At 64.3% G+C, this 57,265-nt stretch carries 50 protein-coding genes, 2 tRNA genes, 1 rRNA gene, 1 pseudogene and 1 riboswitch (1 of these 55 running past the window's edge); of the genes and pseudogenes, 25 read left to right on the forward strand and 29 right to left on the reverse strand.

The annotated features are described in order from the left end of the window. Positions 1-65: 65 nt before the first annotated feature. From XH98_RS07815 to XH98_RS07825, 3 genes are all read right to left on the reverse strand, one after another. Positions 66-141: transfer RNA gene (locus tag XH98_RS07815), tRNA-Ala, on the reverse strand. A 33-nt stretch (positions 142-174) separates the two neighbouring features. Next, positions 175-251, reverse strand: a tRNA-Ile gene (locus tag XH98_RS07820). A gap of 187 nt (positions 252-438) precedes the next feature. After that, positions 439-1,925 (reverse strand): 16S ribosomal RNA (locus XH98_RS07825). 1,027 nt (positions 1,926-2,952) lie between these two features. Between XH98_RS07825 and XH98_RS07830 the strand changes: the two genes are divergently transcribed. Beyond that, complete coding sequence (locus tag XH98_RS07830) at positions 2,953-5,016, forward strand: M23 family metallopeptidase (protein WP_271599000.1); 2,064 nt, start codon at positions 2,953-2,955, stop codon at positions 5,014-5,016. Positions 5,017-5,181: 165 nt separating this feature from the next. Continuing rightward, positions 5,182-5,448 (forward strand): hypothetical protein, encoded by a 267-nt coding sequence (locus XH98_RS07835; protein ID WP_057746745.1) that lies wholly within the window; start codon positions 5,182-5,184, stop codon positions 5,446-5,448. A gap of 77 nt (positions 5,449-5,525) precedes the next feature. Here XH98_RS07835 and clpB read toward each other — a convergent pair whose 3' ends face one another. Continuing rightward, positions 5,526-8,165, reverse strand: a complete 2,640-nt coding sequence (clpB, locus tag XH98_RS07840) for an ATP-dependent chaperone ClpB (protein ID WP_271618286.1) — start codon at positions 8,163-8,165, stop codon at positions 5,526-5,528. 242 nt (positions 8,166-8,407) lie between these two features. Between clpB and XH98_RS07845 the strand changes: the two genes are divergently transcribed. Beyond that, a complete protein-coding gene (locus tag XH98_RS07845; protein WP_271618287.1) occupies positions 8,408-9,196 on the forward strand; it encodes an MOSC domain-containing protein in 789 nt (262 codons plus the stop codon). A gap of 120 nt (positions 9,197-9,316) precedes the next feature. On the opposite strand, the gene XH98_RS07850 is transcribed toward XH98_RS07845, so the two are convergent. Continuing rightward, positions 9,317-9,964, reverse strand: a complete 648-nt coding sequence (locus XH98_RS07850; protein ID WP_271599003.1) for an NlpC/P60 family protein — start codon at positions 9,962-9,964, stop codon at positions 9,317-9,319. Positions 9,965-10,183: 219 nt separating this feature from the next. Here XH98_RS07850 and XH98_RS07855 point away from each other — a divergent pair, with 219 nt between their 5' ends. Beyond that, positions 10,184-11,047 carry an alpha/beta fold hydrolase gene (locus tag XH98_RS07855; RefSeq protein WP_271618288.1) on the forward strand — a complete coding sequence of 288 codons (864 nt, stop codon included), beginning with the start codon at positions 10,184-10,186 and terminating at the stop codon, positions 11,045-11,047. Between the two features lie 119 nt (positions 11,048-11,166). Here the strand turns inward: XH98_RS07855 and metW are convergent, their stop codons facing one another. Both metW and metX read right to left on the reverse strand, forming a co-directional pair. Beyond that, positions 11,167-11,829 carry a methionine biosynthesis protein MetW gene (gene metW, locus XH98_RS07860; RefSeq protein WP_271618289.1) on the reverse strand — a complete coding sequence of 221 codons (663 nt, stop codon included), beginning with the start codon at positions 11,827-11,829 and terminating at the stop codon, positions 11,167-11,169. Between the two features lie 2 nt (positions 11,830-11,831). Beyond that, on the reverse strand, positions 11,832-13,079 hold the full coding sequence (metX, locus tag XH98_RS07865) for a homoserine O-acetyltransferase MetX (RefSeq protein ID WP_271599005.1): 1,248 nt from the start codon (positions 13,077-13,079) through the stop codon (positions 11,832-11,834). 92 nt (positions 13,080-13,171) lie between these two features. Beyond that, positions 13,172-13,251: riboswitch (SAM riboswitch) on the reverse strand. Positions 13,252-13,411: 160 nt separating this feature from the next. On the opposite strand from metX, the gene XH98_RS07870 reads away from it, so the two are divergent. Genes XH98_RS07870 through XH98_RS07880 form a run of 3 tightly spaced genes read left to right on the forward strand, consistent with a single transcriptional unit; the run spans position 13,412 to position 16,319 of the window. Then, positions 13,412-14,254: a chorismate mutase gene (locus XH98_RS07870; RefSeq protein ID WP_271618290.1), complete on the forward strand. Its 843-nt coding sequence runs from the start codon at positions 13,412-13,414 to the stop codon at positions 14,252-14,254. Positions 14,255-14,289: 35 nt separating this feature from the next. Next, positions 14,290-15,384 (forward strand): histidinol-phosphate transaminase, encoded by a 1,095-nt coding sequence (gene hisC / locus XH98_RS07875; RefSeq protein ID WP_271618291.1) that lies wholly within the window; start codon positions 14,290-14,292, stop codon positions 15,382-15,384. Beyond that, the gene (locus XH98_RS07880; protein WP_271618292.1) at positions 15,381-16,319 is read left to right on the forward strand and encodes a prephenate/arogenate dehydrogenase family protein; all 939 of its coding nucleotides are present in this window, start codon (positions 15,381-15,383) and stop codon (positions 16,317-16,319) included. The genes hisC and XH98_RS07880 overlap by 4 nt, the downstream gene beginning before the upstream one ends. Before the next feature lie 112 nt (positions 16,320-16,431). Here the strand turns inward: XH98_RS07880 and XH98_RS07885 are convergent, their stop codons facing one another. After that, positions 16,432-18,003: a hypothetical protein gene (locus tag XH98_RS07885; protein WP_271618293.1), complete on the reverse strand. Its 1,572-nt coding sequence runs from the start codon at positions 18,001-18,003 to the stop codon at positions 16,432-16,434. Between the two features lie 266 nt (positions 18,004-18,269). Beyond that, entirely contained in the window at positions 18,270-19,454 is a 1,185-nt protein-coding gene (locus XH98_RS07890; RefSeq protein WP_271599009.1) for a DUF2125 domain-containing protein, read from the reverse strand. A 110-nt stretch (positions 19,455-19,564) separates the two neighbouring features. On the opposite strand from XH98_RS07890, the gene XH98_RS07895 reads away from it, so the two are divergent. Both XH98_RS07895 and XH98_RS07900 read left to right on the forward strand, forming a co-directional pair. Further along, complete coding sequence (locus XH98_RS07895) at positions 19,565-20,194, forward strand: gamma-glutamylcyclotransferase (protein WP_271599067.1); 630 nt, start codon at positions 19,565-19,567, stop codon at positions 20,192-20,194. Between the two features lie 254 nt (positions 20,195-20,448). Next, the gene (locus XH98_RS07900) at positions 20,449-21,102 is read left to right on the forward strand and encodes a hypothetical protein (protein WP_271599010.1); all 654 of its coding nucleotides are present in this window, start codon (positions 20,449-20,451) and stop codon (positions 21,100-21,102) included. 278 nt (positions 21,103-21,380) lie between these two features. On the opposite strand, the gene XH98_RS07905 is transcribed toward XH98_RS07900, so the two are convergent. The 4 genes from XH98_RS07905 to ftsE all read right to left on the reverse strand — a co-directional run bounded on the left by XH98_RS07905 (position 21,381) and on the right by ftsE (position 24,563). Further along, the gene (locus tag XH98_RS07905; RefSeq protein ID WP_057746905.1) at positions 21,381-22,154 is read right to left on the reverse strand and encodes a lysophospholipid acyltransferase family protein; all 774 of its coding nucleotides are present in this window, start codon (positions 22,152-22,154) and stop codon (positions 21,381-21,383) included. Positions 22,155-22,165: 11 nt separating this feature from the next. Continuing rightward, positions 22,166-22,870, reverse strand: a complete 705-nt coding sequence (locus tag XH98_RS07910; RefSeq protein WP_271618294.1) for a YdcF family protein — start codon at positions 22,868-22,870, stop codon at positions 22,166-22,168. Between the two features lie 72 nt (positions 22,871-22,942). Continuing rightward, positions 22,943-23,911, reverse strand: a complete 969-nt coding sequence (locus tag XH98_RS07915; RefSeq protein WP_271599012.1) for a cell division protein FtsX — start codon at positions 23,909-23,911, stop codon at positions 22,943-22,945. Further along, complete coding sequence (gene ftsE, locus XH98_RS07920) at positions 23,904-24,563, reverse strand: cell division ATP-binding protein FtsE (RefSeq protein WP_057746699.1); 660 nt, start codon at positions 24,561-24,563, stop codon at positions 23,904-23,906. The genes XH98_RS07915 and ftsE overlap by 8 nt, the downstream gene beginning before the upstream one ends. A 215-nt stretch (positions 24,564-24,778) precedes the next feature. On the opposite strand from ftsE, the gene XH98_RS07925 reads away from it, so the two are divergent. Together XH98_RS07925 and XH98_RS07930 are read left to right on the forward strand one after the other, a co-directional pair. Beyond that, complete coding sequence (locus XH98_RS07925) at positions 24,779-25,657, forward strand: MJ0042-type zinc finger domain-containing protein (protein ID WP_271599013.1); 879 nt, start codon at positions 24,779-24,781, stop codon at positions 25,655-25,657. A 61-nt stretch (positions 25,658-25,718) separates the two neighbouring features. Further along, on the forward strand, positions 25,719-26,093 hold the full coding sequence (locus tag XH98_RS07930; RefSeq protein ID WP_027530607.1) for a response regulator: 375 nt from the start codon (positions 25,719-25,721) through the stop codon (positions 26,091-26,093). 256 nt (positions 26,094-26,349) lie between these two features. Here XH98_RS07930 and XH98_RS07935 read toward each other — a convergent pair whose 3' ends face one another. Then, positions 26,350-28,965, reverse strand: coding sequence for a TIGR02302 family protein (locus tag XH98_RS07935; RefSeq protein WP_271618295.1), 2,616 nt, complete (start codon positions 28,963-28,965; stop codon positions 26,350-26,352). A gap of 180 nt (positions 28,966-29,145) precedes the next feature. On the opposite strand from XH98_RS07935, the gene XH98_RS07940 reads away from it, so the two are divergent. Next, the gene (locus XH98_RS07940) at positions 29,146-29,529 is read left to right on the forward strand and encodes a carboxymuconolactone decarboxylase family protein (protein WP_271599015.1); all 384 of its coding nucleotides are present in this window, start codon (positions 29,146-29,148) and stop codon (positions 29,527-29,529) included. 124 nt (positions 29,530-29,653) lie between these two features. Beyond that, on the forward strand, positions 29,654-30,562 hold the full coding sequence (locus tag XH98_RS07945) for an NAD(P)-dependent oxidoreductase (RefSeq protein ID WP_271618296.1): 909 nt from the start codon (positions 29,654-29,656) through the stop codon (positions 30,560-30,562). Between the two features lie 112 nt (positions 30,563-30,674). On the opposite strand, the gene lysA is transcribed toward XH98_RS07945, so the two are convergent. The 3 genes from lysA to argH all read right to left on the reverse strand — a co-directional run bounded on the left by lysA (position 30,675) and on the right by argH (position 33,748). Continuing rightward, positions 30,675-31,940, reverse strand: coding sequence for a diaminopimelate decarboxylase (gene lysA, locus XH98_RS07950; RefSeq protein WP_271599017.1), 1,266 nt, complete (start codon positions 31,938-31,940; stop codon positions 30,675-30,677). A 23-nt stretch (positions 31,941-31,963) separates the two neighbouring features. Beyond that, positions 31,964-32,257 carry an LPS translocon maturation chaperone LptM gene (gene lptM / locus XH98_RS07955; RefSeq protein ID WP_271618297.1) on the reverse strand — a complete coding sequence of 98 codons (294 nt, stop codon included), beginning with the start codon at positions 32,255-32,257 and terminating at the stop codon, positions 31,964-31,966. 93 nt (positions 32,258-32,350) lie between these two features. Then, positions 32,351-33,748 carry an argininosuccinate lyase gene (gene argH, locus XH98_RS07960; RefSeq protein ID WP_271618298.1) on the reverse strand — a complete coding sequence of 466 codons (1,398 nt, stop codon included), beginning with the start codon at positions 33,746-33,748 and terminating at the stop codon, positions 32,351-32,353. A 101-nt stretch (positions 33,749-33,849) separates the two neighbouring features. On the opposite strand from argH, the gene tlpA reads away from it, so the two are divergent. Then, positions 33,850-34,515, forward strand: a complete 666-nt coding sequence (gene tlpA, locus XH98_RS07965; RefSeq protein ID WP_271618559.1) for a thiol:disulfide interchange protein TlpA — start codon at positions 33,850-33,852, stop codon at positions 34,513-34,515. Between the two features lie 6 nt (positions 34,516-34,521). Here the strand turns inward: tlpA and XH98_RS07970 are convergent, their stop codons facing one another. The 6 genes from XH98_RS07970 to XH98_RS07995 form a co-directional block, all read right to left on the reverse strand. After that, complete coding sequence (locus XH98_RS07970; protein ID WP_057746679.1) at positions 34,522-34,716, reverse strand: putative motility protein; 195 nt, start codon at positions 34,714-34,716, stop codon at positions 34,522-34,524. 197 nt (positions 34,717-34,913) lie between these two features. After that, positions 34,914-35,795, reverse strand: coding sequence for a 3-hydroxybutyryl-CoA dehydrogenase (locus XH98_RS07975; protein ID WP_271599019.1), 882 nt, complete (start codon positions 35,793-35,795; stop codon positions 34,914-34,916). 208 nt (positions 35,796-36,003) lie between these two features. Further along, positions 36,004-36,954, reverse strand: coding sequence for an electron transfer flavoprotein subunit alpha/FixB family protein (locus XH98_RS07980; RefSeq protein ID WP_271599020.1), 951 nt, complete (start codon positions 36,952-36,954; stop codon positions 36,004-36,006). Continuing rightward, the gene (locus XH98_RS07985; protein ID WP_271618299.1) at positions 36,954-37,703 is read right to left on the reverse strand and encodes an electron transfer flavoprotein subunit beta/FixA family protein; all 750 of its coding nucleotides are present in this window, start codon (positions 37,701-37,703) and stop codon (positions 36,954-36,956) included. The genes XH98_RS07980 and XH98_RS07985 overlap by 1 nt, the downstream gene beginning before the upstream one ends. A gap of 142 nt (positions 37,704-37,845) precedes the next feature. After that, positions 37,846-38,418 (reverse strand): cob(I)yrinic acid a,c-diamide adenosyltransferase, encoded by a 573-nt coding sequence (locus XH98_RS07990; RefSeq protein WP_271599022.1) that lies wholly within the window; start codon positions 38,416-38,418, stop codon positions 37,846-37,848. A gap of 96 nt (positions 38,419-38,514) precedes the next feature. Further along, positions 38,515-38,709: a twin transmembrane helix small protein gene (locus XH98_RS07995; protein ID WP_057746671.1), complete on the reverse strand. Its 195-nt coding sequence runs from the start codon at positions 38,707-38,709 to the stop codon at positions 38,515-38,517. A gap of 305 nt (positions 38,710-39,014) precedes the next feature. Between XH98_RS07995 and XH98_RS08000 the strand changes: the two genes are divergently transcribed. Then, the gene (locus tag XH98_RS08000; RefSeq protein WP_271599023.1) at positions 39,015-39,908 is read left to right on the forward strand and encodes a YihY/virulence factor BrkB family protein; all 894 of its coding nucleotides are present in this window, start codon (positions 39,015-39,017) and stop codon (positions 39,906-39,908) included. On the opposite strand, the gene XH98_RS08005 is transcribed toward XH98_RS08000, so the two are convergent. Further along, on the reverse strand, positions 39,835-41,109 hold the full coding sequence (locus tag XH98_RS08005) for an ATP-binding protein (protein ID WP_271599024.1): 1,275 nt from the start codon (positions 41,107-41,109) through the stop codon (positions 39,835-39,837). The genes XH98_RS08000 and XH98_RS08005 overlap by 74 nt on opposite strands. A 106-nt stretch (positions 41,110-41,215) precedes the next feature. Continuing rightward, positions 41,216-42,088, reverse strand: coding sequence for a tRNA glutamyl-Q(34) synthetase GluQRS (gluQRS, locus tag XH98_RS08010; RefSeq protein WP_271618300.1), 873 nt, complete (start codon positions 42,086-42,088; stop codon positions 41,216-41,218). Between the two features lie 189 nt (positions 42,089-42,277). Here gluQRS and XH98_RS08015 point away from each other — a divergent pair, with 189 nt between their 5' ends. After that, positions 42,278-42,931 (forward strand): DNA-3-methyladenine glycosylase family protein, encoded by a 654-nt coding sequence (locus tag XH98_RS08015; RefSeq protein ID WP_271618301.1) that lies wholly within the window; start codon positions 42,278-42,280, stop codon positions 42,929-42,931. On the opposite strand, the gene XH98_RS08020 is transcribed toward XH98_RS08015, so the two are convergent. Next, positions 42,928-43,815 (reverse strand): LysR family transcriptional regulator, encoded by an 888-nt coding sequence (locus XH98_RS08020; RefSeq protein WP_271599027.1) that lies wholly within the window; start codon positions 43,813-43,815, stop codon positions 42,928-42,930. The genes XH98_RS08015 and XH98_RS08020 overlap by 4 nt on opposite strands. Positions 43,816-43,997: 182 nt before the next feature. Here XH98_RS08020 and XH98_RS08025 point away from each other — a divergent pair, with 182 nt between their 5' ends. The 7 genes and pseudogenes from XH98_RS08025 (at position 43,998) to XH98_RS08055 (ending at position 52,538) form a co-directional block, all read left to right on the forward strand. Continuing rightward, positions 43,998-44,972 carry an NAD(P)H-dependent flavin oxidoreductase gene (locus XH98_RS08025; protein ID WP_271618302.1) on the forward strand — a complete coding sequence of 325 codons (975 nt, stop codon included), beginning with the start codon at positions 43,998-44,000 and terminating at the stop codon, positions 44,970-44,972. Positions 44,973-45,011: 39 nt separating this feature from the next. Beyond that, positions 45,012-46,196, forward strand: coding sequence for an ABC transporter substrate-binding protein (locus tag XH98_RS08030; protein WP_271618303.1), 1,185 nt, complete (start codon positions 45,012-45,014; stop codon positions 46,194-46,196). Positions 46,197-46,211: 15 nt separating this feature from the next. After that, positions 46,212-47,789, forward strand: a pseudogene (locus XH98_RS08035) (acyl-CoA synthetase); the annotation flags it as partial. A 34-nt stretch (positions 47,790-47,823) separates the two neighbouring features. Then, complete coding sequence (locus XH98_RS08040; protein ID WP_271618305.1) at positions 47,824-48,909, forward strand: DUF2855 family protein; 1,086 nt, start codon at positions 47,824-47,826, stop codon at positions 48,907-48,909. Positions 48,910-48,964: 55 nt separating this feature from the next. Further along, positions 48,965-50,758, forward strand: a complete 1,794-nt coding sequence (locus tag XH98_RS08045) for a flavin-containing monooxygenase (RefSeq protein ID WP_271618306.1) — start codon at positions 48,965-48,967, stop codon at positions 50,756-50,758. A gap of 13 nt (positions 50,759-50,771) precedes the next feature. After that, complete coding sequence (locus tag XH98_RS08050) at positions 50,772-51,749, forward strand: peptidyl-alpha-hydroxyglycine alpha-amidating lyase family protein (RefSeq protein ID WP_271618307.1); 978 nt, start codon at positions 50,772-50,774, stop codon at positions 51,747-51,749. 231 nt (positions 51,750-51,980) lie between these two features. Continuing rightward, entirely contained in the window at positions 51,981-52,538 is a 558-nt protein-coding gene (locus XH98_RS08055; protein ID WP_271599034.1) for an HNH endonuclease, read from the forward strand. Positions 52,539-52,547: 9 nt separating this feature from the next. On the opposite strand, the gene XH98_RS08060 is transcribed toward XH98_RS08055, so the two are convergent. Together XH98_RS08060 and XH98_RS08065 are read right to left on the reverse strand one after the other, a co-directional pair. Next, positions 52,548-53,993 (reverse strand): GH1 family beta-glucosidase, encoded by a 1,446-nt coding sequence (locus XH98_RS08060; protein ID WP_271618308.1) that lies wholly within the window; start codon positions 53,991-53,993, stop codon positions 52,548-52,550. Between the two features lie 2 nt (positions 53,994-53,995). After that, positions 53,996-54,997, reverse strand: a complete 1,002-nt coding sequence (locus XH98_RS08065; RefSeq protein WP_271618309.1) for a glycoside hydrolase family 16 protein — start codon at positions 54,995-54,997, stop codon at positions 53,996-53,998. 302 nt (positions 54,998-55,299) lie between these two features. Here XH98_RS08065 and XH98_RS08070 point away from each other — a divergent pair, with 302 nt between their 5' ends. After that, a complete protein-coding gene (locus XH98_RS08070) occupies positions 55,300-56,580 on the forward strand; it encodes a glycosyltransferase family 87 protein (protein WP_271618310.1) in 1,281 nt (426 codons plus the stop codon). A 124-nt stretch (positions 56,581-56,704) separates the two neighbouring features. Next, positions 56,705-56,926, forward strand: a complete 222-nt coding sequence (locus tag XH98_RS08075) for a dodecin (RefSeq protein ID WP_057746461.1) — start codon at positions 56,705-56,707, stop codon at positions 56,924-56,926. Between the two features lie 69 nt (positions 56,927-56,995). Here XH98_RS08075 and XH98_RS08080 read toward each other — a convergent pair whose 3' ends face one another. Further along, positions 56,996-57,265: the final stretch of an ABC transporter ATP-binding protein gene (locus XH98_RS08080; RefSeq protein ID WP_271618311.1), read on the reverse strand. 699 nt of this gene lie beyond the right edge of the window; the window shows 270 of its 969 coding nt (coding positions 700-969); the start codon falls outside the window, past its right edge — the gene reads right to left on this strand; it ends in the stop codon at positions 56,996-56,998.

Raw genomic sequence — 57,265 nt, forward strand, 5'->3', positions numbered from 1 at the left:
ACTAGCAGGATGCGAAGTGATGTTTCGCGGACGACGGTGCACGATCAGTCGATGATCAAACCATCTGGTGGAGCCAGACGGGATCGAACCGACGACCTCATGCTTGCAAAGCACGCGCTCTCCCAGCTGAGCTATGGCCCCGTAACCAGAAGACGAATGCTCACTCGATGAAAGTGGTGGGCCTGGGAAGACTTGAACTTCCGACCTCACGCTTATCAAGCGCGCGCTCTAACCAACTGAGCTACAAGCCCCTAACGCATATCCCGTTAAGGACCCTGGATCCTGCTGCGTGCAGGCCCAGCGCGTGTTCGTCCGCGAAGAAAGAGAAACGTAGACGGCGAAATCCCGCCAATGGAGCTCAACGATCTGGCGATCTGTTGGCCCCTGATGTTTCTAAAACAGCTCGATAGAAGCAAGCTTCTGAAGAGCCATCCTTAGAAAGGAGGTGATCCAGCCGCAGGTTCCCCTACGGCTACCTTGTTACGACTTCACCCCAGTCGCTGACCCTACCGTGGCCGGCTGCCTCCTTGCGGTTAGCGCACCGTCTTCAGGTAAAACCAACTCCCATGGTGTGACGGGCGGTGTGTACAAGGCCCGGGAACGTATTCACCGTGGCGTGCTGATCCACGATTACTAGCGATTCCAACTTCATGGGCTCGAGTTGCAGAGCCCAATCCGAACTGAGACGGCTTTTTGAGATTTGCGAAGGGTCGCCCCTTAGCATCCCATTGTCACCGCCATTGTAGCACGTGTGTAGCCCAGCCCGTAAGGGCCATGAGGACTTGACGTCATCCCCACCTTCCTCGCGGCTTATCACCGGCAGTCTCCTTAGAGTGCTCAACTAAATGGTAGCAACTAAGGACGGGGGTTGCGCTCGTTGCGGGACTTAACCCAACATCTCACGACACGAGCTGACGACAGCCATGCAGCACCTGTGTTCCAGGCTCCGAAGAGAGGGTCACATCTCTGCGACCGGTCCTGGACATGTCAAGGGCTGGTAAGGTTCTGCGCGTTGCGTCGAATTAAACCACATGCTCCACCGCTTGTGCGGGCCCCCGTCAATTCCTTTGAGTTTTAATCTTGCGACCGTACTCCCCAGGCGGAATGCTTAAAGCGTTAGCTGCGCCACTAGTGAGTAAACCCACTAACGGCTGGCATTCATCGTTTACGGCGTGGACTACCAGGGTATCTAATCCTGTTTGCTCCCCACGCTTTCGTGCCTCAGCGTCAGTACCGGGCCAGTGAGCCGCCTTCGCCACTGGTGTTCTTGCGAATATCTACGAATTTCACCTCTACACTCGCAGTTCCACTCACCTCTCCCGGACTCAAGATCTTCAGTATCAAAGGCAGTTCTGGAGTTGAGCTCCAGGATTTCACCCCTGACTTAAAAACCCGCCTACGCACCCTTTACGCCCAGTGATTCCGAGCAACGCTAGCCCCCTTCGTATTACCGCGGCTGCTGGCACGAAGTTAGCCGGGGCTTATTCTTGCGGTACCGTCATTATCTTCCCGCACAAAAGAGCTTTACAACCCTAGGGCCTTCATCACTCACGCGGCATGGCTGGATCAGGGTTGCCCCCATTGTCCAATATTCCCCACTGCTGCCTCCCGTAGGAGTTTGGGCCGTGTCTCAGTCCCAATGTGGCTGATCATCCTCTCAGACCAGCTACTGATCGTCGCCTTGGTAGGCCATTACCCTACCAACTAGCTAATCAGACGCGGGCCGATCTTTCGGCGATAAATCTTTCCCCGTAAGGGCTTATCCGGTATTAGCACAAGTTTCCCTGTGTTGTTCCGAACCAAAAGGTACGTTCCCACGCGTTACTCACCCGTCTGCCGCTGACGTATTGCTACGCCCGCTCGACTTGCATGTGTTAAGCCTGCCGCCAGCGTTCGCTCTGAGCCAGGATCAAACTCTCAAGTTGGACTTGAACTTTGAACCGGCTGATCACAACGTTTGACGAGGTCCCACCATTATCGACCGAAGTCGATGTGCTGCCTGCGATTCACATCGCGGGCAACGATGGTGTTTCCTTTGAAACGTGTACCGCCGAAGTCTTTTGTCCTCTCTCAGTACTTAAAAGCCGAAGCTCTCAAGTGGTCCGAGAGGCGCAAGGACTCCGCCGTCCACGTTTCTCTTTCTTCATCTTCACTTGTCAAACAGCCCGGGACCGTGGAGGCCCCAACCTTCCGGAGTGGAAGGGTTCCGACACCCTTACCGACGTCGAATGACTCCAACCGATTGTGTCGGCTGTTGTGTCACTCAACAAGGTGAGGAGCATCAGTGGCGCGTTCGCTCGCCTTGGTCAGTGACCCGGCGGCGCCGCGCTCAGTGGTTGGGGTTATAGGCCCCACCTTCCGGGCTGTCAACGCCAATCGTCAACAAATCGTCGCACACTGGATTGTCATAAAAAATCCAACGATTCCAGTTGATTAGAAGGATGGAGAGCAAGCGAAGGCGCCCCGTCCGGCAAAAAATCTGAAAAAAAGTTTGGCCCCCGGCGGGCTCCTGAGGGGCTCGGAAGGGGCTCCTGAGGGAGCCGAAAGCGACCCCGTCCGTCCCCCGCCCGTCCGCCATCCGTCCCTGGGTCCGGGCTTTCCGCGAGCGGCCGTTCAGGAAACTTTTTCCATATTAGGCGCCGTACTAGAGCCACAATCCCGCGGCGTTCTGGTATGAGACAAGCTTGAATCGCTGGTGCCAGTGGGGGCTGCCAGCGATTTGGGGTTCAGAGAAGGCGATCTGACGATGACGCGGCCTTCTTCGGACATTCGAAAGACATCGCGAGACCTTTCACCTGCCTAGCTGTTCGTAATTTCGGCCGGGTCTCATCCGAGGCCTTCTGAGTGCGAGCATCTGCGCGATAAGGCTTTTTCCGAGATGCCCCTGCAAGAGGGCGACCGGGATGAGGCGCTGAAAGGGAAGGTTTCGGGTCGTTGATTGGGGGACTTGGGTTGAACCAGAGGACATCACGCGGCGCTTACGGGCGTGAGACCGGGATCATTGATCTCGGCCACGAGCCGCCGCTGTCCGTCGACGGTTCGGAAGCTGCCGTCATCGATCGCCGTCGTGTCTCGGTGCAATGGTTCAGCGGCACAATTCTGACCGGACTCTGCGGCGCAGCCCTGATCGGCGGCGCCGTTTTCGCGTCTCTCGACGGCGAGATGACTTTCGCCAAGGTGCCGGAACGGGTCGAGGGCGCACTGCGTGGCGCCTTTGGTGCGGCCGATCGCACCGCGACGCTGCACAAGAGCGATCGCCTGCCGCCGCCCAGTGACTCGACCGCCTCGCGCAACATCGTCCGCGTCTCCACCGTCGCCCGCGTCGGCAACCGCGACGTGATGCGGGTGCGCCCCTTCATCCGGATCGCCGGCAATCTGTCGATGACGACGAGCGATTTGTCGGCGAAGATTCCGCCGTTCAACGCGCAGCGCATGCTCACCGACGTCGGCTCCGATCCGAAGACCGCGACCGACGATCCGAACAATCCCGAGGCCGTCGAACCCGACGCCGAGGTCTCCTTCGTCACCAAGGACCTCTCGCCGGTGCTGCCGAAGGCCAAGATTTCCGCGGTGGTTGCGCTCGACGACATCCTGATGCGGGTGCGCGATGCCGCCAATTGGCGCGGCAATGGCGGGGTGCGCTACGCCTCGCTCGCCAACGCGACCGCCGACGTCTCCGGCGCGGCCGGCCCGTCCGACATGAAGATGGCCTACGCCACCGAAGCGTCGTCGTCCGATCCCTATGCCGGCTTCGAGACCCGCGTGGTGCCGGAAAACGTGACGCTGCTGCCGAAGACCAAGGAGCAGATCACCGGCGGCAATCCCAACGGCGAGCGCGTCCATGTCGTCAAGAAGGGCGACAGCGTCGGCTCGGTGCTGCGCGATCTCGGCGCCACGGCCGAGGAGATCAAGGCGATTGCCGCAACCCTCGGTCCCCGCGGCCGCGACGGCGGGCTGAAGGAAGGCGAAAAGCTTCGCATCCTGATGGCGCCCGCAAGCCCCGGCGCGCGCTTGCAGCCCTATCGCGTCGTCGTCGCCAACGACACCGTGGTCGAGGCGATCGCGGCGCTGTCCGATCTCGGCAAATACGTCGCGGTCGACGTCTCCAGCATGAATACCGTCGCCGACGCTACGGCCAACGCCAGCAGCGAAGACGATGACGATGATGACGGCAGCGGCGTGCGGCTCTACCAGAGCATCTACGAGACCGCGATGCGCAACAAAGTGCCGATGCCCGTCATCGACGACATGATCAAGATCTACTCCTACGACGTCGACTTCCAGCGCAAGGTGCAACCGGGCGACTCGTTCGATGTGTTCTACGCCGGCGAAGACGAGGGCACGACGGCCTCGGACAAGAGCGAGGTGTTGTTCGCATCCCTCACGGTCGGCGGCGAAACCAAGAAATATTATCGCTACCAGAGCCCCGACGACGGCGTCGTCGACTACTATGACGAGACCGGCAAGAGCGCGAAAAAGTTCCTGGTCCGCAAGCCCGTCAACAGCGCCATCATGCGCTCCGGATTCGGCGGCCGCCGCCATCCGATCCTCGGCTACGTGAAGATGCACACCGGCGTCGATTGGGCCACCGCCTACGGCACGCCGATCTTCGCCGCCGGCAACGGCGTGATCGAGAAGGCGCAGCTCGAGGGCGGCTACGGCAAATACGTCCGCATCAAGCACAACAACGGCTACGAGACCGCCTACGGCCACTTGTCGGCCTTCGCCAAGGGCATGGAGCCGGGCAAGAAGGTGCGGCAGGGCCAGGTGATCGGCTTTGTCGGCTCGACCGGCCAGTCGACCGGCCCGCATGTGCATTACGAAATCCTCGTCAACGGCCGCTTCGTCGACCCGATGCGCGTGAAACTGCCGCGCGGCCGTTCGCTGGAAGGCCCGATGCTGGCCAGCTTCGAGAAGGAGCGCGACCGCCTCGACGGCATGATGAGCGGCCGCGGCGGCGCCATCGCCCGCATGTCGGACGCGACGGGCGGGCCGCTACAGGTCACGAATCGGTAAACCGGTAATTCCCTGACATCGTTGACAACCGGCTAGTCCAAAATCCGGGCCTCACGATCACGAAAACGCTTCCGATCGCCGTCAGAACGGCGCGCGCGACTCGTGGTGGAACAGTTGGGTGATGCTCACGGTTGATGGGTCCAGTCCGTCAAGAGGAGACCGATCATGCAGCACCTCTCACGCGACGACGTCATCAAGGCGGTCGGCAGCGCTGACGACGTGACCATTGCAGAGATCATCGGAACCGGCGCGACCGTCGAGGAGCTCGCCGAAGCCCAGGCCTGGCTCGCCAATGACGAGCCCATGATCAATGACCTCAGGCCGCTGGCCCAAGGGCGCGTGCGCACGCTGGTGGATATCCTGTCGGAGCTCGAACAGGAGGATGACGAGCCAGGCCCACCCGGACCCGCCTCGGCATCTGCAATCAGCTAGGCGCCCAACCCGACGATGAATCGCCCCGGAGAGAGGGACCTCTCCGGGGCGAATCTGTTGGCGGGTTACGCTGCTTCTCAGTTCAGCTTGCGCTTCGACACCGGCGCCTCGAACTGGGCAATTTCCGCGGTCTGCGGCGCCTTGCCGTTGAAGGTCAACACGTTGCCTTCGGACGAGATCGCCACCGTGTCGCCATCCCTGACGTCGCCGGCCAGGATCATCTCGGCGAGCGGGTCCTGCAGGTAGCGCTGGATCACCCGCTTCAGCGGGCGAGCACCGTAGGCGGGATCCCAGCCCTTGGCGGCGAGCCAGTCGCGCGCGGCGGCATCGAGCGTCAGCACGATCTTGCGATCGGTCAGGAGCTTCTGCAGCCGGCCGAACTGGATCTCGACGATCCGGCCCATCTCGCTCTTCTGCAAACGGTGGAACAGGATGATCTCGTCGACGCGGTTGAGGAACTCGGGGCGGAAATGTGCCCGCACCATGCCCATCACCTGCTCGCGCACGGCCGAGGTATCCTCGCCCTCCGGCTGGTTCACCAGATATTCCGAACCGAGGTTCGAGGTCATGATGATCAGCGTGTTGCGGAAATCGACGGTACGGCCCTGACCATCGGTCAGCCGGCCGTCGTCGAGCACCTGCAACAGCACGTTGAAGACGTCGGGATGCGCCTTCTCGATCTCGTCGAACAGCACCACCTGATAAGGCCGGCGTCGCACCGCTTCGGTGAGCGCACCGCCCTCGTCATAACCGACATAGCCCGGAGGCGCGCCGATCAGCCGCGAGACCGAGTGCTTTTCCATGTACTCGGACATGTCGAGGCGGACCATCGCGGTCTCGTCGTTGAAGAGGTACTCCGCAAGAGCTTTCGTCAGCTCGGTCTTGCCGACGCCGGTCGGCCCCAAGAACATGAACGAGCCTGTGGGGCGGTGCGGATCCTGCAGGCCCGCGCGCGAACGACGCACGGCGGTCGCGACCGCACGCACGGCCTCCGCCTGGCCGACGACGCGCTTGCCGAGCTGCTCCTCCATCTTCAGCAGCTTCTCCTTCTCGCCCTCCAGCATCTTGTCGACGGGCACGCCGGTCCAGCGCGAGACCACCTGCGCGATGTGGTTGGCGGTAACAGCCTCCTCCATCATCTCACCGGAGCCTTCGCGCGCCTCGATCTCGGCGAGCTGCTTCTCGAGCTGCGGGATCCGGCCATAAGCCAGCTCGCCTGCCTTCTGGAATTCGCCGCGGCGCTGCGCATCGGCCAGATCGACGCGCAGGGCGTCGAGCTCCGACTTCAGCTTCTGGGCGTTGGAGAGCTTGCTCTTCTCCGCGCTCCAGCGTGCCGTCAGCGCCGCAGACTTCTCCTCGAGGTCGGCTAGCTCTTTCTGAAGCGACTCAAGTCGGGATTTTGAGCCGAGATCACTTTCCTTCTTGAGCGCTTCCTGCTCGATCTTGAGCCGGATGATCTCTCGGTCGAGCGAATCCAGCTCTTCCGGTTTGGAATCGACCTGCATCTTCAGCCGCGCCGCGGCCTCGTCCATCAGGTCGATCGCCTTGTCGGGCAGGAAGCGGTCCGTGATGTAGCGGTTGGACAGCGTCGCGGACGCCACCAGCGCGGAATCGGTGATCCGCACGCCGTGGTGCTGCTCGTACTTGTCCTTCAACCCGCGCAGGATCGAGATGGTGTCCTCGACCGAGGGCTCGCTGACGAAGATCGGCTGGAAGCGCCGCGCCAGCGCGGCGTCCTTCTCGACGTGCTTCTGGTACTCGTCGAGCGTGGTCGCGCCGATGCAGTGCAGCTCGCCGCGGGCAAGCGCCGGCTTGAGCAGGTTGGAGGCGTCCATCGCACCGTCGGCCTTGCCGGCGCCGATGAGCGTGTGCATCTCGTCGATGAACAGGATGAAGGTGCCGTCGCTCCCGGTGACCTCCTGGAGCACGGCCTTCAGCCGCTCCTCGAACTCGCCGCGGTATTTTGCACCCGCAATCAGCGCGCCCAAATCAAGCGACAGCAGCTTCTTGTCCTTCAGGCTCTCGGGCACATCGCCGTTGACGATGCGCAACGCCAGCCCTTCCGCGATGGCGGTCTTGCCGACGCCGGGTTCACCGATCAGGACGGGATTGTTCTTGGTCCGCCGCGACAGCACCTGGATGGTGCGACGGATCTCCTCGTCGCGGCCGATGACCGGATCGAGCTTGCCGTCCCGCGCAGCCTGGGTCAGGTCGCGGGCATATTTCTTCAGCGCGTCATAGGCGTTCTCCGCCGTCGCGGTGTCCGCGGTGCGGCCCTTGCGCAGCGCCTCGATCGCAGCGTTGAGATTTTGCGGGGTGACGCCGCCCTTGTTCAGGATGGTGCCGGCTTCGCTGGTCTTCTCCAGTGTCAGCCCGAGCAGCAACCGCTCGACGGTGACAAAGCTGTCGCCCGCCTTCTCGCCGGCCTTTTCGGCCGCGTCGAAGGTGCGCGCGAGCTCGGGCGCCAAATAGATCTGCCCGGCGCCGCCGCCGCTGACCTTTGGCACCTTGTTCAGGGCGTCCTCGGTCGCCTTGAGAATTGCGCGGGAATTGCCGCCGGCGCGGTCGATGAGACCGGCAGCGAGCCCCTCATTGTCGTCGAGCAGCACCTTCAACAGGTGAAGCGTGGAAAACTGCTGATGCCCCTCGCGCATCGCAAGCGACTGGGCGGACTGGATGAAGCCCCTGGAGCGTTCGGTATATTTGTCGATATTCATGTCTTTTCTATCCCTCGGCCTGCCCTCGGGGCCCTCTAAGGCACCCCAAACGGCATCTTCATTGGGTTTCCGCCTGATGCGTTGACGTTCCTCAACCAGCAAGCGGTCGTTATCAGCCGGCGCTGGCGCCGACCTGACCCAGATGTGGGAAGCGAACCTTTCGATCGGAAGAGGCACGTTCACAATTTCGTGCGCAGATCGGCCGGCTTGGCGGGTACGGGTCGAATCCCTTAAGTAGCCGCATGACAGCCAGCCAGACCGCCGAAATCACCGGCCTTTACCGCTACCCGATCAAGGGCCTGACGCCGGAAGCCCTGCTCCGGGTCCCCTTGCGGTCCGGTCAGACCCTGCCCGCCGACCGCCGCTATGCCATCGAGAACGGGCCCAGCGGGTTCGACCCGGAGGCGCCCGAGTGGAAGCCGAAAATCCAGTTTCTGATGCTGGCGCGCAATGAGCGGCTGGCTTCCCTCGACAGCCGGTTCGAGGATGCCACCAACCGCCTGACCATCCGCAAGGACGGCCAGATCGTCGCCAGCGGCGATCTCGAGACCGCGGCCGGGCGCGCGGCGATCGAGGCCTACTTCACGGAGAATTTTCAGCCGGAGCTGAAGGGCCCGCCGAAAGTCCTGTCGGGCCGCGATCACAGCTTTTCCGACGTCGCCCGCAAGGTCGTGTCGATCATCAATCTCAACAGCGTCCGCGCCATCGAGGCCATGCTCGGCGGCACCGCCGTCGATCCCCTGCGCTTCCGCGCCAATCTTTACGTGGATGGCTGGCCGGCCTGGTCCGAGCTCGATCTCGTCGGCCAGACGCTTGCGATCGGGCAGGCCCGGCTGAAGGTGGCCAAGCGCATCGTCCGCTGTCCGGCCACGAATGTGGACCCGGTGACGGCGAAGCGCGATCTCGAAATACCGCCGACGCTGTCGCGCCATCTCGGCCACATGGATTGCGGCATCTATGCCGAGGTGGTGGCCGATGGCGAGATCGGCGTGGGAGATGCGGTGGCGGTGGAAGAGCCGACACTGGTGTGACGAGGCACCGCTGCCGTAGGGTGGGCAAAGCGCAAGCGTGCCCACGCATTTTCCGCGATCGAGAGAAATGGTGGGCACGGCGCTTCGCGCCTTTGCCCACCCTACTGCACCTTCACTCCATCAATTCGGCATCACATACGCATAGATCCGGCCGCGCGAGATCGGGGCTTCGCGGACGCGGTTGCCATTGTTGCCCGAGATCATGATCGGATTCCCCTGCGCATCGATGCCGGTGATGATGCCGACATGACCGCCGCGGCCGCCGCGCGACATCACCGCGATGGCGCCGACCTGCGGGCCGGAGACGCGCGTGCCGTAATGCGCGAACGAGTTCGCCATGTCCGATCCGGTGCCTTGGTGGCCGGTTTTCTCAAGCACCATGTTCATGAAGCGCGCGCACCACAGGCTGCCGCGCCCCGTCGGGTTGCCGCCGAGATAGCGGCGCGCCTCGGACACGAGGCCTGAACCGCCGCCGAAGCCGCCGCTCATCGTCGCACCGCCGCTGCTGGCGCTCGGATCATAGCTGGCCTGCGTGTTGGCGAATCCACCTGCCTGCAACTGCGCCGCGCTGCGCTCGAAGCGCGAACTGCGGGCCGAATACCTGATGTGATGATGCCTGCTGGCGTGATGCACGTAAGCGTGCCGCTCTGCGCTGTGACGATGATGCGGCCGCGCTGAGGCCGGAGAAACGAACGCGGCAATGGCCGTGAAGAACAACGCCAGCGCGACAACACGACGCGACAGGCGGGACGCAAACAACTCAAACATACTTCATCCTTCGTTGACACCCCCACTTCCCAAGGTCGGCCCGTGCGACGGCCAACATCGATGGGGCCGTTAAGCCGTCGGATGTGGCGAGAAAAAGACGCGGTGGCCCGCGAATAGCTGCGATGATTTTGCGGCAATGCTCTGATAGAGCTGCCTTATTGCGGACATCTGCATTAACTGCGATCCTGAACTTGCGGCTTGCAGAGAGGGAAACAGTTAATGCCCCACGCCACCACCAGGGACGACGTCCGCATCTATTTCGAAGAAGCAGGTCAGGGAACGCCGATCATTTTTCTGCACGAATTCGCGGCCGACTATACCAATTGGGAGCCGCAGATGCGTTACTTCTCACGTGGCCACCGCTGCATCACCTATTCCGCGCGCGGTTACACGCCGTCTGATGTGCCTCACGGCGAGGTCTACACTTACAAGCACTTCTACACCGATGCGCTCGCGGTGCTCGATCATCTCGGAATCGAGCGCGCGCATCTCGTCGGCCTGTCGATGGGCGCCTACTCGTCGCTCCAGATCGGATTGAACGCACCACAGCGCGCGCTGTCGATGACGCTCGCCGGCGTCGGCTCCGGCTCGGAGCTCGAGAATTTGGAGGCCTGGCGCAAGCAGTGCCGCGCCAATGCCGAGCAGTTCGAGACGCTGGGCTCGGCAGAAGTCGCAAAGGTCACGCGCGAGGCGCCGAGCCGGATTCCCTTCCTGGTGAAGGACCCGCGCGGTCATGCCGATTTCTATGCTGCACTGGCGCGGCACGATGCCAAGGGTTCGGCCAACACGATGCGCGGCTTCCAGGGTGGCCGGCCGTCGATCTACACGCTGACGGAAGCGATCAGGAACGTGACGACGCCGGCGCTGATCATCTGCGGCGACGAGGACGATCCTTGCATCGGCGCGAGCCTGTTCCTGAAGAAACATCTGCCGGCCGCGGGCCTCGCGATGTTCCCGAAGTCGGGCCACGTGCTCAATCTCGAAGAGCCGGCACAGTTCAACGAGAGCGTGGAGCGGTTCGTGACGCTGGTGGAAGCCGGCCGCTGGCCGGCGCGCGATCCGAGGTCGGTGGCTGTGAATTGACTTGTCATTCCGGGATGCGCCGATAGGCGCAGGCCCGGAATCCATCAAGCGGCTGAGACTGAGGCAAAATGGATTCCGGGCTCGATGCTTCGCATCGCCCCGGAATGACGTCTACGGCGTCACTTCCCCAGCCCCCGGCTCAGCAGGAATACCCCCTGCTCGCCGAACAGATTCCACACCCACCAGGGCAGCCGCAGCCGCAGCGGACGGCCGTAGAGATCGAGTGCCTCGGCGCGCTCCATCTTGACGTGGATCTCGTCGCAGAGCTCGACGAAATCCTTGATGGTGCAGAAATGGATATTGGCGGTGTCGTACCAGCTTGCCGGCAGGTTCTCCGTGCGGGGCATGTGGCCGCCGATCAGGAGCTGCAGGCGCATCCGCCAGAAGCCGAAATTCGGGAACGAGACGATGGCGCGGCGGCCGATGCGCAACAGATTCTCCAGCACGACCTTGGGCTGACGCGTCGCTTGCAGCGTCTGCGACAGGATCACGTAGTCGAAGGCATCATCGGGGTAATTGACGAGGTCGGTGTCGGCATCGCCCTGCACCACGGCGAGACCCTTGGCCACGCAGCGGTTGACACCCTCGCGCGACAGCTCGATGCCGCGGCCGTCGATGCCGCGGGTCTCCAAGAGCTGGAGCAGATCGCCGTCGCCGCAGCCGACGTCGAGCACCTTCGAACCCGGCTTGACCATTTCGGCGACCAGCAGATGGTCGGCGCGAAATGGGCCCGACTGTTCAGCCGCGAGGCCGTTCAGCGGCAGGACTTGCTGCACAGACATCGCTAGCCGTCCTTGTTCGTGAGTCCGCGCGCCTTGCCGGCGGATTGCAGGAAGGCGCGGGAGATGTCGAAGAATTCGGGCACGTCGAGCAGGAAGGCATCGTGGCCGCGATCGGTCTCGATCTCCGCGAACGACACCCGCGCGCTGGACGCATTCAGCGCGTGCACCAGCGCGCGCGATTCCGAAGTCGGGAACAGCCAGTCGCTGGTGAAGGAAACCACGCAGAAGCGCGTTTCGATCCCCGCGAACGCCTTCGCCAGCACGCCGCCATGGTCGGCGGCGATGTCGAAATAATCCATCGCGCGCGTCAGATAGAGATAGGAATTGGCGTCGAAGCGCTCGACGAAGGACGAGCCCTGATAGCGCAGATAGGACTCGACCTGGAAATCGGCGTCGAACGAGAAGGTCGGCAGCTCGCGGTCCTGCATGCGGCGGCCGAACTTGCGATGCAGCGCAGCGTCCGACAGATAGGTGATGTGCGCGGCCATGCGCGCGACCGCGAGGCCGCGATGCGGATGGATGCCCTGATCGGCATAGGCGCCATTGTGCCAGTCGGGATCGGCCATGACGGCCTGGCGGCCGAGCTCGTGGAAGGCGATGTTCTGCGCCGAGTGCCGCGTCGAACAGGCGATCGCCAGCGCGGAGTAGACACGCGCAGGGTACGCCGCGGTCCATTGCAGCACCTGCATGCCGCCCATCGAGCCGCCGACGACGGCAAACAGCGTATCGATGCCGAGCCGGTCGATCAGCATCGCCTGCGCGCGCACCATGTCGGGAATGGTGATGACAGGGAAATCCAGGCCCCACACCTTGCCGGTGGCAGGATTGATCGAGGCAGGCCCGGTCGAGCCCATGCAGCCGCCGATCACGTTGGAGCAGATGATGAAGTATTTGCTCGGATCGAGCGGCCGGCCGGGGCCGACCAGCGTCTCCCACCAGCCGGGTTTGCCGGTGACCGGATGGACATTGGCGACGTGCTGGTCGCCGGTCAGCGCATGGCAGATCAGCACCGCATTGGAGCGATCGGCGTTGAGCTCGCCATAGGTCTTGTAGGCAATTTGGAACGGGGTGAGATCGACACCGCAATCGAGCCGCAGCGGTTGGTCGGCGCCGAACCGCGCGACCTCTGAACTCGGATGATCGACCTCATGCGACCGATCGTCGGCACTGATCGCAGGACTTGGGATCGCACGACTTGGGATCGTAGGACTTGGGATCGTAGGACTTGGGACAGACTTGACGCCAACCATCTCTGACCATCGACCTCGTTTGCGATCGGACGTGAGACCGCGATGAAATCAGGCCATGAAAAACCCGGCCTGAACGATAGGTTCGGCCGGGATCAGAAGCGTCCCCGGCCTGTTTAGCGAGTTTTTTAACGTGGCTGCAAGCCGGCCGGCTCAAATGACCACGGAACGGGCAAAAACCTACCGGCTTGGCCCGATTTCGTCAAGTCGCAGCCGGATCGGCCAAAATCGTCTCTCAACCGGCTGCCTTGCAGGCCGTCATTTCTCTTTGCTTTCGCCGCCCCGACTGCCTAATCAGGACACTCTTCCGAAGCCTCATAACCAGCTAGTCAGATATGTCCCAACGTCCGCCCGCGCCACCATCGCTGCAGGAATTGCGCAAGGAGATCGACGCGATCGACGAGGCCATGCATCGCCTGTTGATGCAGCGCGGCGACATCATCGACCGCCTGATCCAGGTGAAGCAGACCCAGGAGGTCGGCTCGGCGTTCCGGCCGGCGCGCGAGGCTTCGATGATGCGCGAGATCGTGCAGCGGCATCGCGGCATCCTGCCGCTCGACACGGTCGAAAGCATCTGGCGCGTCATCATCTCGACCTTCACCTATGTCCAGGCGCCGTTCTCCGTGCATGCCGACATCTCGGCGAGCGAGCCCGCGATGCGCGATTCCGTGCGCTTCCATTTCGGCTTCACGGTGCCGTATGTCGCGCATTTCAGTGCGCAGGCAGCGGTCGAGGCGGTGGCGAAATCCAAGGGTGATCTCGCGCTGGTCTCGGCGACATCGAGCCGCACGCCGTGGTGGCTGGAGCTGGAAGCCGTGGGTGCGCCGAAGATCATTGCGCGCCTGCCCTTCGTCGAGCGCGCCGACCATCCGGCGTCGCTGCCGGTGTTCGCGATCTCGCGCGTCGCCGACAGCGCCGTGGTGACGGAGGTCGAGACCTTCAGCGTGCGCGTGTCGGGGTGGAACGCCGAGGTCGCGCGGGCGCTGTCGCCGCTCGCCGAGATCGTGGCGGTGCCCGATACCGCCTTCGACGGCGCGGCGCTGCTGGTCTCGGTCACATCAGCCACCAGCATCGACAAGATCAAGGCTGCCCTGATCGAAGCGGGGGCCTCGGTGCGCTCCACGGCCCTCGTCGGCAGCCACGCAACGCGCTATACGGTGCCCCCGACTGGGTCGTAGATCGCGTACCGCCCAAAGCCTATCCGGAGTTGAAGATGTCCCGCCCCATGCCGAATCCCGGCATTCTCGATATTGCGCCCTACACGCCCGGCAAGACCCCGGTCGCCGAGCCCGGCCGCAAGGTGTTCAAGCTCTCGGCCAATGAGACGCCGTTCGGACCTTCGCCCAAGGCGATCGAGGCCTTCAAGCACGTCGCGGATCATCTGGAAGACTATCCTGAGGGAACCTCGCGCGTGCTGCGCGAGGCGATCGGCCGCCACTACGGTCTCGATCCCAACCGCATCATCTGCGGCGCCGGCTCGGACGAGATCCTCAACCTGCTCGCCCACACTTATCTCAGCCACGGCGACGAGGCGATCTCCACCACACACGGCTTCCTGGTCTACCCGATCGCCACCATGGCGAACGGCGCCAAGAACGTGGTGGCGGCCGAGAAGAACCTGACCGCCGACGTCGACGCCATCCTGAAAGCGGTGACGCCGAAGACGAAGCTGGTCTGGCTCGCCAACCCCAACAACCCGACCGGCACTTATATCCCGTTCGACGAGGTCAAGCGCCTGCGCGCCGGCCTGCCCTCGCATGTGCTGCTGGTGCTGGATGCGGCCTATTGCGACTACGTCTCCCGTAACGACTACGAGATGGGGATCGAGCTGGTCGCCACCACGGAGAATACGGTGGTGACGCACACCTTCTCCAAGATCCACGGCCTTGCGGCGCTGCGCGTCGGTTGGATGTTCGGCCCCGAGCACATCATCGACGCCGTCAACCGCATCCGCGGCCCCTTCAACGTGTCGACGCCGGCGATGTATGCCGCGGTCGCCGCGATCGAGGACACCGCGCATCAGGCGATGTCGAAGCAGTTCACCGAGACCTGGCGCAACTGGCTCAGTGAAGAGATCACCAAGCTCGGGCTGAAGGTGACGCCGGGCGTTGCCAATTTCGTGCTGATCCACTTTCCGGAAAGCGGCAAGACATCGGATGCGGCCGACGCCTATCTCACCAAGCGTGGCCTCGTGCTGCGCGCGCTGAAGAACTATGGCCTGCACCATCAGCTGCGCATGACCATCGGCACCGAGGAGGCAAACCGCCTCGTCGTCGACGCGCTGCGCGACTTCATGGCCGGCAAATGAGCGTGGACCCGTATTTCCAGCGCGTCGCCCTGATCGGCTTCGGCCTGATCGGCGGCTCGATCGCGCGCGCCGCGAAGCTTCAAGGCTTGGCCGGCGAGATCGTCACCACCGCGCGCTCGGAGAAGACGCGCGCGCGGGTGCTCGAGCTCGGCATTGTCGACAAGGTCGTGGCGACCAATGCGGAAGCGGTGAAGGATGCCGATCTCGTCATCCTCTGCATCCCCGTCGGCGCCTGCGGCGAGGTGGCGCAGGAGATATCAGCGCATCTGAAGCCGGGCGCCGTCATCTCCGACGTCGGCTCGGTCAAGGGCGCGGTCGTCAAGGACATGGCGCCGCATCTGCCGAAGACCGTCCATTTCGTGCCGGCGCACCCCGTGGCGGGCACCGAGCATTCGGGGCCTGACTCCGGCTTCGCCGAGCTCTTCATCAACCGCTGGTGCATTCTGACGCCGCCTGAGGGCACCGACACCGAGGCGACCGCGCATTTGCGCGCCTTCTGGACGGCGATGGGCGCCAAGGTCGAGGTGATGACGCCGGATCATCATGATCTCGTGCTCGCGATCACCAGCCATCTGCCGCATTTGATCGCCTACACCATCGTCGGCACCGCCGACGAGCTGGCGCAGGTGACGGAATCCGAAGTCATCAAGTTCTCCGCCGGCGGCTTCCGCGACTTCACCCGCATCGCGGCCTCCGATCCGACGATGTGGCGCGACGTCTTCCTCGCCAACAAGGACGCGGTGCTGGAAATGCTCGGCACCTTCACCGAGGACCTCGCCAAGCTTACGCGCGCGATCCGCCGCGGTGACGGCGAGGCGCTGTTCGACCACTTCACCCGCACCCGCGCCATCCGCCGCGGCATCGTCGAGATCGGCCAGGATTCGGCAGCAGCAGACTTCGGCCGCCAGCATGGGCAGCTCGACAAGAAGCCGTAGCGCCGAAGTAACCCGGATGGAGCGGAGCGTAATCCGGGACCGCTATCGCGTCCGGTAAGATTGCTGGACTGCGCTTCGCTCCATCCGGGCTACGAGTCCATATAGCTTCTGACTAGAACGGGTAATACCGGATCTGCGTCATGACGATGTTGTCGTCGGTCTTGGGCGCGCCACCGACGCCGGCGAAAGCGAAGCGTTGCGTGTAGGAATATTGCACGCCGGCTTTGAGCGTGCCGTAATTGCCCTGGTAGATGGTGTCGTAGATGCCCGCGGTGATCTGCCGGACTTCCCTGGTGTTGCCATTGCAGGTCGCGGCCGGCGTGTTCTCGGTGAAGCAGCCGGTGTTGTTGTAGAGCGGATTGCCGTAACCGAACGGCACCGTCCCCACATTGGCGAAATTGGCCTTGGCCTTTTCAAGGCCCGCATAGCTGTAGACATCGAGTTCAGGCGTCGCGTGCCAGATCAGGCCGACCGCGGCGGCGGTGATGGTGAGCGGCAGCACGGTGCCATCCTGCGCCAGTGCGGCATCCGGGAACGGCGTCGCCGTGAAGCGCCCGAGCACGCCATGCGCGCCGTAGAGCTGGAGGTCGAGGGTCTTCGGGATCAGCTCGGCAAACACATGACTGCCGAAGCTGCCGGTGTCGTAGGTATGGTTGGCGCCATTGAAGCGATCGAACAGCTGGCGATAGAGCGCCCAGGCTTCGACATGCAGCTTGTAGGGCCCGAGCCGCGGATCCCACGCCGCCTTGGCGGTGACGTCAGGCACCTGGTTCAAGCTGACATTGTTGAGGCTGTTGAAGAAGCTGCCGCCTGGTCCGGTCAGATTGACCTGGACATTCGGGTTGATCACGCCCTGCGGGCCGACCGCGGGTGTACCGACCGCCGGCGTGTTGCCGCCGAAGAAGGCGGTCTGCGGATTTTCGACTGATGCCGCGATCTTGAACTCGGGCCCGATATCCTGCCAGACGCGCAAGCCCGGTTGCCGGGCAGCCAGAAATCCCGGAACGGATTCGAAATCGATCACGCCGGGCGCGTCGACGCCGCGCGGATCGATGCCCGACTTCGTCGGCGCATTCAGCGACCAGGATTGGCCGGCCAGGACGTGCAGGCCGAGATCGGTGCGGTCGAGCTCGAGGCTGAGCTGCCGCATCCGCGGATTGAAGGAGTTGGTCGCAACCGAGCTCGCCGTCTGCGCCGCGCCCTCGAAGTCGATTTCACCGTAGCCGACGAGATGCGTATCGGGATTGGCGTTGCCTTCGGCGAGCACCGAGAACCTGCTCTGCCGCGCCGAGAAGCGCGTCTCCGGCACGAAGAAATTGTGGGCCTGCTGATAGGGAATGAAATTGTAGACCGAGCCGGTGTCGGAGGCGATGTTGCGGGAACGGTAGATGCCGGTGAGATCGACCCAGCCGCCGAATGTCAGCGTGATTCCCTTGTAGCAGATCTTGCCGGACGCGCAGGGATCGACCGGGAGCGCCTTGTAGGTTGCCGCCATCGGCGCGGCCTTCGCCTGCGCTGCTTCGACCTGGCGCGTCTTACGCGCCTGCGAATCCACCTTCTGCTGCAGCTCTTTCAGCTTCGCCTTCAGCGCCTGGATTTCTGTTGCGACATTGTCGTCGGCACGCGCCTGTCCCGAACAGGCAGCGAGTAGTCCCAGCATCAGTCCGCGTGTGATGATCCGCACGTAAGCCTCCCTCCACCTGGGAAGCAGGTCCTGATGTTCGCGCCCCGGCGCGCGCATGCTTCCCTGGTGTGGAGTGATGCGAATGAGCGGGCTGTTATTCTCAGGGCCCGTGCATCTTCTGCATCACGTTTTCCTGACGATCGTGGTCGGAATATTTTGGCCGCTTCCGCGATCCGCACGCGCGATGATTGCGGGCCTCACGCAACGCGGCTCCGCATTCCCGATGCGAAGCCGCTTTGTCACCACGACGGCGCCGTGACCGAAAATCAGTACAGCGGCGGGATCTGGCCGACCTTGAACGGGCCGAGCAGCACGGCGCCGTCGGCAAATTTCAGCGGGAAGCTGCGCGCCTTCTTGCCCTCGAGCGTGCTCTCGGTGCCGATCGAGTTGATACCGGCGGCGACGCCGGCATTGGCGTTCTGCTTGATGACCTTGCCGAGGCCGGGAACGGCACGGTCGAGCGCGCCGAAGAGATTGTTGAGGTCCTGCGACTTCACGCCGGGCGCGACGCGGTCGAGCGTGGCCTGGGGCACGCCCTCTTCCAGCATCTTCTCGATGCCGAGCGCCGGAATGACGCGCTCGAGTCCGGTCACCGTCATCTGCAATTCGCCGTCCAGTCGGCCATTGGCCGAGAGGCCCAGCGTGCCGGCCGCGACCGCGATCATCTCGCCCTGCTGGATGCGCGACTGCACGATCTCGATATGGCCGCCGGCGGCCTGGATCTCGCGAAAGCGCTGCGGCCAAGGCTTTGGCGTGAGATCGGAAAGGCCGGTGATCTTGGCGCGCGTGTCCGCTTCGAACGGCTCAGCGAGCAACGGATGCACGCCCTGGACGCTGCCTTGCGAGACCTGGAGCACGGTCTCGATCACAGGATGAGCCGACGTCGATCCATCGGCGAGGCGACCATGCAGCTCGATCTGCCTGGCGCGCGCGAGCGGCACCTGCACGCTCCCGTCCATCCTGTTAAGGCTGGGATCGTCGAACACGATGGAGGCGCGCTCCGGCACCGCCGGCAGACCGATCACGCTGCTGCGGCCCTTGCTCCAGTTCACCACGAAGGTGTTTTGCGTCACGCCGTCGACCAGCGTTGCCGGCGCAGCGAATTCCGCAATGACGTGCTTGGGATCGTAGACCTGCCCGACGACCAGGATGTTGTCGAGCCTGGCCGTGAACGGCGTCTTGCTCGCATTCTGCGACACCAGGGCGACGCTGGCGCCGGAGCACTGGACCTCGAAGCGGAACGGGAAACCCGCGATCGAGCGCTTGGCGCAATCATAGATGCGGCCGGCTTTGGCTTCCTGCGCGCGCCAGGCATCGACGGCGATCGCGGCCTGCGAGGCCGCATAGAACCAGAAGCCGCTCCAGGCGGCCGCGAGGATCAGGAGGAGGACGGGGGCAATGAAGAGGCCCCAGCGGGAGCGTCGGCCTGCGGCAATGGTCATATTGGACATGCGGCGACCCTTTGACCCCAGATTTTGTCAAATGTAAGCGAGGTTGGTCCCCGACAAAAGGCGGAGAAATGACTTCGCTTCGGAGCCGGGTTCTGGTAGCCGTGCCCGAAATGTCGGAAATCATCCTTCCCACCGTCACGTCAGCCAAGGGCGACCTCTGGGTGTTCGGCTACGGATCGCTGATGTGGCGGCCGGGCTTCGAATTCGAGGAGCGCGTCCCGGCGCGGCTGGTCGGCGAGCACCGCGCGCTCTGCGTCTATTCCTTCGTGCATCGCGGCACGCCGGAGCAGCCGGGCCTCGTGCTCGGGCTCGATCGCGGCGGCGCCTGCCGCGGCATCGCGTTCCGTGTCGCCGAAAAGAACCGCGCCGATGTGGTTGCTTACTTGCGCGCGCGCGAGCAGGTAACGTCGGTCTATCGCGAAGTGATGCGCTCGGTGTGGCTGGAGAACGATGCGCGGCAGCGCGTCAGCGCGCTCGCTTATGTCGTCGACCGCGGTCATGTGCAATATGCCGGCCGGCTCTCGCTCGCCGAGCAGCACCGCCACGTGCTCCAAGGCCACGGCCAATCCGGCGCCAACCGCGACTATGTCACCGCGACCGTGAAGGCGATCGAAGCCGAGGGCTTTCGCGACAAGCAACTGCATCAGCTCGCGATGATGCTGCATGGCGAGGCGCATTCGTCGCACGCTCGGGCTCCGAGCGAGGGACGGTCGCTAAAGCGCAGACCAGGCATGCTCTGACCACGTTGCCGCCCACGAAACCCCGCCCAGGGGCGCAATCACTTTGAGCCCGTCTGAATCCCTCCGCGACGGGGCATGCGCTACAGCCGTCCAGCCCACGACCTCTCCTCCACGTTCAGGTGAAGGACGATATGTGATTATGGATCATCTGATCGTATAATGGGTTTTGGCGAATGCCGGGATAACCGGTTCTAGCAGTGTTGTTGCGACGCACGATCGTGGGGGCGACAGTCCTCACTGGAAGGACCAACCGCATGGCCCAGATAGCGAATTTGGCTGTACTCTCATCCCTGGTCTTGTTGACGTCGGGTGTGCCGGGACCGGCGCAAGCCCAGCAAAGCAGCATGAGCTTCTTCATAACCAGTGTGGGGCTCGGCAAGGGCGGGGACCTCGGTGGGATCGACGGCGCCGATCGACATTGCCAGACCCTCGCCGAGGCCGCAGGCGCGGGCGGCAAAACCTGGCACGCCTATCTTTCGACGCAGGGGCCGAATGCGATCAACGCCAAAGACCGGATCGGGAGCGGTCCCTGGTCCAATGCCAAGGGTACACAGATCGCGGCAAGCGTGGCCGACCTGCACAGTGACAATAACAAGATCAACAAAGAGACCGCCCTCGACGAGAAGGGAATGATGGTCAAGGGCCGCAGCGACACTCCCAATCAACATGACATGCTCACCGGCACACAACACGATGGCACGGCCATTCCGGGCGCAGACGCGACCTGCAGTAACTGGACCAACAGCACTGACGGACAGGGTAGCGCGATCGTCGGACACCATGACCTGATCGGCAACACTCAGGGTCCGAATTTCTGGAACTATTCGCACAAGACGCCGGGTTGTTCCCCGGCGAACTTGCAGCGCGTCGGTGGAGCGGGTTTGTTTTACTGTTTCGCCACCAACTGAGTTCGGCCGACTGTTTCTGGGCCGGGGAATCAGAGCGCCCGCGTTTATCGAGGTTGTTCGTGCTTATGGGCGCTCGATCGCGACGCTGAAATAGCCGACGCCAGATGTCGTCGTTCGCTTTTTCGCCCGATCATGTTTTCGGTCAACCCTCTCGTTCGCATCTCGTCGCACTGACTCGGTCGCGCTCCCGATCGACGAAACAGCCCATATGCTTGCCGAAAGACTTGCGAGAGGTCGGCTAGGAGGCACAAGCCGTCGGCGACGATACAAAAGGCGATCTAGCTGCCCGAGGCCCCGTAGCTCGGCGAGCTGCCGATCAACCGCTCCTGCTCTTTCCGGCCTGCTTCGACGATGCGGCTGGTCGCATCCTCGATCACGGTTTGCACGCGCGAGAGAAACTCATCCTTGGGCAGGCCCGGCGGCAGCGGATCGAGGAACTCGACGACCAGCGTGCCGGGATAGCGCATGAAGGTGCGGCGCGGCCAGAACAGGCCGGAATTGAGCGCGATCGGCAGGCATTGCACGCCGCAGGATGAATAGATCTGCGCAAAGCCGGTCTTGTAATCCGGCGGCGCCCCCGGCGCGCGGCGCGTGCCTTCCGGAAAGATGACGAGCTGGCCGCCGGCGCGCACCGCCTCGCGCGCGCGCCGCGTCATGTCGAGCAGCGCCTTCACGCCGGCTTTGCGGTCGATCGCAATCATGCCTGTCTTGACCAGAAACTGACCGAACACCGGAATCTGCATCAGCTGGCGCTTGAGGATGAAGATCGGGCGCTCAAAGAAACCCGGCAGCACGAAGGTCTCCCAGAACGATTGGTGCTTCGCGACGATCACCAGCGGCCCTTGCGGAATCTTCTCGACGCCGCGGAATTCGACCTTGATGTTGCAGACCACTCGCATCAGGACAAGCGTCGCCTTCGCCCACCATTGCGCAACCGTCAGCATGGCGCGCGGCGGCAACGCGAAGGTCGGCAGCGCCACGATCGCAAGGCACACCAGCACGGTGTAGAACAGCACGTTGAACAGCAGCGAGCGCAGGAAAATCAGGAACATCAGGAATCCGATCAATTGGCCTGAGCGGTGGCGGGCCGCCTGGATTGCAGACCAAGAGGCTGCTCCGACATCTCGGGCGAAAGGTCAATCCCGAAATCTTCCAGCCGTACCCTCACCTCGGCCGCGACGTATTTGACATATTCGGACAACAGCAGCCGCAGCGTCGAGGCCGAGGTCCACCACGGCTCCTCGCGCCATTTGTCACCGACCACGGCGAATGGGACCAGCGTGGTCTCCGGCATCGCATGCGAGAATTCCACGAGCGCGCGGGGCATGTGGTAATTCGAGGTGACCACGATCAACGATTTGAAGCCGCGCCCCTGGGCCCAGCGCCGCGCCTCCGCCGCGTTGCCGCGGGTCGTGAGCGCGGTTCGGTCGAGATCGACGCAGCACGTCATGAAGGACTGGTTCTCCGGCAGGGTCCGGGAGATATCGCTCGCGGTCGAGGTCGGGTGCACGCCCGAGATCAGGAGCCGCTTGCCGTAGCCGGCCGCGAGCAGCTCCATCGCGTCCGAGACCCGCGAGGAGCCGCCGGTGAGGACCACGATGCCGTCAGCCTTGCGATCGGGTGCGATCTCGGCGCCGCGCAATTGCGACAGGAAGCCGACGAAGCCCGCCGCCGCGCCGACAAAGGCGAACGCGATCGTCGACACCACGGTCGCGCGGAGCCAGCCGCGCGGCAGTTTCGGCGATCGATCGTCGGTCGGCGAGGTCATGTGATGTCGGTGATCCCTTCCCCGGATGATTTTAAGACGTTTTGAGGCGAAGTGGAGTCCGGTTTGTCGGGCTCAATCCACGTCATTCAGCGTCGCGAACAGGGTCTGGCGCGAGGCGACCGCGGTGATTGCGCCGATCAGCACGGCCTGCACCGCGAGCACGACATAGCCTGACGGCCGCAGCGAGAAGGTGCCGAGCAGCGCCGCGAACTGGTCGCCGACGGGGGTGCCGGAAAACCAGCCGGCGATAGATTCGGAGAAGCCGAATAACAGCATGGCGACGCCGCCGCCGATGACGCCGCCTTCGAGGCCGAGCCGGAGGAAATGCCGCAGGAAATGATTGGCGATGTAGCGGTCGCCTGCGCCGACGAAATGCAGCACTTCGACGATCGGCCGGTTCGCTGCCATCGCGCCGCGGGTTGCGAACGAGACCGAGATGATGGTTGCGACGATGACGAGTGCAAGAATGCCGATGCCGGCCAGCACGGTGGCGTTGGTCATCGAGCGCATCCGTTCGATCCAGGCGCGATGATCGTCGACGCTGGCGCTCGGCGCCACTTGCGTCACGCGCGCACGCAAGCTGCCGAGGTCGAGCGCCGTGCCCGGCTGCACGCGCGCGATGATCATGCGCGGCACCGGCAGATCGTCCATCGACAGGCCGGTGCCGAGCCAGGGCTCCAGCAGCTTGCCGCTTTCGTCCTTGGTGAACGGCTTGACCTCGACAATACCGGGTTGCGCGCGCATCGCCTCGGTGACGGCGGCCGTGTCGCGCTCGAGGTCGCGTCCCGATTGCGGGCGGACCTGGATGGTGATTTCGCTGGCAACATCGGACTGCCATTCCGCAGCCGAAGCGCTCACCAGGAGCACCGCGCCCGTTGTCATCGAGGCGAGAAAAGTCATGATGGCGACGACGGCGACCAGCGCACGGCCATGGATCGAGGCGCGCGGCACGATCGGCGAGGTATTGCGCGCCTTGGCCGGCAGCGGCGGACGCTCCTGTCCGAGGTCGACCAACACGCCGCGGTCATCTGGCCTACTCATAGACGTGCAGCCGTCCCTGATGCAGCACGAAGCGGCGCGCTTCATACTGATCCATCAGCGCAATATCGTGGGTGGCGATGATGACGGCGGTGCCTGACTTGTTGAGCTCGATGAAGAGCCGCAGCAGGCGCCGCCCGAGCGTCGGATCGACGCTGCCGGTCGGCTCGTCCGCGAGCAGGAGCTGCGGCCGCGAGATTACCGCGCGCGCGATCGCCGCGCGCTGCTTCTCGCCGCCCGACAGGATCGGCGGCAGCGCATCCATGCGGTCACCCAGACCGACCCAGCGCAAGAGGTCGATGACCTCCTTGCGATAGCTGGATTCGCTGCGGCCCATGACGCGGAACGGCAGCGCCACGTTCTCATAGGTCGTCATGTGGTCGAGCAGGCGGAAGTCCTGCAGCACGATGCCGATGCGCTTGCGCAAGTCCGCGATCTCGTCCTTGCCGAGCGTCGAGATGTCGTGGCCGAACAGATTGACGAGGCCGCGCGTCGGCCGGTGCGACAGGAACAACAGGCGCAGCAGCGACGTCTTGCCGGCGCCGGACGGGCCGGTGAGGAACTGGAAGGAATGCGCCGGGATCTGGAAACTGAGGTCGCGCAGGATCTCCGGCCCCAGGCCGTAACGCAATCCGACATTTTCGAACCGAACCAAAGCTCAGCTCCGTTCGAGGGGACGTAGCCGCATCGCCAGCGAGGCTTCGCCGCATGCGATCAAGGGGTTGTGCGACCGTTATGGTTTCCGGTTCGTTAACGGTCGCCCTGTAGCATCTCGGGCAGCATTCTTAGAAGTCCCTTCTCGGGCGAACCTTGTCCCAGGAGAATCCTGGCGCCAGGTTCCCCGCGCCAAGGTCATTGTCGAGGCCGTCCATGCATATCGTCTGCCCCCATTGTATGACATCCTACGCCATCAAGCTTGCGAGCTTGGGGACCAACGGGCGGACGGTCCGCTGCTCCCGCTGCAAGAAAACCTGGATCGCCCATCCCGAGGACGCCATCGAGGAGGCCGCCGTGCCGGCCATGGCGGCAGCCCGCCAGGCCGACGACCAGTCCGACCTCGCCGAGCAGTGGAACACTTACGCCCAGGACGATAACGCCGCCGAGACGCCCGTGGTCGACAGTCCCTCGATCGCCAGCGACTGGCCGACGGAGGATGCCGCCGAGGCTGAGGACGAATGGTCCGCGGCGGCTCGGGCCGTGGAAGAAGAAGTCGTCGGGGCCCAGCATCAATCCTGGTTCCGCGGCCTGTTCAGCCGTCGCGGCGCCAAAGTGAGGCGGCCGACGCCCACTGTTGCCCCGCGCAGATCCTATTACGGCCTGCCGGTCGCCTGCGCTGCCATGGGCGCGCTGGTGCTGGCCCTGGTGATCTGGCGCGGCGACATGGTCCGCCTGCTGCCGCAGACCGCGGCCTTCTACAAGCTGGTCGGGCTGGAAGTGAACCTGCGCGGGCTCGCCTTCAAGGACGTCAAGCTCTCGACCGAGACCGTGGACGGTAAGCAGGTGCTGGTCATCGAGGGCGTGATCGTCGGCCAGGGCAGGAAGCCGCTTGATATACCGCGCTTGCGTTTTGCGGTGCGCGACGCGCAGGGCGCCGAGATCTACGCCTGGAATTCGGTGCTGGAGCAGACCGTGCTGCAACCCGGCGAACGCGCCTTCTTCCGCTCGCGCCTCGCCTCGCCGCCGCCGGAAGGCCGCAATATCGACGTTCGCTTCTTCAACCGGCGCGACATCGCTGGCGGTAGCGTATAATCAGGCCTTGTAGAGTCCGCACGGGAGGGTTGGTCCCAAGGATCATCCCAAGGATCGTCTCATGCCAAAAGTGTTGATCGCCGACGACGAGGATTCGATGCGCCAGCTGGTGGCACGCGCCATCGCCATGGACGGCCACGAAACCGTCACCGCGCAGGACGGCGCCGAGGCGCTGGAGATCCTGACCCGCGAGGACGGCGCGTTCGATCTGTTGCTCACCGATATCCAGATGCCCGTCATGGACGGCATCGCGCTCGCCCTCTCCGCCGCGCGCGACTTTCCGCAATTGACCATTCTCTTGATGACGGGCTTTGCCGACCAGCGCGAGCGCGCCTCGAATTTGAATGCGCTGGTGCATGACGTCGTGACCAAGCCGTTTTCGGTCGCGGATATCCGCACGGCGGTAGCGGATGCGCTGGCGGCGAAGAAGGGGTAGCGGCGACCTAGCCAAGCACTCCGCTGTCATGCCCCGGCTTGCCGCCTTCGCTGAAGCTTCGGCGCGCCTAGCAGCTCCATGGCCTCGGCGTAGCCTTGGCGGAGCCGGGACCGGGGCATCCAGTACGCCGTGACCTCTCGTTTCAACCGCAACCATCTCTGGAATACTGGATCGCCCGATCAAGTCGGGCGATGACAGCGAGATTGTGGTTATGGGTCCCGGCCTTCGCCGGGACGACGTGGGGAGATAGCCGGGCTCAAAAATCCTTCAGCAGCCGCTCGATATAATCGAGCTCGATCTGCGGGCGCGAGGGGTCGCCGAGGCGGCGGCGGAGTTCTTCGAGAATGCGGCGGACGCGCTGGACGTCGATCTCGCCGGGGATCCTGACCGTGTAATCATCGCCATATTCGTGGCCACGCAGCGGACGGCCGAGCGGGTCGGTCTGGTTGCCGCCGCTTTGCTGGCGACCGGCACGGTTGCCGGGACCGTCACCCTGGCCATCGCCGTCACCCTGCTGCATCGCCTCGGCCATCTTCTGCGCACCCTTGCGCATCGCGTCCAGCGCCTTGCCCTGGGAATCGACCGCGCCGTCGGCATTGCCCTCGCCCAGCTTCGAGCCCGCATCACCCATGGCGTTGTCGGCGGAATCGAGCCCGCCATCATCATCACCCTGGTCGGCATCCTGATCGCCGTCCTGACCGGACTGCGCCTGGTCGCCTTGCTGGCCTTCCTGGCCCTTTTGTCCCTTCTGGCCTTTCTGACCCTTCTGCGAGAGGCCGCGCTTGGCCATTTCATCCTGGAGCTTCTTCAAACGATCGCGCAGCGCCTGCTGGTCCTGCTGCAGATCCGACATGGACTGGTCGCCCTGCTGCTGCTTGCCGCGCATACGATCGCGCCGGGAATCCTGGCCCTGCTTGTAGGTCTTGTCGCGCAATTGCTGCTGCTTGCGGATCATGTCGCCGAGCTCGTTGAGCGCCTGCTCCATGTCGCTCTCGCCGGACTGCCCCGGCTGCGCCATCTGGAGGCCCTCCAGCATCTGCTGAAGCTGGTCGAGCAGCTGCTTGGCCGCATCCTTGTCGCCCGAGCGTGACAGCCGCTCCATGCGGTCGATCATGTTCTGCAGGTCCTGCTGGCGCAGGATCTTGGTGTTGGGATCGAGCGGACGCGCGAGCTGCTGGGCATCCTTGTTGTTGCGGAACTGCTCGGCAAGCTGGCGCATGAAATTGTCCAGCGCCGCCCTCAGGTCCTGCGTGAGCTTCTTGATCTCCTCGTCGCTGGCGCCGCGGTCCAGCGCCTGCTTCAGCGCGTCCTGCGCTGCGCGAAGCGCCTTCTCGACATCGGAGATGTTGCCGTCCTCGATCGTCACCGCGAGCGCCCACAGGCTCGCCACCACCTCGCGCAGCGCATCATCGGTGCGCGCCGCCTCGAGCTGGCGGGTGACGCTGTAGAGGCCGAGATATTGCCCGGTCTCCTGCGTGAACAGTTCGGGCGCGATCATCAGCGCATCGAGCGCGGTGTAGACGTCGGAGTTCTTGTTGGCGTCGAGCGCGAGGATGCGGCGCTGCTCGATCAACGCGCGTGCGAGCGGCTTGGTGAAGAGACGCTCGGGCAGGCGCATGTTGAACGGCTCGCTTCGCGCCTCGTTGCCGGCCTCATCCTTGGCAGTGAGCGTCAGCCTGACATCGGCACCGGCATAGGGATCTTCGCTGAGATCCTTCACGGTCTGGCCGACGCCGTTGCGGGTGCGCGCGTTCGGCAGCACCAGCGGAAACTGCGGCGGCTGGAACAGCGGCCGCGCCGCGGCCTTGGCATCGCCGTCCTTGCTCTCGGTGGGTCGCACGGCAACTTGCGCTTCGGCGCCGGTGACGCCGTAATCGTCCTCGATCTTGTAGACGAGCTGCAGCGCGCCGCGCGCCTGGCGCTCCGGATCCTTGGCGAGCGCGATCGTCGGCGGACGATCCGGCGTCGCTGCAAAGGCCCATTGCGGCTGGCCCGAGGGCGCGCGGACATGCGCGGTGCCGTCGCCGGTGATGGTGAAATGCTTTTCGTTGGTACCCTTGGGCGCAGCTTCCTTGGACTCGGCTTCCTTGAGGCCGCCGGAGACCACCACATCCAGGCTGCCGCCGGACGAGCGCACGATCAGGGTCGAGCCGGCGGGAACGGCGAGCGGGCCGCTTGCTGGCAGCGCGGCCGCCTCCTTGTTGGCGGCCGACAGGATCACCGGCGGCTTTCCGGTGTAGAGCGGCGGGGTGACCCAGGCGTCGACGCGGATATTGGTCGGCGCCAGCACGCCGTTCCAGTCGAACGCCGCCCCTAACCGCATCGCGCGCTCGTCGCCGGCCGCGAAGAAAGTCGCGACCAGCATCACCATCACCAGCGCGCGCAGCGCCCAGGGGTCGTGGATGGCCAGGCGCGGGTGCGGCAGACCGGCACGGATGCGCTTCAGCGAGGCCAGCGTGCGCTCGCGTTGCGCCTGCCACAGCGCGAGTGCAACCGGATCCTGCGAGGTCAGCGTGTCCGTGAGCGTGGTGGCGGGACGATGGCGAATGCCCGAACCGCGGTCGAGCCGGGCGAGCGCCTCTTCGCGGCTCGGCCAGCGAAACCGAATCAGCGGGAACAGGGCGGCAACCGCCAACCCTGCGAAAATGACGAGGCCGATGGCGCGGGCGACGAAGGGCAGCGCCAACCAGAGACCGGCCCAGGACACCACCAGAAACAGGCCGACAACGGTGAGAACACGCGCCAAACCCGGCCAGGCTCGCTCCCACGCGATGGCATAGGTGGACCGCTCAAGGGCCTGCGCCAGCTTCAGCCGCGACAGATCATCGCCATCACGGATCGGGTCTGACGGGTCGGGGGTGACGCCGTTCAATCAACTCTCCAGGTTACCCGGCGGAGTGGAGCGTACCACAACGGCGGCAGTGAGGCATCCGTTCCTGTACGGGAGACACCCCTTTTCCCGCATAACACGAGGACGTGACTGGCGAGGGGCAACCCCGTAATTTCCGCGGCGCCGCCTGAGGGAAACGAAGGAAACGCCAAAGGAAACACCATGGACAAGAAGATGCATGACAAGGGCCTGGAGGTCCGCAAAGCGGTGCTGGGCGAGGCCTATGTCAACAACGCGCTGAAAAACGTCGACGACTTCAACCGTCCGTTCCAGGAGATGCTCAACGAATATTGCTGGGGCACGGTGTGGGGCCGCGAGGAGCTGCCGCGCAAGACCCGCAGCATGCTCAACATTGCGATGATCGCGATCCTCAACCGCCAGCACGAATTCCGCGCGCATCTGAAAGGCGCGCTCACCAACGGCGTCACCCGCGACGAGATCCGCGAGATCCTGATGCAGGTCGCGATCTATGGCGGCATGCCGGCCGCCGTCGACAGCTTCCGCATCGCGCGCGAGGTGTTCGCGGAGATCGATGGGAAGGTGTGAGCGGGCGACAGCATAGAGTGAGGGACGTAATGTCCCTCCTCACCGTCGTCCTGGCAAAAGCCAGGACGACACCGTGGGTGAGCAGCGCTGATCAACAAACAACGAAAAGAAACAAGGAAACACCATGGACATTGGATTCATCGGCCTCGGCAATATGGGCTTCCCGATGGCGCGGCGGTTGATCGAGGCCGGCCACAAGCTCGTCGTGTACGACACGCGCAAGGAGGCGATCGAAAAGCTTGTCGCGCGCGGCGCGACCGCTGCGACCTCGCCGAAGGATGTCGCCGACAAGGTCGAGACCGTGATGGCGAGCCTGCCGTCGCTGAAGGCCTCGCTCGAGGTTGCCACCGGCGCGAACGGCGTGATCGAGGGCAGCCGGGCAAAACGCTTCATCGATCTGTCGACGGTCGGCTCGCAGACGGCTGCGAAGATTCACGGCCTGCTGGCCAGGCGCAACATCGTGCAGATCGACTGCCCCGTCTCCGGCGGCGTCGGCGGCGCCGAGAAGGGCACGCTGGCGGTGATGGTCTCAGGGCCGAAGGCGGAGTTCGAACTGCTCAAGCCTGTTCTCGACGTGATCGGAAAGGTGTTCTTCATCGGCGAGAAGCCGGGCGCGGCGCAGACCATGAAGCTCGCCAACAATTTCCTCTCGGCCACCGCGATCGTGGCGACGTCGGAGGCCGTGGTGATGGGCGTCAAGGCCGGGCTCGATCCCGCCGTGATGATCGACGTCATCAATGCGGGCTCGGGCATGAACACGGCGAGCCGCGACAAGTTTCCGCGCGCGGTGCTGCCGCGCAGCTTCGACTTCGGCTTCGCCACCGGATTGATGGTGAAGGACGTGCGGCTGGCGCTCGAGGAGATGAAGCAGCTCGGCCTGTCGATGGAGGTCGCGGATGCGGTCGGACGTCTCTGGGAGACCGTGATCGCCGCAGAAGGCGCCGAGTCCGATTTCACGGCGGCGATCAAGCCGATCGAGAAGAAGGCGGGCGTGGTGGTGGGCGGAAAGATGGGGGGACTTGCGGGGAAGTAACGCCTCACAACTGCTCCGGTAGCCCGGATGGAGCGTAGCGTAATCCGGGATTGTTGCGGCGGGCGAGAACCCCCGGATTTCGCTTCGCTCCATCCGGGCTACGATCAATTGCTCACAGCCACGGCGCCGGCGTGTCCATCGCAATCAGCTGCTCGACCTCGATGCGCGGGCGGACCACCGCGTATTGATCGCCCTTGACCAGCACCTCCGGCACCAGCGGCCGCGTGTTGTAGGTGCCGGCCTGGACGGCGCCATAGGCGCCCGCGGTCATGATGGCGATGAGGTCGCCCGGCTTCGGCGTCGGCAGCGTGCGGTCGAGCGCGAGATAGTCACCGGTCTCGCAGACCGGACCGACGACGTCGGCCATGATGGTGGGCGCCCCCTTCGCCGGCTGCATCACCGGCAGGATGTCGTGATGCGCCTCATACAGCGTTGGACGGATCAGGTCATTCATCGCGGCGTCGATGATGACGAAGTTCTTGCCGTCGCCGTGCTTCACATAGATCACCTTGGCGACGAGGATGCCGGCATTGCCGACGATCATGCGGCCCGGCTCGAACATCAGCGTGCAGCCGAGATTGTGGCTGACGCGCTTGACCATGGCGGCATAGGCATCCGGCGCCGGCGGCGCCTCGCGATCCATGTAATAGGGAATGCCGAGCCCGCCGCCGAAATCGACGTGGCTGATGTTGTGGCCGTCGGCGCGCAGCGTCTGCACGAATTCGGAAAGAATGCGGAATGCCGTCTCCATCTTGGAGAGGTCGGTAATCTGGCTGCCGATATGAACGTCGGTACCTGTGACCACGATGCCGGGCAGCTTCGCAGCGCGGGCGTAAACTTCGCGCGCATGCACGATCGGAATGCCGAACTTGTTCTCGGACTTGCCGGTCGAGATTTTCGCATGCGTGCCCGCATCGACGTCGGGATTGACGCGCACGGAGATGCGCGCGGTCTTGCCCATCTCGGTTGCAAGGCGCGACAGCAATTCGAGCTCGGGCTCGGATTCGACGTTGAGGCAGAGGATGTCGGCGGCGAGCGCCGCGCGCAGTTCGGTTTCCGTCTTTCCTACTCCGGAGAACACGATCTTGCTGGCGGGAATGCCGGCCGCGAGCGCGCGCTTCAATTCACCGCCGGAGACGACGTCGGCGCCGGCGCCAAGCTTGGCCAGCGTGCGCAGCACCGACTGGTTGGAGTTCGCCTTCATGGCGTAGCAGACCAGCACCTTCTCGCCGGCAAAGGCATCGGCAAAGACGCGATAGTGCCGCTCCAGCGTCGCGGTCGAATAGCAATAAAATGGCGTGCCGACCGTCGCGGCCAGCTCGGACAGGTTCACCGCCTCGGCGTGCAGCACGCCGTTGCGATAGTCGAAATGGTTCATGGCGTTGGCTCAGTTGCCCCGGCTCATTGCTTACCGGGAGGTTCGTCCAGGAGCGGGTCGAGGACAAACGGTTTTTTCCTGCCCCTGGTCGCCGCCGGCGCGGCATCCGCGCCATAGGTCGGATTGAACACGCTCGGCGTCCTCTGGGCCTCGGTCTCGGTGTCGCCAGGCGCGGCGACATTGGCCGTGGACGCGCTGGAGGCGGTCGGCGGCAGGTCGAGCGGGCCCCTTCGGCCGCAGCCGGCGAGCGCGAGCGCCGTCAGGCTAAGGACAATGATGGCCCACCCCGAGCCGGCCGGGCGAAACTTTGACGTCACGACGAAATCCCCAATATGCGGCCGCACCATACAGAGGTTGGCCCCCGCTGGCGAGTGCCGGAAGGCCACGGAAGGCCGGCGAATTTTCGGCCCTCAGCCCAATTTTCGCTCTTTTTCCAGCCGCTTGGCCCAGGCCTTGGCTTGCGAAGTCACGTTCTTCGGCGCGGTGCCGCCGTAGCTGGTGCGGCTCTTGACCGACGATTCGACCGAGAGCACGCCGAGCACGTCCTTGGTAATCCGGGGCTCGATCGCCTGCATCTCCTTCAGCGGCAGCTCATGCAGCGCCACGCCGTCGCTCGCGGCCTTGGCGACGATGCGGCCGGTGACGTGATGGGCCTCGCGGAACGGCATCTTCAGCGTCCGCACCAGCCAGTCGGCGAGATCGGTCGCCGTGGCATAGCCCTCGCCAGCGGCCGCCTTCATCTTGGCCTCGTCAGGCACGAGGTCGCGAACCATGCCGGTCATGGCGCGGATCGCCAGCGACAGCGCGGCAAAGCCTTCCATCGCGCCCTGCTTGTCCTCCTGCATGTCCTTTTGATAGGCGAGCGGCAGGCCTTTCATCACGATCAGAAGGCCGTTGAGGGCCCCGATGACGCGGCCGGTCTTGGCGCGCACCAGCTCAGCGGCATCAGGATTGCGCTTCTGCGGCATGATCGAGGAGCCGGTGGTGAACTTGTCGCTGAGGCGGATCATGCCGACCAGCGGCGAGGTCCAGATCACGATCTCCTCGGCAAAGCGCGACATGTGCACGGCGCAGATCGAGGCCGCCGACAGCGTCTCCAGCACGAAGTCGCGATCGGAGACAGCGTCGAGCGAGTTCGCCATCGGACGATCGAATGCCAGCGCCTTCGCAGTAGCGTGCCGGTCGATCGGGAACGAGGTGCCGGCAAGCGCGGCGGCGCCAAGCGGGGATTCATTGAGCCGTTTGCGCGCATCCTGGAAACGGCCGCGATCGCGCGCAGCCATCTCGACATAGGCGAGCAGGTGATGGCCGAAAGTGACGGGCTGCGCGGTCTGCAGATGGGTGAAACCGGGCATCACGGTTCCGGCATGCTCCAGCGCGCGCGCCACCAGCGCCTGCTGGAACGCAGCAAGCGCCGCATCGGTCTCGTCGACGATGTCGCGGACATAGAGGCGGAAGTCGGTCGCGATCTGGTCGTTGCGCGAGCGCGCGGTGTGCAGGCGGCCGGCCGCGGGGCCGATCAGCTCCGACAGGCGGCTCTCGACATTCATATGGATGTCCTCGAGCGCGCGCTTGAACTCGAAGCCGCCCTTGCCGATCTCTGACAAAATCGTGTCTAGACCCTTGCCGATATTTTTCGCATCAGAGGCCGTGATAATGCCGTTCGCGGCCAACATCGCGGCGTGGGCCTTGGACGCGGCAATGTCCTGGGCGAAGAGGTGACGATCGACGTCGATGGAGACGTTGATCTCTTCCATGATCTCATCGGGACGCTCCGAGAACCGGCCGCCCCACATCTTGTTGCTCATGATTCCCTGCTCACGCCTTGCTTTGCCGCATGTTTGCTGACTGATGCCAGCCGTATTAAGAGGCCCCTGATAGCCATATCTGCGACCGGATGACAAACGATATGCTCGACCAGAAGCCCTCCGCCACGCGCCGGATCCCCATCGTCATCGCCACCGTTGTGGTCGGTGGGCTGGCCGGCTTCGTCGCGCTGTATGGGCTCGGCCTGAACCGGGCTCCGTCAGGCGATCCCGCCTGCAAGCCGGCCGTGGCCAGGGCCCAGAAGCTCGCGCCGCTTGCTCATGGCGAGGTTGCCGCGCTGACCATGGCGAGTGCCCCCCTGAAGCTGCCGGACCTCACTTTTGAGGACGCCGACGGCAAGCCGAGGAAGCTGTCGGATTTCCGCGGCAAGACCGTGCTGGTCAACCTCTGGGCCACCTGGTGCGTGCCCTGCCGGAAAGAGATGCCGGCGCTGGACCAACTCCAGGCCGAGCTGTCGGGCCCTGACTTCGAGGTGGTGGCGATCAATATCGACACCCGCGACCCCGAGAAGCCGAAGAATTTCCTGAAGGATGCCAACCTGACCCGGCTCGGCTATTTCACTGACCAGAAAGCCAAGGTTTTCCAGGACCTTAAGGCGATAGGCCGGGCCCTGGGCATGCCGACCTCGGTGCTGGTCGACCCACAAGGCTGCGAGATCGCGACGATCGCGGGGCCGGCCGAATGGGGGAGCGACGATGCGCTCAAGCTGATCCGGGCCGCGTTAGGTCCGGCTGCCGCATCGCTCTAGGGAAGTTCAGGCTGTGACGTTGAGGTTGCCGCCGACACCGGGGCCGACATTGGCAAGGGATGGCTGACCTGCGCCCAGCAGCGTCAGGACAGTGGATTTCTCCATGTCCATGTTCTGCTTCGTCAGCGTCGCCGCGATGTTCGACTGCAGCGCGCCCTGCTGAGAGGCCAGCATGGTGCTGACCATCGCCATCATGTCCATTACGCAGACCCTCGTACCGGCCGTAACCTAGCCGCGAGGGGTTAATGGGACATGAATTGCCGCAGGTCCCGTAGGGTGGATTAGCCGCAGGCGTAATCCACCTCTTCGGTTTCCGGGGAGACAAACAGTGGTGGATCACGCCGAGCAATTGCGCTTCGCGCAACTGCAGGGCCAATCCACCCTACGGCAGTGCCGCCTTATCTTGTCGGAACCGGCTTGGCGCCGCGGTAGTCGTAAAAGCCGCGTTGGGTCTTGCGGCCGAGCCAGCCGGCCTCGACGTATTTCACCAGTAGCGGGCACGGGCGATACTTGGAGTCGGCAAGGCCCTCATGCAGCACCTGCATGATCGACAGGCAGGTATCGAGACCGATGAAATCGGCAAGCTCCAGCGGGCCCATCGGATGGTGCGCCCCGAGCTTCATCGCCGCGTCGATCGCCTCGACATTGCCGACGCCTTCATACAGCGTGTAGATCGCCTCATTGATCATCGGCAGCAGGATGCGGTTGACGATGAAGGCCGGGAAATCCTCGGAGACAGCGACCTGCTTGCCGAGTTTGGCGACGAATTCCTTGGACGCCTCGAAGGTCGCATCGTCGGTGGCGATGCCGCGGATCAGTTCCACCAGCTCCATCAGCGGCACCGGATTCATGAAGTGAATGCCGATGAAGCGCTCGGGCCGGTCCGTGGCGGCGGCAAGGCGGGTGATCGAGATCGAGGATGTGTCGGAGGCGACGATCGCCTCCGGCTTCAGAATCGCGCAAAGGTCGTGGAAGATCCTGCGCTTGACCTCTTCCTTCTCGACCGCGGTCTCGATCACGAGATCGCAGTCGGCGAGGTCGTCCAGCTTCTCGGCGAGCTTGATGCGCGCCATCGCCTTGGTCTTGTCGTCCTCCGTGACGGCCTTCTTGGAGACCTGCCGCGCCAGATTGCCGTTGATGGTGGCCATACCTGACTTCAGGCGGTCGGCCGAGACGTCGTTGAGCACCACGTCGAAGCCGGCCAGGGCCGCGACATGCGCGATGCCGTTGCCCATTTGACCCGCGCCGATCACGCCGACCTTCTTGATCACTGCCGCCATAATGCCATCCACCGGAACGGCGCGCATATCGCGCCTGCCTATCCCCTGAGCCGGGAGGTCTGATTTGACCAGAAGCCCGATTTAATCAGAACCTTGGCTCGAAACCTAGATTGGATCGCTTCAAAGGCGTGCCCCACGCCAAAGAAAACGCCTCAGAAATGAAACACCGGCCGGAGTTTATACCTCCGGCCGGTGTTTTTATGGGGTTTTACTTGCCGAGCTTGCCGAGTTCGGCGGTCAGCTCCGGAACCGCCTGGTAGAGGTCGGCGACAAGGCCGTAATCAGCCACCTGGAAGATCGGCGCGTCCTCGTCCTTGTTGATCGCGACGATCACCTTGGAGTCCTTCATGCCGGCCAGATGCTGGATGGCACCGGAAATGCCCACCGCGACGTAGAGCTCGGGGGCGACGACCTTGCCGGTCTGGCCGACCTGCCAGTCGTTCGGCGCATAGCCGGCGTCGACCGCCGCGCGCGAGGCACCGACACCGGCCCCTAACTTGTCGGCAAGCGGCTCGATGTACTTGGCGAAGTTCTCGCGGCTCTGCATGGCGCGGCCACCGGAAACGATGATCTTGGCCGAGGTCAGCTCCGGACGGTCGCTTTTGGCAACCTCCTCGCCGACGAAGGTCGACAGGCCGGGATCGGCCGCGGCCGCGACGCTCTCAACCGGCGCGCTGCCACCGGCCGCTGCCGCCGCGAAGGTCGAGGTCCGGACCGTGATGACCTTCTTGGCATCCTTCGACTTCACCGTCTGGATGGCGTTGCCGGCATAGATCGGACGCTCGAAAGTGTCGGGCGCGACCACCTTGATGATCTCCGAGACCTGCATGACGTCGAGCAGAGCTGCGACGCGCGGCATCACGTTCTTGAAGCGCGAGGTCGCAGGCGCGACGATCGCGTCATAGGACGGGGCCAGCGAGACGATCAGTGCGGCCAGTGCCTCGGCGAGATCGTGCGCGTAGGCCTCGCCTTCAGCCACCAGCACCTTGGCGACACCGGCGAGCTTCGAGGCCGCTTCGGCGGCAGCCTTGGTGCCCTGCCCGCCACCGGCGACCAGCACGTGGACGTCGCCGCCGAGCTGAGAGGCCGCGGTCAGCGCCTTGTTGGTGGAGTCCTTGAGGACCTCGTGTTCGTGTTCAGCAATCAACAGCGCAGTCATCAGAGCACCCCGGCTTCGTTCTTGAGCTTCGACACCAGCTCGGCGACGTCCTTCACCTTGACGCCGGCCTTGCGGCCTGCAGGCTCAGCCGTCTTCAGAACTTCGAGGCGCGCAGTGACGTCGACGCCGTAATCGGCGACGGCCTTCTCCGCGATCGGTTTCTTCTTGGCCTTCATGATGTTGGGCAGCGAAGCATAGCGCGGCTCGTTGAGACGCAGATCGGTGGTGACGATCGCCGGTCCCTTGAGCTTGACGGTCTGCAGGCCGCCATCGACTTCGCGGGTGACCTTGAAATCCGAACCTTCGACCTCGAGCTTCGAGGCAAACGTCGCCTGCGCCCAGCCCAGCAGCGCAGCCAGCATCTGGCCGGTCTGATTGCTGTCGTCGTCGATCGCCTGCTTGCCGAGGATGATCAGGCCAGGCTGCTCTTCTTCAGCAACCTTCTTCAGGATCTTGGCGACGGCGAGCGGCTCGACGGTGCCCTCGGCCTTCACCAGGATGCCGCGATCGGCGCCCATCGCAAGACCGGTGCGGATCGTCTCCGATGCCTGCGCCGGCCCGATGGAGACCACCACGACTTCGGTCGCCTTGCCGGCTTCCTTCAGACGCAGCGCTTCCTCGACCGCGATTTCGTCGAAGGGGTTCATCGACATCTTGACGTTGGCGAGTTCAACGCCCGATCCATCACCTTTGACGCGGACCTTGACGTTGTAATCGACCACCCGCTTTACCGGCACTAAGACCTTCATCGATCCTCTTTCACTCAATTTGGGAGGGGGGTATTTCAACTGGCGCGGAACCTAAAGGCCTGATCCGGCCCGGTCAACGCGCGAAGGCCTAATTTTAGTCCCCTGAAATGCTGATCTCAATGGGGTCAGCGACCCCTTGGGGTCAGCGATTCTGGCCCGGAACCCAGAGCACGTCGCCGGCGCCATCATGGTTAGCGGCGCGGCTGGCCACGAACAGGAAGTCCGACAGGCGATTCATATATTGGATGCCAGCGGCGCCTACGGGCTCGCCGGGCTGGGCTGCCAGCTCCACCATCATGCGTTCCGCCCTGCGGCATATCGTGCGCGCGACATGGAGATAGGCGGCGGCCGGCGTGCCGCCCGGCAGCACGAAAGAGGTGAGCGGCGCCAGCTTGTCGTTGAGCGCGTCGATGTCGTGCTCGAGCCGCTCGACCTGACCCGCCACCACCCGCAGCCGCTCCGCTTTGCCGTCCCGTTCGGGCACCGCGAGATCGGCGCCGAGATCGAACAGATCATTCTGGATGCGGCCGAGCATCGCATCGAGCTCCAGTGCATCCCTGGTGTGAAGGCGCGCCACGCCGATTGCGGCATTGGTCTCGTCGACGGTGCCGTATGCTGCGATGCGCCGATCATATTTCGGACGGCGCTCGCCGGTTCCGAGCGCTGTCGTGCCGTCGTCACCGGTCTTCGTATAGATGCGGTTCAGAACAACCATGAGAGTGTCCTTGTTCTTCGGGCATGATCTAATCGGAAAACCGCTTCACTTTTTGCGCAAGCGCGGCCCTTCGGGTCCGGATCATGCCCTATCGCCCTATCGCCCCATCGCCCAGACCGCGACCATGGCAATGACGATCGCGATGAACTGCAGCAGCACGCGCCAGCGCATCAATTTCTGCGACGTGTTGGGCGAGCCGCCGCGCATCATGTTGACGAGGCCGAGCAGCAGCACCACCGCCACGGCGGCCACGGCAATCGGCAGGATGAAAGTACTCAGGAGAGATGCCATTTGGGGGTGATAACACCGTGTGCGGCGCTCCGCCATGGCGTCGCGGCAACCCACCGCCGTCATTCCGGCGCGCGCAGCGCGAGCCCGGAATCCATTGGGCCGCATGACGAGTGGGAAAAAAATGGATTTCCGGGCTCGATGCTTCGCATCGCCCCGGAATGACGACGGGGCGCTTCGCGATCTGGCTTTTCCGCCAATAATATCAGATGGTAGCGAGATGATTTCCGGTCCGAGCCAATTGCCCGGCTTCTCTGCCTCTCCCCGCGCAAGGGGCGAGCGAGCAACAGCTGTCGTGTAGGCTGCGCGTGAAAGCCGTTCGCACCATCTATGTCATCGTGGAGGACGCCTTCTACACGTTCCTGGCCGACGACGGCTGGGCGATCGCGAGCCATATCGCGCTGTCGACGCTGATGGCGCTGTTCCCGTTCCTGATCGTGCTGACGTCCCTGGCCGGCTTCTTTGGCTCCAAGGAGCTCGCCGACCAGGCCGCCAGCCTGATGCTTCAGGTCTGGCCCAAACAGGTCTCCGATTCGATTTCGGGCGAGGTGCACGACGTGCTGACGACGACCCGCTCCGGCGTGCTGACCATCGGCGCGGTGCTGTCGGTCTATTTCGCCTCGAATGGCGTCGAGGCACTCCGGGTTGCACTCAACCGTGCCTATGCCGTGGTGGAGATGCGGCGCTGGTACTGGCTCCGGCTGGAATCGATCGGCTACACGCTGGTGGCGGCGTTCACTGCGCTCGCCATGGCATTCCTGATCGTGCTCGGGCCGCTGCTCATCGAAGCTGCCCGGCGGCACATTCCGCTGTTCGTCGAATCCAACGAGAGCATCCTCACCTGGCTTCGCTATGGCATCACTATCGCCGCTTTGGTGGTGGCGCTGTTCATCCTGCACGCCTGGCTGCCGTCGGGACGGCGCAGCTTCTTCCAGATCCTGCCCGGCATCGTCTTCACCGTGGTGGCATCGCTGATCTCGGGCATCGTGTTCGGCCAATACCTGGCGCGCTTCGCCAACAATTACGTCACGATGTATGCGGGACTCGCCTCGGTCATCATCGCGCTGGTGTTCCTGTATTTCATTGCCGCGATCTTCGTCTTCGGCGGCGAACTCAACGCCGCGATCATCAAATCGCGACTTCCTCACGGCGTGTCGCTTCAAGCAGCGCAATCGCTAACGCCCGCGGGGACACAGGCTTGACGAGGAAGGCGTCGGCGCCGGCTTCGCGCGCGGCCGCCTCGTCCTCGCCGCGGCCAGACACGCCGATGATCGGGATCCGGGCCAGCGGCGCCGGCATCTTGCGAACCCGTCTGATCGCCTCGACGCCGTCGATGCCCGGCAACACCATGTCCATCAGCACCGCATCGAAGCCGCCCTGCGCGAGCCTGTTCACTACATCCTCGCCGCGCCCGATGAACTCGGCATGATGGCCGAGCTCGGTCAGGATCGTGTTGAGCACGACGCGGCCGAATGGATTGTCCTCGACGCTGAGCACGCGCAGCGATGTCAGCGGCTCCGCTTCGCCGCCTTCGGTCTTGCCGGCCTTCGCCGGCCCGGCCGCATCGAGCGTGACAGTCAGGGTGAAGGTGGCGCCGCCACCTCGCCGCGGTGCGACCGTGATGTCGCCGCCCATCGCACGGGCCAGCTGCTTGACCGAGGACAGACCGAGCCCGGCGCCGCCGAAGCGCGAGGCGATGGTGACATTGGCCTGGGTGAACGGGCGGAACAGCCGCTTGATCTCGGCCATGGTCAGCCCGATGCCGCTGTCGGAGACCGAGAAGGCGACGCCGACCCGATGCTTGTCCTTGGCTTTGCCGCTAGCTTTGCCCTTGGCCGGCCGCCAAGGCGCAGCCGAGATGGCGACCGCCCCCTGCTCGGTGAACTTGACCGCATTGTCGATCAGGTTCTCGAGTGCGGCGCGGAGGCGAACGGAATCCCCGACCACGAGGCCCGGGAGCTTGTCGGAGATATCGACCTCGGCCTGAAGGCCCTTGGCAGCGGCACGACCGGCGAGGGAATCGCCGGTGCTGCGGGCAAGCGCGCGCAGATCAAACAGATCCTGCCGCAGCGTGCCGCTCTTGCCGGCACCCTTGCCGGTCTTGGCCGCATCGACGAACAGCGTGGCGAGGTTCGCCAGATGCTCGGCACCGGCCTTGATGGTGTCGGCCCAGCGCCGCTCCCGCTCGCCGAGGTCGGAGGTCGAAAGCAGGTCGCTGATCGCCAGAATGCCGGTCAGGGGCGTCCGAACCTCGTGGGCAAAGGCCGCGAGCGCCGCCTGGATCACGTCGGGTGCAACGTTCCCGGTGCTGCGCTGGCGCACTTTCCCGACCGCCCCGGACCGCTTCCGAGGCGGCTGCCTGGACTTTCGCGTGGTGCGCGCTGCGCGCGTTTTCGCCGCCATAGCTCCCCTTCGAAGTCTCCGCTTCGAACCCCCCGGGCTCAAAGGCGAGCATGGCATGGCCGCCACCCCGGAGTCACGGCACTGCCGTGCTAACCCCCAGAGAAACTTAGCCTAATCCTACGGTCGTGCGGATGCCAGCGGGCGAGATGCCGGCCGCACGCAGCTCCCGGAGGCCAGTCGAGCGGTTCGATTTCGACAGCTTCCGGCCATCGGTGCCGCGAATCAGGCCGTGATGGCGATAGATGGGCTCGGTCAGGCCGAGCAGAGCCTGAAGCAGCCGGTGAACCGAGGTGGCGTGAAACAGGTCCTGGCCACGCACGATCTCGGTCACCTGCTGGAGCGCGTCGTCGACCACCACGGATAGATGATAGCTGGTCGGCGTCTCCTTGCGGGCCAGGATCACGTCGCCCCACGCCTCGGGCCGGGCGGCGACCAGGCCGCGCTCGCCGTCGGGCCCCTCGCCCTGCTCGTTCCAGGTCAGACCGGAGACCTGCCGGCAGGCCGCCGCCATATCGAGGCGCAAGGCATAGGGCGCGCCGGAGGCGATCAGGCGCGCTCGCTCGCCGGCTGGCAGCGAATTCGCATCGCCAGGATAGAGTGGAGCGCCATCGGGATCACGCGGCCATGGCCCATCCCCCTCACGGGCCGCGACCAGCTTTGCGATCTCGGCGCGGCTCTCAAAAGCTGGATAGACGAGACCGAGCGCGGAGAGTCTTTCAAGCGCCGCGCGATAGTCGGCGAGATGCTCCGATTGCCGCCGCACTGGCGTTTCCCAGGCGATCCCGAGCCAGGCGAGATCTTCGTAGATCGCGGTCTCATATTCAGGCCGGCAGCGCGCCACGTCGATGTCTTCGATGCGCAGCAATAGCCGTCCACCGGTCTCCTGCGCGCGGTCGAAGTTCAGCAGCGCCGAATAAGCATGGCCGAGATGAAGGTGGCCGTTCGGGCTCGGGGCAAATCGGAAAACGGGTGGCGGCATCAGATGAATCTCGTCATGGCCGGGCTTGTCCCGGCCATCCACGTTGTTCGGTATCACAGACCGATCGTGTCACCGTCATGGACGAACACGATGACCGCGGCCCATGCTAAACAATGTCCTGCGGTTAGAAAGACGTGGATGGCCGGGTCAAGCCCGGCCATGACTGCGGAGAGAGTTTGCCAAACTGCCATGACCATCCACCTCGAATCCCAATCCGATCTCGAAGACGCCGTCCGCACGCTGGTCAAGCGCGATCCGCGCCTCAAGTCCGTGCTCGAGATCGCGGGCATGCCGGCGCTCAGGCGGCGCGAGCCGGGCTTTGCGGGGCTGGCGCATATCGTTTGCGGGCAGCAACTGTCGACCGCGAGTGCGGCGGCGATCTGGGGACGGTTATCTGCGGCCTTCGATCCGTTCGATCATGAGGCGGTGCGCCGCGCCCGCACCGACCGGCTCGGGCGGCTCGGACTGTCAGCGGCCAAGATCAAGACGCTGAAACATCTGGCGCGCGAGATCATCGCCGAGCGGCTGAACCTCGACGTCCTCGCAGAGGAAGACGCCGACGCCGCGCATCACACGCTGGTCTCGCTGCAGGGCATCGGGCCGTGGACGGCCGACCTCTATCTCCTGTTTTGCCTTGGCCATGGCGATGCCTGGCCGGCCGGCGACCTCGCCGTGCAGGAGGGCATCAGGATGGGTCTCGGCCTGAAGGCCCGACCGACGGAAAAGCAGATGGCGCCGCTCGCCGAACCCTGGCGTCCCCTGCGTGGCGCGGCCGCGCATCTGTGGTGGAGCTACTACCGCGCGGTGAAGAAGCGCGAGGGTGTGCTTGCGGGATCGAACTAGCCCCGCAACCGTTCGCGGTCGGCCCGGGCACATTCCGCGACATAATCCACCACGGCGCGCACCGCGGACAGCTCGACCAGATCGGGATGGGCGAGCAGCCAGAGGTCGGCGACGCTGACGAGTTTTTGCGGCGCGACGCGCACGAGGTCCGGATAGCTTTCCGCAACGAAGCAGGACAGCGCGGAGATCCCGATCCCCGCGCGTACCGCCGCCAGCATGTCGCCCTGCGAAGAGCAGCGCATCACCACGGTGCCCTGGCGCGTGATCGCATCGCTCCAGCGCGCCAGCTGCGCGTTCGAATCCTGATCGGCAAAGCCGATGACGCTGTGCCCCTTCCACTCGCCGCTCCGTTCCGGCAGAGACCGGCCGGCAGCATAGTCGCGCGAGGCGTAGAAGCCGGTGCCGAGACGGCCGACCTTCCTGCCGACCAGATTCTCCTCGCCGCTGTCGACCGGCCGCAGCACGACGTCGGCCTCCCGTCGGCGCACGCTGGCCGGAAACGGATGGGTGATGATCTCGAGCCGGACGTGATCATGCGCGCCGAGAAAGGAACGCAGCCGCGGCATCAGCCAGTGCGAGGCCAGCGTCGCGCCGATCGACAGCTTGACCGTGCCGCGCGCCTTGCGCCCGCCGGCGCCAACCGCCGCCTCGGCCCGCAGCGCCGCGGCGGCCATCGCCTCGGCATGCTCGCGCAGAGTGCGGCCGTCGGCGGTGAGCACAAAACCATCCGCGGCACGCGCCAGCAGCTTTGTGCCGAGCTGCGCCTCCAGCGCCGCGATCTTGCGGCTGACGGTCGGATGGCTGGCGTGCAGGCGCTTGGCCGCGGCGGTGAAGCTGCCGGTATCGGCGACCGCGACGAAGGTCTTGCAGAGATCCCAATCCACCGCCGCGCTCCGTACAAATCTGAATATACGTGTGTTCAATATTGAACGATCCGCCGCCGGCCGTCCAATCCTATAGTGGGGTCAAAGCGCCGGCTGGCGGAAAGCCGCGCCGGCGCGACAATCGACATGGAAGCGCTCAAGCTTCGGCCGGCAGGCCGACGACGCGTCGTCAGGAGGATCGGATGGCACTGCCCGCTCTGCTCAGGAACAAGCTGGAGCTCCCCGTCGTCGGCTCGCCGCTTTTCATCGTCTCCGGCCCGGAGCTGGTGATCGCCCAGTGCAAGGCCGGCGTGGTCGGCTCGTTTCCCGCGCTCAACGCCCGTCCGGTCGAAAAGCTCGACGAATGGCTGAGCCGCATCGAGGACGAGCTCGGCGAATACAGCTCGCGCAATCCCGGCAAAAAGGTCGCGCCCTACGCCGTCAACCAGATCTGCCACGCCTCCAACGACCGGCTGATGAAGGACATGGAGACCTGTGTGAAGCACAAGGCGCCCATCATCATCACCTCGCTACGGCCGCCGGCGGAGATCGTCGAGGCCGCACATTCCTATGGCGGGTTGGTGTTCCACGACGTCATCAACGTCAAGCATGCGCGCAAGGCCGCCGAACAGGGCGTCGACGGCCTGATCCTGGTCTGCGCGGGCGCCGGCGGACACGCCGGCACGCTGTCGCCCTTCGCGCTGGTGCGCGAGGTCAAGCAATGGTTTGGCGGCGCCATCCTGCTGTCGGGCGCGATCAGCGACGGCTATGGCATCGCCTCGGCGCTGACGCTGGGCGCCGACCTCGCTTATATGGGCACGCGCTTCATCGCGACGCGGGAAGCCAACGCCGATGAAGCCTACAAGTCGGCGCTGACGCAGCACGCCGCGCACGATATCGTCTACACCAACCTGTTCACCGGCGTGCACGGCAATTATCTCGGACCGTCGATTGCGGCCGCCGGGTTGGACCCGGACAATCTCCCGGTCGCCGACAAGACGAAGATGAATTTCGGCTCCGGCGGCAACATGAAATCCAAGGCATGGCGCGATATCTGGGGATCCGGCCAGGGCATCGGCCAGATCACCGACGCGCCTCCGGTCGCCGAGCTCGTCGAGCGGATGAAGGGCGAGTTCGAGCAGGCCCGACAGGATTTCCTGATGCGCGCCAGCGCCTGACGGTTCAGACTGACAAGAAAAGACGAACGGGAGGACATCATGAAGCTGGCAGCCGCACTGATCGGCCTATCGATGCTGGCGCTCGCGGCTGAAACCGCCCACGCCGAAGGCAGCGACGAGATCCGCATCGGGCAGACCCTGCCCTATAGCGGACCAGCCTCCGGCTTCGGCGCGATCGGACGGACCCAGGAGGCGTTCTTCGAGAAGGTCAACGCGGAAGGCGGCATCAACGGCCGCAAGGTCAAGTTCATCTCGCTGGACGATGCCTACTCGCCGCCGAAGACGGTCGAGCAGACCCGCAAGCTGGTGGAGCAGGACGAGGTGCTGATGATGTTCGGCTCGCTCGGCACCGCCACCAATAGCGCCGTGCAGCGCTACCTCAACGCCAAGAAGGTGCCCCAGCTGTTCGTGCTCTCGGGCGCGACCAAATGGGCCGATCCGCAGAAGAACCCGTGGACGATGCCGGGCATGGCGGCCTATGAATCCGAGGGTGCCGTCTATGCCAAATACGTCCTGCAGTCCAAACCCGACGCGAAGATCGCCATCCTCTCGCAGAACGACGATTTCGGCCGTGACTATGTCGCAGGCTTCAAGCGTGCGCTCGGCGCCAAAGCCGCCAGCATGATCATCGCGGAAGCGAGCTACGAGACCAGCGCACCGACGATCAGCTCGCAGCTCTCGACGTTGAAAGCCTCGGGCGCCAACGTGCTGTTCGGCGTCGTGCTCGGAAAGTTCACCTCGCAGGCGATCAAGGGTGTGGCCGAGATCGGCTGGAAGCCGGACCTGTTCTTCGTGCCGACCTCGGCCTCCTCGATCTCGTTCCTCGAGCCGGCTGGGCTGGACAACGCGGTCGGGCTGATCTCGTCGAGCAACCAGAAGGACACGATGGACCCGCAATGGGTCGACGATCCCGGCGTGAAGGAATATTTCGCCTTCATGAAGCAGTACATGCCGAATGCGGACCTCTCCAACTCCAACCACGCGGCCGGCTACCACTACGCGACGCTGCTGATGACGGTGCTCCGAGCGTGCAAGGACGACGTCAGCCGCGACAACATCATGCGCCAGGCTGCCTTGCTGAAGGAGGTGAAGTTGCCGCTGCTGCTGCCAGGCATGTCTGTCACGACCGGTCCTGATGATTATTTGCCGTTCCAGCAGCTTCAGCTCCGCCGCTTCAACGGCAAGAGCTGGGTCGGGTTCGGCGACGTGCTGGACGATCGCTAGGCTCGCGCGAAACAAGGACACGCCATGATCATCAGCGGTGAACGCCGGATCGGCTATGACGAGATTCAGGCCCGCATCAGGCGGGCCGCGAGCGGGCTTCGCAGCCTGGGCCTCGCCGACGGCGCGCCGGTCGCCATGATGCTGCGCAACGATTTTGCGCTGTTCGAGGTGGTCGCGGCCTCGGCCGCGCTCGGCAGTCCCGTGGTCCCGATCAACTGGCATCTCAAGGCCGAGGAAGTCCGCTACATCCTCATCGACAGCGGCGCGAAGATCCTGGTCTGCCATGCCGATCTGCTGCCGCAGATCCGTGCCGGCCTGCCTGCGGACGTCCGCCTCCTCGTCGTGGCAACCCCGCCCGAGCTCATGTCGACCTTCGCAATTCCTTCGGGTATGGCTGAGGTGCCGGCCGGCCTGACGGATTGGGACAGCTGGCGCAACGGCCATCCGGAGTCGGAGAAACCGCCGCGGCGTGCCGCAGCGATGATCTACACGTCGGGGACCACGGGCATGCCGAAGGGCGTAAGGCGCATGCCGATGCAGCCCGAGCAGGCCGCCGCATCCGAGCGCGTCGGCGCGATCGCCTATGGCATCAAGCCGCGCGAGGACCAGGTCGTGCTGATCAACGGGCCGATGTATCACTCGGCGCCGCATTCCTACGGCATGCTGGCGTTCCGCAGCTTCTGTACCATCGTTCTGCAGGCGCGGTTCGACGCCGAGGAGCTGCTGGCGCTGATCGAGCGCCACCGAGTCACCCACATCCACATGGTGCCGACCATGTTCGTCCGGCTGCTGCGGCTGCCCGATGCAATCAAGCGGCGCTACGACCTCTCGTCGCTGCGTTTCGTCGTGCACGGTGCTGCGCCCTGCCCACCCGAAATCAAGCGCGCCATGATCGACTGGTGGGGACCGGTCATCAACGAATATTTCGGCTCGACCGAGACCGGCATTCCGGTGTGGCACTCGGCCGAGGAGGCCTTGAAGAAGCCGGGCACGGTCGGCCGCGCCATCGAAGGCGGCATCGTCAAGATCTTCCGCGAGGACGGCAGCCTCTGCGGCGCCGGCGAGGTCGGCGAAATCTACATGCGCCAGACGGCGGTACCGGACTTCGACTATCACGGCAAGGCGCAGGCACGCGCCGAGGCCGGGCGCGACGGCCTCGTCAGCGTCGGCGACGTCGGCTATCTCGACCAGGACGGCTATCTCTTCCTGTGCGACCGCAAGCGCGACATGGTGATCTCGGGCGGCGTCAACATCTATCCCGCCGAGATCGAGAACGTGCTGATCGCCATGCCCGGCGTGCGCGATTGCGCCGTGTTCGGCATCCCCGACGCCGAATACGGCGAGCGGCTGTGCGCCTGCATCGAGCCGGAGACAGGGGCGCAGCTCTCCGCCGCCGCCGTGCAGGCGTTCCTGCGCGAGCGGCTGGCAAACTTCAAGGTGCCGAAGGAGGTCCAGTTCCTGGACGCGCTGCCCCGCGAGGCGACGGGGAAGATTTTCAAGCGCAAGCTGCGGGATCCCTATTGGGCAAAGGCCGAGACGAACAACGTTTCAAACTATGTTGCGGTTGCAAATGGCCTGCGGCTGAACGATTGAGATGCCGGCAAGGACACAAGCCGGGATCGACATCATGATAGCCACCGACTTCATCGTTGCGCGAGACGATTTCGAAAATTGCAAGACGATCGCGACCGAGCTACCGGCTGCGGACGCGCTGCCGCAGGATGCGCTGCTGGTGCAGGTCGACCGTTTTGCCCTTACCGCCAACAACATCACCTATGCGGTGCTCGGCGACGAGCTGAAATACTGGCAGCTGTTCCCCGCGCCAAGCGGCTTCGGCAACATTCCGGTGTGGGGCTTTGGCGAGGTGATCGCCTCGAACCATCCGAACGTGCCGGTGGGCGAGCGCCTGTTCGGCTATTTCCCAATGGCGACGCATCTCGTGATCGAGGCCACCGACGTCAGCAAGCGCGGCCTGCGCGATGGCGCTGCGCACCGGCAAGGCGTGGCGCCGGTCTACAATGCTTATGCGCGCGTGGGCGGCGATCCCGCTTATGACGGACGGCAGGGCGACTACCAGGCGCTGCTGCGACCGCTGTTCATGCTGTCGTTCCTGGTCGACGATTTCCTCGCCGAGAACAACGATTTCGGCGCAGGTGCTGTGCTGCTGTCGAGCGCATCGAGCAAAACCGCATTCGGGCTTGCCCATCTTCTGCATACGCGCGGGCGGAAGGTGATCGGGCTGACATCGTCAGGCAATACCGGCTTCGTCACCTCGCTCGGCTGCTACGACGACGTCGTCACCTATGATCGCATCGAATCGCTGCCGGCGGATGCGCCGGTCGCTTTCGTCGACATGGCCGGCAACAGCGCGATCCGCGCCGGATTGCACCGGCATTTTGGCGAGCAGATGAAATGCTCCGTGCGCGTCGGATTGACGCATCGCGCCACCGACGCGGATGAGGGCGTGCTGCCCGGCGCAAAGCCGCGCTGGTTCTTCGCTCCCGACCAGATCCGCAAACGCGCCAAGGAACGGGGCCCGGGTGGCATCGAGCAGCGCTTCGGCGCGGCATGGTCGGGCTTCGCCCCGATGCTGGAGCGGTGCCTGAGCGTGGTCGAGAGCGGCGGCCCCGACGCCGTACGGCAGGTCTATCTCGATACGCTGAAGGGGCGCATTCCGCCTGAGCAGGGCCACATGCTCACGCTGCTCGGGTAAAGCGCTTTTGACATGGCCAGATCCAGTATAGCGTTCCTCTCAAGGGAGGTTGCGCATGCTGGATCGCACGAAGGATATCGCCGTCTCCGCGCAAGCCTGGCTCGATGAATTCGAGGGCTCGCTGATCAAGCCTGATGGCGCTGCGCTGGACTGCCTCTTCCTCACCGATAGCTTTTGGCGCGATGTGCTGGCACTGAGCTGGAACCTGCAGACGTTTGCGGGCCGCGATACCGTCGTGCAAGCGCTGGTCGCGCTCGCGCCCAAGGCGGTGCCGACAAATTTCAAGATCGCGCCGACCCGCGCGGCGCCGCGCTCGGTCACGCGCGCCGGCACGAACACCATCGAGGCCATCTTCAATTTCGAAACCGCGCTCGGCCGTGGCAGCGGCATCGTGCGGCTCGCGCCGGACCCCGCGGACCGTGACAGGCTGAAGGCCTGGACACTGCTGACAGCGCTCGAAGAGCTCAAAGGGTTCGAAGAGCAGCTCGGCACGTCACGGCCGCGGGGGCAGGCCTATTCGCGCGACTTCCGCGGGCCGAACTGGCTCGACCTGCGCAATTCCTCGCGCGACTATGCCGATCGTGACCCCACCGTGCTGGTGGTCGGCGGCGGCCAGGCGGGACTCGCAATCGCAGCGCGGCTGAAGCAGTTGCAGATCGACACGCTGATCGTCGATCGATGGCCGCGGATCGGCGACGTCTGGCGCAAGCGCTATCACGCGCTGACCCTGCACAATCAGGTGCAGGTCAATCACATGCCCTACATGCCGTTCCCGCCGAACTGGCCGACCTACATCCCCAAGGACAAGCTCGCGAACTGGTTCGAAGCCTATGTCGACGCCATGGAGCTGAACTTCTGGACCGGCACCGAGTTCGAAGGCGGCGCCTATGATAAGGCCAAGGACCAATGGACGGTGACGCTGCGCCGTGCGGACGGGAACAAGCGCGCGACGCATCCGCGCCATGTCATCATGGCGACCGGTGTCAGCGGCATCGCCAACATCCCCGACATTCCGACGCTCAATCGTTTCAAGGGCACGCTCGTGCACTCGAGCCGCTACGAGGATGGCGAGAACTGGCACGGCAAGCGCGCGATCGTCATCGGCACCGGCAACAGCGGTCACGACATCGCGCAGGATCTCTACTCCAGCGGCGCCGAAGTGACGCTGGTGCAACGCTCGCCGACGCTAGTGACCAATATCGAGCCGTCGGCACAGCTGGCCTACGCGACCTACAATGAGGGCACGCTGGAAGACAACGATCTGATCGCCGCCTCGATGCCGACGCCGCTCGCGAAGAAGGCCCATGTGATGCTGACGGAGCAATCGAAAGAGCTCGACAAGGAGCTGCTCGACGGCCTCCGCCGCGTCGGCTTCAAGCTCGACTTCGGCGAGGCCGGCACCGGCTGGCAGTTCAAATATCTCACCCGCGGCGGCGGTTATTATTTCAACGTCGGCTGCTCCAACCTGATCGTCGAAGGCGAGATCAAGCTGAAGCAGTTCGAGGACATCGAAAGCTTCGCGGCTGACGGCGCGCGAATGAAGGACGGCACGAGCATCGCCGCCGACCTGATCGTGCTCGCCACCGGCTACAAGCCGCAGGAATACCTCGTGCGAAAGCTGTTCGGAGAGGCCATCGCCGACCGCGTCGGCCCGGTCTGGGGCTTTGGCGACGGCTATGAGCTGCGCAACATGTACGCGCGCACAAACCAGCCCGGCCTGTGGTTCATCGGCGGCAGCCTCGCACAGTGCCGGATCAACTCGAAATTCCTCGCGCTTCAGATCAAGGCGATCGAGGAAGGGATTTTGCCGCGTGAGGCGGGCACAGCCTCGCATCACGACAGTGAATAAAGGGAGACCACCAATGCCAGCCATTCTCGGCACGGGCGAACACCGCTACCGTGTCGTCGAAAACTTCGCAAAGCTTCCCGACGGCTGGCAGCTCACCGACGTCGCCTCCGTCGCGGTCGACAGCAAGGACCGCGTCTACGTCTTCAACCGCGGCGAACATCCGATGGTGGTGCTCGACCGCGAGGGCAATTTCCTGCGCAGTTTCGGCGAAGGTCTGTTTTCGCGTGCGCATGGGCTGCATATCGATGGCGACGACAATCTCTATTGCACCGACGACGGCGACCATACCGTGCGCAAATGCACCACCGACGGCAAGGTGCTGCTGACGATCGGTATCCCCAGGAAGCCCGCGCCGTTCATGAGCGGCGAGCCCTTTCACCGCTGCACCCACACCGCGCTGTCGCCGAAAGGCGAGATCTACGTCTCCGACGGCTACGGCAATGCGCGCGTGCATAAATTCACGCCGGACGGCAAGCTGATCAAAAGCTGGGGCGAGCCCGGCACCGATCCGGGCCAGTTCAACATCGTGCACAACATCGCCACCGATGCCGACGGCTGGGTCTATGTCGCAGATCGCGAGAACCATCGCGTGCAGGTGTTCAATGGCGAAGGTAAATACGAGACCCAGTGGAACAATCTGCATAGGCCTTGCGCGCTGTGCTGTTGTGGCGGCGCCGAAAATCCGACCTTCGTGATCGGCGAACTCGGCCCCGGCCTCGACATCAACCGCAATGTTCCCAATCTCGGGCCGCGGCTCTCCATCGTCGACGCGCAAGGCAAGCGCCTCGCTCGGCTCGGCGGCGAAACGGGTCCGGGCATTGCGGCCGGCAAGTTCCTGGCGCCGCACGGCCTCGCGCTGGATTCGCGGGGCGACATCTATGTCGGCGAAGTCGGCGTCACCAATTGGACGACCAGCTTCCCCAACGAGGAGTTGCCGGCCGTGGTGCGCGCGACGCGGTGCTTGCAGAAGCTGGAGCGGGTGCGGGAGTAGTTGAGCCGGCAAGGTCCACATAGGCGATTGGAGCGGCGCCTTGTCCGGGCCATAGGCGCCCCGCCCCATTTCGAGCTCCCAAATCGCGGCATTTTTGGGCGTTTGCCACCCCGCCGCCGTATTGCTTGCACCTGAATAAGTCGCTCAACGGGCTTCACAATCCCGTCACGCTGCATGTAGTATGTCAGTACATGCTGCTTCGCAGCGTATATTGGAGGCCGGGAGCGTTACTTGAACGCACATGTCTCGCAAGGCAGTTGGCCGGTGCTGGTCCTGAACGCGGACTTCCGGCCGCTGAGTTACTACCCACTGTCTCTGTGGTCGTGGCAGGACGCGATCAAGGCGGTGTTCCTCGACCGCGTCAATATCGTAGCGCATTACGACCAGGCGGTTCACAGTCCCACGCTGCAAATGCAGCTGCCGAGCGTGGTTTCGCTCAAATCCTTCGTCAAGCCGACCACGCATCCCGCCTTCACCCGGTTCAACGTCTTCCTGCGCGACCGTTTCGCCTGCCAATATTGCGGCTCGCCCGACGATCTTACCTTCGATCACATCATCCCGCGCAGCAAAGGCGGCCAGACCACTTGGGAGAACGTGGTCGCAGCGTGCTCGCCGTGTAACCTGCGCAAGGGCAATTTGACGCCGGCCCAGGCAAAAATGTTTCCGCGCCAGAGCGCGTTCGCGCCGACGGTGCACCAGCTCCACCGCAACGGTCGCCTGTTCCCGCCAAACTATCTGCACGACAGCTGGCTGGACTACCTCTACTGGGATACGGAGCTGGATCCGTAGCGGCGTCGGTCACACTCCAATCGCATTCCGCGCCACCACGTCGTGATAGAACGCCGCACTCAGCTTGGGCGTCCTCGCTTGCGTCTCGAAGTCGACGCGGTAGAGGCCGAAGCGTTTGCCGTAGCCAAAAATCCATTCGAAATTGTCCATCAGGCTCCAGAGAAAATAGCCGCGGATCGGCGCGCCCTCGGTGATGGCGCGCTGCATCTGGGTCAGATAGTTGCGCAGGAACATGATGCGGTCGAGGTCGTAGACCTGGCCGTCGGCGGAAATCCTGTCCTCGGATGAGGTGCCGTTCTCGCTGATGTAGATGTTCTCGATGTTCCATATCTTCGCGGCGAGGCGCGGCGCCCAGTAGATCACCTCGGGGCCGATCCGCAGCCATTCCGAGTTCATGTGGGGGAACGAGGTCGGGAACGGCAGCACGTGGAAGCCCGGCGCGCGATCGGAGGCGGTTACGTAGAATTGCGGGGCGTAGATGTTGAGCCCGACGAAATCGTTCGGCGCGCCGATGATCTTCAGCTCCTCCGCAGTGAATTTCGGCGCGTCCGCACCGGAATAGGCAAGGAAGCCGTCGGTGTATTTGCCCTCCAGCACCACGCCGAGGAATCCAGCGTTGAGCTCGCGCGTTGCGATCTCGGCGGCGCGGATGTTTTCCGGCGTCGCGATCGCCGGGACGCAGGCGGCGATGTTCTCGGCTGCGCCGACACGGGTACCGGCGCGCCCGGAGGCGCGGATCGCCTGTACGGCAAGCCCATGCGCCAGCGCGACGTGATGGCGCGCCTGGTTCAGCTTCGCGGCCGGCAGCTTGAGGCCGGGCGCGTCGATGCCCCAGCCATAGCCGAAATTCACGAAGCGCCCGACCTCGTTAACGGTAAAAATGCTTCTGACGCGATCGGTCAGGCGCGCGGCGACTAAAGCGGCGTAATCGGCAAAGGCCTTTGACGTATCGCTCGACGACCATCCGCCGACGCGATCCTGGAGCGCCTGCGGCAGGTCCCAGTGATAGAGCGTGGCATAAGGCTCAATGCCGCTCGCGAGCAGCTCATCGACGAGGCGATTGTAGAAATCGAGTCCCTTGGGATTGGGTTGCCCCGTCCCTTCCGGAAACACCCGCGGCCATGCGATCGAGAAGCGGTAGGCCTTGACGCCGAGTTCTTTGATGAGCCGGACGTCGTCCTTATAGCGGTGATAGTGATCGTTGGCGCGGTCGCCTGTGGAGCTATCCTCGATCTTGCCGGGCGTGTGGCTGAAGGTATCCCAGATCGACTTGCCGCGGCCGTCCTCATCGACGGCGCCTTCGATCTGATAGGCGGATGTCGCCGTGCCCCAGAGAAAATCCTTCGGGAACGGCGCAGCCATCCCGACCTCGGCAGCACCAGCGCGCGTCGTCAGGCCGAGGGCGGCAAGGCCGGCAAGCTTCCCGAGCGAGCGGCGCGAGATGGAAACCGACATCGTCACCTCTGCGCCTGTTGCTGGTCGATCTGATAGGCAGAAATCCGGTCGATCTCGAACGCGACGGTGGGTGGCGTTTCCGCATCGACGGGACCGACGCCAACGAAGAATTTCGATCCGATCGCGAGATTGACGATCATGTACATGGGATCGTCGAAGCCGATCGGCACCTTGATGTCGGAGACCGGCCTACGGTCGATGAAATAGACCAGGCGATCCTCCTCCCACAGCACACCGTAATTGTGGAATGCGCGCGAAGCATCGTCGACCGCAAAATCGAAGCCGCAGGACTGGATCTTCTGGGTCGACGGAATCCGCCAATGCGTGGTCATGACGAGATCGCCGGGCCGCTCGCCACGGCCTTCCAGGACGTCGACCTCAGGTGGCCAGCCGCCGTCATCCGCCAGCATCCAGAATGCCGGCCACACCGCATGGCCGACCGGGAGCTTGGCACGGATCTCGAAATAGCCGTGCTTCTGCGCGAACGTGCCCTGAGAGGTCAGGATTCCCGAGATGTACTCGTTGTCGAAGAGCACCGGCTTCAATTCCGGTGGCGTACGGCTCGCGACGATCGACAGCACGCCATTGTTGACCTTGAACGGATCGAGCCCGAGCGGCACCCTCGCACGTCCGGCGTAGCGCGGATCGACATAGATCTGCTGCTCGCCGTTGGCGCTGGTCTTGCGCTTGAAGTCGGAGCCGTCGCCGCCCCAATAGCGCGCCTCCGGCCACGCCGCCCCGCCCGCGTAATGCGGGGCCCAGCGTCCGTGCGAAAGCGGATGCTCGTCAAAATCGTCGTTGAAGGTTCGACGCAGCGGCAGAAAGATCAGCGAAGCGGGATTGACCGTCTCCAGCCTGCGGCACTCGATGGTGGAAGGATCGGTGGTGACTTGCAGCGACAGGCCCTGCGGTGCGTCTTGAAGCTCGTCCTGCGCGACACTCAATGCCGGCAAGGCCAGCAAGCCGATCGCAACCAGAGCGCCTTTCGTCCCACGGTCGATCATCGCCGCACATCGAATATCTCAGGAACTTCGCGGACGTTAGCTCGCCCGTCACCGAACCGGCAAGCAGGCCCATGCGAGGCCCACGGGCGATTTCGAAAAGATTACCGCGATCTCTCACCAGGACCCGGCCGAAAATCGCCTCACCTCGGCGCAAAACCGGTCGCGTTTCCATTCCGCCGGTCAGGCGCTATCAGCCAAAATCCTTCCCTATTCGTTACCGTCCCTTAAGCCTCCGATGGCAGTTTGGCCGGGGATCTGCGGGCCTGCACGCCGCTGATCGGGTCAGGGTCGGGTCGTCGCTCATGTTTGCCGAGGCGCTGGAAGCGGTTCAATTTTCGCCATCGAAACGGATCGCCTATGTCCGCTTCGTGCTGGCGGCACTGGCCGTGATGGTGCTGTTCAAGACGTTGAGGTTTGGGCGCTGGGGCGTCTTCCAGATCCGCGAGCTCTCCGATTTCGACGCCTTTTACATCGCCGCGCAACAGGTGTGGCGCGGCCAGGTCGAACTGGTCTACCGGTTCGAAACGCTGATGAAGCTCCAGGCCGAGGCTGCGCATGGAGCCACCGGCTTCATGCCCTGGACCTACCCGCCGCAGTTCGACCTGCTCGTCGCACCGCTGGCGCTGCTGCCGATTGGCATCGCCTATCTCGTATTCATCGTCGCAACGCTCGTGGCCTACCTGCTGATGCTTCGCGCCATTGCGGGCGCGAATTTCGCCCATGTCCTGGTCGCACTGTTTCCCGCGCTTGCGATCACGATCGGCGGCGGACAGAACGGCTTTCTCACCGGCGCCCTGGTTGGCCTGGCCTGCCTCAACGTGGAGCGGCGCCAGCTTGTCGCCGGCCTCGCGCTGGGTGCGATGGTGGTCAAGCCGCATCTCGCCATCGCCGTCGGCGTCTACATGCTGGCGACACGCCGCTGGGTGGCGCTCGCGACCGCCGCCATGGTCGTGCTGGCAAGCTCCATGGTCTGCACACTGGTGTTCGGCTGGCAGATCTGGACCGCATGGCTTGGCGCGATCGGGGAATCGGCGCGCTTTCTCGATCAGGGCATTTACCCGCTGCTGCGAATGATCTCGACCTACGCGGCGCTTTCCCGTGCGGGCGTTCCGCCAACTCTTGCCTTCTGGGCGCAGGCAGCGGTCGCGAGCCTTGCGCTCTGCGCGGTGGTGCTTGCCGTTTGGCTTGGCGCGGCGCGCAAGATGTCGCCTCGATTCGCCCTCGGCATCACCGCCATGGTCTCGGTGATGATCAGCCCCTACGCCTATGATTATGATCTGCCCATGATCGGCATCGGCCTCGCCTTGCTGCTTCCCGATCTGGCGCTGCTGGCGAGCGCGCGCGAACGCGGCATCGTCTACGGGCTGATCCTGCTTGCCGGCGCCTACGGCATGCTTCAATCGGCGCGGCTGGCGGCGCAGTTCGGCGAGGAACAGGCCTATCTCGCCGGACTGACCGACAGGTTTGCGCCGGCCCTCGGCGGCTTCGCGATGATGGCCTTGCTGGCCGTGCTGCTGCGGCTGCTCTGGCGCGGAATGCAGTCCGCATCCGTCCTAGCGCGAGCCGCCCAGGCTGCGGAATAGCGCCATTACGTTCGCGACAGAGCCAGCGTCACGCCGCCGCGCGGCGGAACCGGAACGGCCGGTACCCGTTCAATCGGGAGCCCATGCGGAGACGAAGGCTGCCGCGCAACCAGGGAGGCTCACCATGCCCACCGCCGAGAAGGATCATGTTTACAAGATCCTGGAACTGGTCGGATCGTCCGAGACCTCGATCGACGACGCCATCAAAAATGCTGTCAGCCGCGCGTCCAAGACCATCCGCGAGATGAAATGGTTCGAGGTGGTGCAGACCCGTGGCCACATCGAGAACGGTGCGGTGCGCCACTACCAGGTGACGCTGCGCGTCGGCTTTACGCTGGAAGGGTGAGGCGGGCTTGCGTCGATAAAGCTCGCTCGTCAGCGCACCGTAGCCGCCGAGCATGCCAACCGCGCAACTTTAAGCCAGGTGACACGCCACGTAATGTCCGCCCGCGCCTTCCTTCAGCTCCGGCGCGCTTTCCGCGCAGCGGGGCTGGGCGATCGGGCAGCGGGTGTGGAAGTGACAGCCTGACGGCGGCTTCATCGGGCTCGGCACGTCGCCCTTGAGGCGGATGCGGTTGCGCTTGAGCTTGGGGTCCGGCACCGGCACCGCGGAGAGCAGTGCCTTGGTGTAGGGATGCTGCGGATTGCGATAGAGATCGCTCGCCTTCGCCAACTCGACGATGCG

The sequence above is a fragment of the Bradyrhizobium sp. CCBAU 51745 genome (assembly GCF_028128715.1).
Classification (GTDB): Bacteria; Pseudomonadota; Alphaproteobacteria; order Rhizobiales; family Xanthobacteraceae; genus Bradyrhizobium; species Bradyrhizobium manausense.

Coding starts and splice junctions, on each gene's coding strand:
- XH98_RS07975 (WP_271599019.1), bottom strand. CDS start 35,795: ATGGCGGCAGTGATCAAGAAGGTCGGCGTGATCGGCGCGGGTCAAATG.
- XH98_RS08015 (WP_271618301.1), top strand. CDS start 42,278: ATGACCATCCACCTCGAATCCCAATCCGATCTCGAAGACGCCGTCCGC.
- XH98_RS07985 (WP_271618299.1), bottom strand. CDS start 37,703: ATGAAGGTCTTAGTGCCGGTAAAGCGGGTGGTCGATTACAACGTCAAG.
- XH98_RS08045 (WP_271618306.1), top strand. CDS start 48,965: ATGCTGGATCGCACGAAGGATATCGCCGTCTCCGCGCAAGCCTGGCTC.
- metX (WP_271599005.1), bottom strand. CDS start 13,079: ATGGTTGGCGTCAAGTCTGTCCCAAGTCCTACGATCCCAAGTCCTACG.
- XH98_RS07940 (WP_271599015.1), top strand. CDS start 29,146: ATGGACAAGAAGATGCATGACAAGGGCCTGGAGGTCCGCAAAGCGGTG.
- XH98_RS07925 (WP_271599013.1), top strand. CDS start 24,779: ATGCATATCGTCTGCCCCCATTGTATGACATCCTACGCCATCAAGCTT.
- XH98_RS07890 (WP_271599009.1), bottom strand. CDS start 19,454: ATGTCCAATATGACCATTGCCGCAGGCCGACGCTCCCGCTGGGGCCTC.
- XH98_RS07835 (WP_057746745.1), top strand. CDS start 5,182: ATGCAGCACCTCTCACGCGACGACGTCATCAAGGCGGTCGGCAGCGCT.
- hisC (WP_271618291.1), top strand. CDS start 14,290: ATGTCCCGCCCCATGCCGAATCCCGGCATTCTCGATATTGCGCCCTAC.
- XH98_RS07850 (WP_271599003.1), bottom strand. CDS start 9,964: ATGTTTGAGTTGTTTGCGTCCCGCCTGTCGCGTCGTGTTGTCGCGCTG.
- XH98_RS07995 (WP_057746671.1), bottom strand. CDS start 38,709: ATGGCATCTCTCCTGAGTACTTTCATCCTGCCGATTGCCGTGGCCGCC.
- XH98_RS07845 (WP_271618287.1), top strand. CDS start 8,408: ATGACAGCCAGCCAGACCGCCGAAATCACCGGCCTTTACCGCTACCCG.
- XH98_RS08065 (WP_271618309.1), bottom strand. CDS start 54,997: ATGATCGACCGTGGGACGAAAGGCGCTCTGGTTGCGATCGGCTTGCTG.
- XH98_RS08005 (WP_271599024.1), bottom strand. CDS start 41,109: ATGGCGGCGAAAACGCGCGCAGCGCGCACCACGCGAAAGTCCAGGCAG.
- XH98_RS07930 (WP_027530607.1), top strand. CDS start 25,719: ATGCCAAAAGTGTTGATCGCCGACGACGAGGATTCGATGCGCCAGCTG.
- XH98_RS08050 (WP_271618307.1), top strand. CDS start 50,772: ATGCCAGCCATTCTCGGCACGGGCGAACACCGCTACCGTGTCGTCGAA.
- XH98_RS07855 (WP_271618288.1), top strand. CDS start 10,184: ATGCCCCACGCCACCACCAGGGACGACGTCCGCATCTATTTCGAAGAA.
- XH98_RS07905 (WP_057746905.1), bottom strand. CDS start 22,154: ATGTTCCTGATTTTCCTGCGCTCGCTGCTGTTCAACGTGCTGTTCTAC.
- XH98_RS07980 (WP_271599020.1), bottom strand. CDS start 36,954: ATGACTGCGCTGTTGATTGCTGAACACGAACACGAGGTCCTCAAGGAC.
- XH98_RS08075 (WP_057746461.1), top strand. CDS start 56,705: ATGCCCACCGCCGAGAAGGATCATGTTTACAAGATCCTGGAACTGGTC.
- clpB (WP_271618286.1), bottom strand. CDS start 8,165: ATGAATATCGACAAATATACCGAACGCTCCAGGGGCTTCATCCAGTCC.
- XH98_RS08030 (WP_271618303.1), top strand. CDS start 45,012: ATGAAGCTGGCAGCCGCACTGATCGGCCTATCGATGCTGGCGCTCGCG.
- XH98_RS07970 (WP_057746679.1), bottom strand. CDS start 34,716: ATGGACATGATGGCGATGGTCAGCACCATGCTGGCCTCTCAGCAGGGC.
- XH98_RS08060 (WP_271618308.1), bottom strand. CDS start 53,993: ATGTCGGTTTCCATCTCGCGCCGCTCGCTCGGGAAGCTTGCCGGCCTT.
- XH98_RS07900 (WP_271599010.1), top strand. CDS start 20,449: ATGGCCCAGATAGCGAATTTGGCTGTACTCTCATCCCTGGTCTTGTTG.
- XH98_RS07945 (WP_271618296.1), top strand. CDS start 29,654: ATGGACATTGGATTCATCGGCCTCGGCAATATGGGCTTCCCGATGGCG.
- XH98_RS07895 (WP_271599067.1), top strand. CDS start 19,565: ATGTCGGAAATCATCCTTCCCACCGTCACGTCAGCCAAGGGCGACCTC.
- XH98_RS07870 (WP_271618290.1), top strand. CDS start 13,412: ATGTCCCAACGTCCGCCCGCGCCACCATCGCTGCAGGAATTGCGCAAG.
- XH98_RS07910 (WP_271618294.1), bottom strand. CDS start 22,870: ATGACCTCGCCGACCGACGATCGATCGCCGAAACTGCCGCGCGGCTGG.
- XH98_RS07990 (WP_271599022.1), bottom strand. CDS start 38,418: ATGGTTGTTCTGAACCGCATCTATACGAAGACCGGTGACGACGGCACG.
- lysA (WP_271599017.1), bottom strand. CDS start 31,940: ATGAACCATTTCGACTATCGCAACGGCGTGCTGCACGCCGAGGCGGTG.
- gluQRS (WP_271618300.1), bottom strand. CDS start 42,088: ATGCCGCCACCCGTTTTCCGATTTGCCCCGAGCCCGAACGGCCACCTT.
- metW (WP_271618289.1), bottom strand. CDS start 11,829: ATGTCTGTGCAGCAAGTCCTGCCGCTGAACGGCCTCGCGGCTGAACAG.
- XH98_RS07915 (WP_271599012.1), bottom strand. CDS start 23,911: ATGAGTAGGCCAGATGACCGCGGCGTGTTGGTCGACCTCGGACAGGAG.
- tlpA (WP_271618559.1), top strand. CDS start 33,850: ATGCTCGACCAGAAGCCCTCCGCCACGCGCCGGATCCCCATCGTCATC.
- XH98_RS08025 (WP_271618302.1), top strand. CDS start 43,998: ATGGCACTGCCCGCTCTGCTCAGGAACAAGCTGGAGCTCCCCGTCGTC.
- XH98_RS07880 (WP_271618292.1), top strand. CDS start 15,381: ATGAGCGTGGACCCGTATTTCCAGCGCGTCGCCCTGATCGGCTTCGGC.
- XH98_RS08070 (WP_271618310.1), top strand. CDS start 55,300: ATGTTTGCCGAGGCGCTGGAAGCGGTTCAATTTTCGCCATCGAAACGG.
- XH98_RS08040 (WP_271618305.1), top strand. CDS start 47,824: ATGATAGCCACCGACTTCATCGTTGCGCGAGACGATTTCGAAAATTGC.
- argH (WP_271618298.1), bottom strand. CDS start 33,748: ATGAGCAACAAGATGTGGGGCGGCCGGTTCTCGGAGCGTCCCGATGAG.